We start from the raw sequence: 56636 nt of genomic DNA on the forward strand, positions 1-56636 counted from the left end.
CCCACCCGGCCCCGGTGGCGTGTTTTGGTGGTTTGTTTCCCCCCGTGTTGCCGCCCCCCGTTGTTGTTGGCCCGCCACCCCCCCGCAGGGCCCCCCCCCCCCCCCCCGTAGGGCAACCCTCGTGGTTGCCCTCGGAGGAACGCCCCCTTAGGCTTTCGGCGCCGTGCGTTCATGAATACAATGGACTCACAAGGAGGTGACGCCAATGCGATGCCCGTCTTGCGGCCACGAAAACCCGGAGGTTGCCAGGCTGTGCCTGGACTGCGGCACGTCGCTCTACATCAACTGCCCCTCCTGCGGGCAGGAGAACTTCGCCGACCGCAGCCTGTGCACAAACTGCTGGACCCAACTTCGGGAGGAGGAACCCGTCGGCTTCGGCGAGGGGCGCGTGTTCCCCGCCTTCGAGATGGGCCGTCCCGCCGGGTTCTGGGTCCGCTTCCTGGCATCGTTCATTGACGGCATACCCCTGTTCCTGGTCTCCGCTCTGTTCTCCTGGTTGCTCTTGGGCGAGAACCTGTTTGACTCACTGATGCCTTCAACGGAGACTGCTCCGGACGGAACGGTGACCGCCACCGGCGGCGGGTTCACCGCGGGGCAGGGACTGAACCTCGTCCTTAGCGCCATCTACGCGACGGCGCTCGTGTCGATGTTGGGCGGAACGGTCGGCGTGTTGCTCTTCCGTATGCGCATCCTCCGGCCGGACGGGACGATGCTCGGCCCCGGCCGAGCCTTTGCCCGCTATGTGGTCCTGACCGCCACCTTCGCGCTCTTCCTCATCCCCGCCATCGTCAGCGCCTTCATGGTCGGCCTCCGCAGCGACAGGCGCGGCATCCACGACCTCATCTGTGACACCGTCGTCATCATCCGCGGAGACGCACCGCCGGGCAGGTAGGGGCTATCCGCTCCCTTTCGTCGTTCCTGCGCAGGCAGGAACCCCATCGGACGGAGCGGCGCTAATGCCCCTTCCTCCGCGAGCGGGGGAAGGCTGGAGTCTGCCCTGCGCTCGATACGGGTTGGGGGAGTCACCCCTCCCCCAACCAAGCCCCCACCACGCCCGCCGCCTCTTCCTCGACGCCCTCGCCCTTGACGAGCCACCGGATGCGCGCGTCCGTCGGCTTGAACCACGTGTACTGCTGCCTCGCGAGCCGGTGGTGCGCCGCCTTGATGCGCCGCACGGCCTCATCGAGCGACATCTCGCCGAGCAGGTGTTGCGCCAGCTCCCGGTACCCCATGCTCGACAGCGCCGGCAGGTCCGCCGCGTACCCCGAGTCCAGCAGCGCCCGCACCTCGTCGAGCCAACCGCCCGCGAGCATCGCGTCCACGCGGTCGTCGATGCGCCGGTACAGCTCCTCGCGATTGGACATTGTCAGCCCGAGCAGCAGCATCCGGTACGTTGGCGCCGACTGCCCGCCGTGCGCGCCCGGCCCGAGCGCCGCGACAACCTCCAGTGCCCGAACCACGCGTCGCGGGTTGCGCAGGTCGATACGCGCCGCGGCCTCCGGGTCCGCCTCCAGCAACTCCTCCGCGGCAGCCTCGACGCCCTCCTGCGCGATGATCGCCTCCAGCCGCTCCCGCAGCTCCGCGTTCGGCGCCACGCGCGGCGCTTGCCAGCCGCCCACCAGCGCGTTTACGTACTGCCCCGTCCCGCCAACGACCACCGGCAGCCCGCCGCGCTCGGTTATGTCCTCGATGGCCGCCGTCGCCAGCGGCAGCCATCGCGCGAGGCTGAATGCCTCGTCCGGGGTGATGATGCCGTAGAGGTGGTGTGGGATTGCGGCGCGGTCGGCCTGCGAGGGCGCCGCCGTGCCCACCTCCATGCCCCGGTACACCTGCCGGCTGTCTGCGTTGACGATCTCGCCACCGAAGCGACGGGCGAGGTGCATCGCGAGCGCGCTCTTTCCAACGGCCGTAGGCCCTACGATGGCGAGAAGTGGGATTGATGTAGCGGGTGGCGTGGTCACGAGAGGGTGCCTCGTGGGTTAAGCGGTGGCCTGGTCGTCGGGTGAGTCCTCAGCCGCCTCGGCATCAGCGTCAGCAACCTCCACCGCGTCGACCTCGGCCTCATCAGCCACGAGCTCCCACGTCGAACGGTCAATCTCCTGCAGGAAGGCGTAGTACTTCGCGTTGGCGACGGCTCGCGCCTCCACCGCCCCGAGCTCCACCACCTTCTGCAGCGCGATGTCCAAGTACGACGTGTCTATGTAGCTGCCCGGCGCGTTGGCGGTGAAGAGCTGGTACAGCTCCTCCTCGGAGTAGGCGGTGTCGGGGTTTGCCTCCAGCAGGTCGTAGACGGACACCATCAGCGCCTCAATGCCGGCGTCAATGCCCATCTCGAACTGCAACCTCGTTATCGGCATGTGTCGTCCCCGTCCCCCAACCCCTCATACCAGCGAATAGCCTGCCCCGTACTCGATACGGGGCCGAACGCCGCGTTACCCCTTGACCTCCGCCGTAATCCTCACGATTTCCGCAAACTCCTCCGCCCGCAGGCTCGCCCCGCCGACGAGTCCGCCGTGGATGCACTCCTGCTCGACGAAGCCGCGCACCGACTCCGCGGTCACGCTGCCGCCGTACAGCAGCGGCGTCGCCGAGGCCGCCGAGGCCCCGTACGTGTCGTCGAGCACACGTTGGATGACGCCGCCCATGATGTCGGCCGCCAGGTCCGGCGTCGCGGGCACCCCCGTGCCGATGGCCCACACCGGCTCGTACGCCACGATGAGCGCCCCCGGAGTCTCAACGCCGTCCAGCGCCTTCACGAGCTGCCGCTCGACGACGGCCTCAGCCGCGCCGGCCTCGCGCTGCGCCAGCGTCTCCCCGACGCAGATGATGGGCGTTAGTCCCGCCTTGAGTGCCGCTTCCACCTTCAGGTTCACGCTCTCGTCCGTCTCGCCGTACAGCGCGCGCCGCTCCGAGTGGCCGATGATGACGTGCGTGCACAGCTCCGCGACCATGCCCGGCGAAACCTCGCCCGTGAACGCGCCCTTCTCATGCTGGCTCACGTTCTGCGCCCCAACGGCGATGCTCGACCCGGTCACCACGTCGCGCACCAGCGCAAGGTACGGGAAGGGCGGGCACAGCACCCGGTCAACGCCCTCCATGTGCCCAATGCTCTCGCGCAACTCGGACGCAAGCGCCTTGGCCTCCGCCACGGAGGTATTCATCTTCCAGTTGCCCGCAACAACGGCCCGCGCCATGTTGCTCCTTTCCCCTACGGCCCGAACTTCACCAGCTTGTCCGCGTGCGCCAGCGCCTGCATCATGATGTGCTCCGCCGGGAACCGCCCCAGCGAGCCGCCACCGAACGCGCGCTCGTCGAAGCTGCTCACTCCCTCGCCCAGCGTCCACTTGGAGTGCAACAGGAACGGCACCGGGTGCCACGAGTGCGCCGCCATGATCGCGGGCGTGGCGTGGTCTCCGGCCACCATGAAGACGTTCGGCTCCATGTCCAACAGCTCCGGGATAAACCGGTCAAGCGCCTCCAGCGTCTCCACCTTCGCGTCGAAGTCGCCGTCCTCGCCCGCGGCGTCGGCGGGCTTGTAGTGCAGGTAGAAGAAATCGTGCTCGTCCCAGCGCTCCCGCAGCGTCGCCACCTCGTCGGCAAAAGTCCCGCCCGTCGGAATGACCTTCATGCCGAGCAGGCTCGCGAGCCCCCGGTACATCGGGTACGCGGCGATGGCCGCCGGGTCGAGCAGGTAGCGGTCCACCATCGACGGCAGGTGCGGCAGCAGCGAGAACCCTCGCAGCGTGAGCATGTTCGCCTTGGGCTGCTCCGCCAGCATGCTGCGCGCCTCGCGGATGAAGTGGTTGACGGCGTTGGCCGTCGCCGCAGCCTCCGCGATGATCGCCTCCGCGTCCAGCGGCCTGGCGCCTACGCGCTGCGGGTCAGTCTCCGCCACCTGGTCGCTCAGCCCCTCGCCCGCGAGCTTAAGCACGAAGCGGTAGTCCTTCACCGGGTACACCGACGCCTGCACCCCCGGCACGTCGATGCTGTCGAGCATCTCGACGAGAGGCGCGCTCTCCTCGGACGAGATGCGTCCCGCGCGCCGGTCGACGATCGTGCCGTCCTCGCCGACGGTGCAGAAGTTGCCGCGCGCCGCGACCTCGCCCGGCGCGACGGGCACGCCGATGCCCAGCGCCTCCAGCACGCCCCGGCCAATGAGGTACTTCACCGGGTCGTAGCCGAAGAGCCCCAGGTGGCCCGGCCCGCTGCCCGGCGCGACGCCCGGCAGCACCGGCGTCGTCAGCCCGCACGCGCTCACGCCCGCCAGCTTGTCGAGGTTAGGCGTCGAGGCCGTCTCAAGCTCGGACTTGCGCGTGTCCGGGTGCGGCAGCCCGCCCAGGCCGTCCGCCACCAGCATGACGATCTTGGACGGCGACTTGCTGACTATCTCCGCCAGCGCGGGAAAGTCGATCATGGCGGCTCCTTTACGCTTCCTTGTCGCGGAGGGCCGCGACGCCGGGCAACACCTTGCCCTCGAAGAACTCCAGCGACGCGCCCCCGCCGGTCGATACGTGGGTCATGTCCTCCGCGAGTCCAAGCTCGCCTACGGCCTCTGCGGTGGACCCTCCGCCGACAATGGTAACAGCATTCTCCAGCGAAGCCACAGCCTGACCGACGGCCCGCGTGCCGTGCGAGAACGCCTGCCACTCGAAGACGCCCATCGGCCCGTTCCACAGCACGGTGCCGCACGGCCGTAGCGCCTCCGTGAATTCCCAAACCGCGCTCGGGCCGACGTCCATGATGCGCCAGCCGTCCGGGATCGCTTCGGCCGCCACCACCAGCGTCGCCGCGTCCGCGCTGAAGGCGTCGGCCACCACAAGGTCCGGCGGCAGGACGAGCTTGACGCCCTGCTTCCCGCACCGCTCGATGGTCTCCCGCGCAAAGTCGACGCGCTCCTCCTCCAGCAGCGAGTCGCCGACGCCATGGCCCATCGCCTTGATGAACGTCGCCGCCATGCCCCCTCCGATGACCAGCACGTCGACGCTGTCCAGCAGCGTCTCCAGCACCGCGATCTTGTCCGATACCTTCGCCCCGCCCATAACGGCGGCCAGCGGGCGCCTCGGATTCTCCAGCACGCTGCCGAGCATCGTGATCTCGCGCTCCATGAGAAAGCCGCTCACGGCGGGCAGGTAGTCGGCCACGCCCGCCGTCGACGCGTGCGCCCGGTGCGCCGTGCCGAAGGCGTCGTTCACGTACAAATCAGCCAGTCGAGCAAGCTGCTGCGCGAACTCCGGGTCGTTCTTCTCCTCGCCTGGGTGGAAGCGCAGGTTCTCCAGCAGCAGCACCTCGCCCGGCTCCATCGCCGCGACGGCAGCCTCCACCTCGATGCCCACGCACTCCGTCACGTAGTTGACGGGCGCGTCCAGCACAGCCTCCAGCCCCACCGCGATGGGCTCCAACCGCGAGCCCTCGTCAACCTTCCCGTTCGGGCGTCCCAGGTGCGAGCACAGGATGACGCGTGCGTCGCGCTTGCGGAGGTAGTTGATCGTCGGCAGAGCCGCGCGGATGCGGTTGTCGTCGCTGATGCGCCCGTCCTCCATCGGCACGTTGAAGTCCACGCGCACCAGGACGCGGAGCCCGCGCACGTCGACGTCTTGCACAGTTTGCTTTGGCATGGCTTTCCTCAGGATGCGGGATTCAGGTCTGCTGTCAGGTACTCGGCCAGTGCGATAAGGTCGGCCTGCCGCTCCGGTGCGATGCCCGCACGGCCAAGGCCATCCGCGAACGCGGTCCGCGCCGCCAGCGCGGCGTCGAGGGCGCCTTGCCGTGCCCCCGCCTCGTCGAGCAGCTCGGCGAGCCGCGCCGCGTCCTGCGGCCCGTGCGTCCGCGCCATCAAAAGCGTGCCGATCTCGCGCTTTACAGCAACCGGCGCGCTCTCGATTGCCAGCACGACGGGAAAGCTCTTGCGCACGACGGGGTTCGGAGCCCCCTCGCCGCCGCTCCATAGCTGCCGGATGTCCTCCTGCAGTCGCAGCGCGACGCCGAGGCTGCGTCCCGCCTCACGGCACGCCTCCTGCGCCACCGCATCCGCTCCCGCCGCCAGCGCGCCAAGCTGTGCCGCGCAGCCGAGCACCGCCCCCGTCTGCCGCTCGGCCATCGCGAGATACGCTTGCTTCGTGGCTGTAGGTTGTAGTTGCAGCGACAGGTCCTGCTGCTGCCCCTCGAACAGGTCCAGCGCGGCGTCGTCCATGACCATCGCCGATTCCAGCACCCGCTCCGGTTCCACGCCCTCCGCGTGCAGCAGCGTGAGCCGCGCGACCATGTGCAGCGCGTCGCCGACGTTGATGGCCTGCGCCGGCCCCCAGATCCACCAGCCGCTCGGCCGGTTGCCCTGCTCCGGCGCCCCCGATTGGATGTCCTCGTGGACGCGCGTAAATTCGTGCAGCAGTTCGACGGCAGTAGCGGACGCCAACGCGGCCGACGCATCGCCGGCAAGGGCCTCGCAGACGCCGAGGCACAGCGCGGCGCGCGGCCGCTCCGGCGCGAGCGACTGCACCATCCCCTGCTCGTCCACCCAGCCGAGCTGGTACTCCATCATGCGGTAGATCTGGTCCGCGCGGCTCTCGACCGCGTTCCGAAGCGCGGCTTCCACTGCTGCGGCGTGTCTGGTGATCAGGTCGGGCGTGGTCATGCGCTCGCCTCCGCCGGCCGTTCCCTAGCCACAGGCGCGCCCAAGACTCGCTCGATTTCCTCCTGCGACACTGCGCCCAGCCGCAGGATGCGAGGCTGCTCCGTAGTTACGTCCAGCACGGTTGACGACCTCCCCGCAGGCGAGGGCCCCGAGTCCAGCACGATGTCCACCGCCTCGCCGAGCGCCTCGCGGACGCCTGCTGCCGTGCGCGGCTCCGGTCCGCCGCTCCGGTTGGCGCTCGTGCCCGTGATTGGGCGGCCCAAGCCCTCTGCAAGCGCGCGTGGCACAGGGTGGTCGGGCAGCCGAACGGCCACCTTCCATCCTCGCGCCGTCACCAGCGGCGGCACCGCCTCAGACACGGGCAATACCAGCGTCAGCCCGCCCGGCCAGAATGCCTCGGCCAGCCGCAGCGCCGCGTCCGGCACGTCGGCGGCCACCATCGAGATCTGCTCCGCGTCCGAGATGAGCAGCGGCAGCGGCATGCCCTGCGGCCGCCCCTTCGCTTCGAACACGCGCTCGACGGCGGCCTCGTTCAGCGCGTCCGCGCCGAGCCCGTACAGTGTGTCCGTCGGGTACGCGACCAGCCCGCCGCCCCGCAGCGTCTCCACGGCGGCGGCTATGTCGGTTGTAGTTGAGCGTGACGTCATGAAGCCTGCTTCCGTATCTGATTCCGGCCCTCCGAGTATAGCATTTCCATCCAACTAAAATGCCAGCGCCGCCGCCCTCTTCCCTTACCCTGCCACAATTCCTCGCGCACAAGCCCCGCCCACGCTACGCTAAGACCATGTTCTTTGGGTCAAGCACAGCATGGGACATCACATGATGAGTGAAAATTGCACAAATATGGGCTCGACTTCAGCCGAAGGAGCCCCGTTCTCACCAAAAGGACGCCCGCATGTACCAATCGAGTCATATCTGAAATCGCCATTTTCGTATCTGACTCATCCCGCAAAGGTAAATAGGCAACGACTCGAATCGAATCCAATGGTGGAGTCACGGGCCCGCTCAAGGGTGACTTGGCGTTGAACATCGATGGTGCGCAAGCCGCTCCAAACTCGCCGCAAACGCGCTTCCACACAGCGCCCCTTATCGCGGAAAATGGTGGGGTAGCGCGTAGACGGAGAAAGGCGGGCGGTGCTACGCTTGCCCCACACTCCGCTACGATTTCCGCTAAGGGGGTTGTGTGAGCACGAGGCCCGAGCCCACAAGCCGCAGGGTCGCCACCACCGGCGACGTCGAGGTCTCCACCTACCTGGAAATCGCAGAGGAGAAGCTGGGGCAGACGACGGTCCCCGGCGAGACGGCCAGGGGCGATGACGAAGCCGTCGTGGTGCTCGACTTCGGCTCCCAGTTCAGCCGCCTCATCGCCCGCCGCGTCCGTGAGGCCCACGTCTACTGTGAGATCTTCCCTCACAACGCCCCGCGAGAGGCGCTGGAGCGGCTCAACGTCAAGGGATTCATCCTCTCCGGCGGCCCGGCCAGCGTCTTTGAGGACGGCGCACCGCAGCTACCGGCCTACGTGCTCGACAGCGGGCTGCCCGTGCTCGGCATCTGCTACGGCATGCAGCTTCTGGCGCACTCGCTCGGCGGCTCGGTAGAGGGGAGCGCCCAGCGCGAGTACGGCCACGCCGTCGTCCACCAGAACTCCGCCGGCCACCCGCTCTTCGACGGCCTGCCGTCGTCGATGCCCGTATGGATGAGTCACGGCGACAAGGTGACGGCGATGCCTCCCGGCTTCAACTGCCTCGGCTACACGGAGAACTCGCCCGTAGCCATGATGGGCAATGACGCCGGCGTCATCGGCCTGCAGTTCCACCCGGAGGTGGTACACACGCCCTCCGGCGCCCAGCTCATACGGAACTTCCTGTACGACGTCTGCGGCTTCGGGGGACTCTGGACGCCCGGCAACTTCATTGAGGAGAGCGTGTCCCGCATACGGGAGCAGGTCGGCGACGGCCGCGTCATCTGCGCCCTCTCCGGCGGCGTCGACTCCGCTATCACGGCCGCGCTCATCAACCGCGCAATCGGCGACCAGCTCACGTGCATCTTCGTCGATAACGGCCTGCTGCGCCGCGAGGAGGCCGAGCGGGTCGTCGGCACCTTCAAGCGCGCCATGTCCATCAACCTCATCCACGTGGACGCCACAGACCAGTTCCTCGACGCCCTGGACAGCGTCGTTGACCCGGAGCAGAAGCGCAAGAACATCGGCGAGACGTTCATCCGCGTATTTGAGGACGTGGCCGAGGAGATAGAGGACGTCGGCTTCCTCGCTCAGGGCACCCTCTACCCGGCCGTCATTGAGAGCACGTCCCACGAGACGGGCGCGGCTGCCAAGATCAAGACGCACCACAACGTCGGCGGACTTCCTGCCCACATGCGGCTGTCGCTTGTGGAGCCCCTGCGCTACCTCTTCAAGGACGAGGTCCGTGACGTCGGCCTCGCGCTAGGCATGCCGGAGGAGATCGTGTTGCGGCAGCCCTTCCCGGGCCCGGGCCTGGCCATCCGCATCATCGGCGAGGTGACCCGCGAGAAGCTCGAGGTGCTGCGCTCCTGCGACTGGATCGTCATGGACGAGATCAAGGGCGCGAACCTGTACCGCCAGCTCTGGCAGAGCTTCGCCGTGCTGACCGACACCCGCAGCGTCGGCGTCATGGGCGACCACCGCACCTACGGCTATCTCGCAGCCATCCGCGCCGTCACATCGGATGACGCCATGACCGCCGACTGGGCGCGTCTTCCGTACGAGGTCCTCGCCAAGATTTCCAGCCGCATTGTCAACGAGGTGCCGGAGGTCAACCGCGTGGTGTACGACATCACCTCCAAGCCCCCCGGCACGATCGAGTGGGAGTAGCCGCCGCATGCGCGTGATGGTCATCGGCAACGGCTCGCGTGAGCACGCCATCAATCCCCACCGTCATCCCCGCGAAAGCGGGGATCCAGGGTTCTGCATGGACAATGACGGCTGTCATCAAGTCTCCGTTCGTCTTGAGGGGAATCGAAGAGCCCGCCCCGCACTTGATACGGGGGCGAACCGAGACCTGGGCCAAAGAGGAGTAGCCGCACAATGCGCGTGATGGTCATTGGCAACGGCTCGCGTGAACACGCCATAGCGTGGAAGCTCCAGGCGAGCCCCCGCGTCACCGAGGTCTTCACCGCGCCCGGCAACGCGGGTACCACTCAACTGGGCGTCAACCTGGACGTGCAGCCCACAGACGTCGAGGGCCTGTTGGCCGCAGCGCGCGAACATGCTATTGACCTCACCGTCGTCGGGCCGGAGATGTCGCTGGAGGCGGGCGTTGTTGACCGTTTCGAGGCCGCGGGCATGCGCATCGTGGGCCCCACGCAGGCCGCGGCCCGCATCGAGTCATCCAAGGCCTTCGCCAAGCGGCTGATGGAGCGCCACGGCATCCCCACAAGCCGCGCGGAGGTGTTCTCCAGCTACGGCGAGGCTCGCGAGTACGTCTCCCTGGCGTCAGCCCCCATCGTCGTCAAGGCCGACGGCCTGGCCGCCGGCAAGGGCGTACGGGTGTGCGAGTCGACCGGGGAGGCCCTCGACGCGCTTCGGGAGGCCATGGAGGACCGCATATTCGGCGACGCTGGTCGGCAGGTGCTGGTCGAGGAATGCCTGATTGGGCAGGAAATCAGCGTCTTCACCTTCACCGACGGCGTCCATCTCAGCCCGCTCATGGCCGCGTGTGACTACAAGCGCATCGGAGACGGTGACATCGGCCTGAATACGGGCGGCATGGGCAGCTACAGCCCGCCGCTCGTGTGGAACGCGGAACTTGAGGCGCAGGTGATGTCGGAAGTCATGGCGCCCATCGTCCGTGCCCTGGCCGACGAGGGTTGTCCGTTCCGGGGCATCCTGTACGGCGGGCTCATGCTGACGGCAGACGGCCCCAAGGTTATCGAGTTCAACGCGCGGCTTGGCGACCCCGAGTCGCAGGCCGTCCTCCCTCGCATGGAGACGGACCTCTTGGACGTGCTGGAGGCCATAGTCGAGGGCACGGTGGACCGCGTGCCCATTGAGTGGTCGCCGAAGGCCGGCGTTGGCGTTGTGGTGGCGTCCGGCGGCTACCCGGAGGCCTACACGACCGGCTACCCGGTTTCGGGCTTGGATGACGTTGACGAAGAGGTTGCCGTATTCCATGCGGGCACGTCGACGTCCAACGATGGGAGCGTCGTGACCGCAGGCGGGCGCGTCCTTACGGTCTCGGCCATAGGCGAAACGCTGGAAGATGCCCGGTTGCGGGCGTACGAGAACGCGGCGCGAATCAGTTTCGAGGGCGCGTATTACCGCCGGGACATCGCGGCGCTCGCGCCGGCGGCGAGCGGGAGGTAGACCTTGCAGCAACCGGGGGAGCAGCCGGTACAGCAGATACCGACGGTGAATGATCTCATAGAGGAGCAGAGCGCCCGCAGGGCCTTTCTGGACCAGGTTGGCGTCTACTTCGTCCGCGACATCAATGACGTTGAGGCGGAGCGCTTCGCTAAGTCACTCTTGGTCATTGCGTCACACCTCAAGCGGTTGGGCGGCCAGCAACGTATCACCGTGTACATCAACTCGGGCGGCGGCTCAATGGGCGCCGGCTTCGCCATGATGGAGATGATGTACAAGATCAAACGGGACTTCGTGATCCCCGTCGATACGGTCGTTCTCGGCTACGCGTACTCCATGGGCGCAATCATGGCGCAGGCGGGCGACAGGCGGTCGATGGGCTTCTTTTCCACCATGATGCTGCACAGCGGCCAGTGGACGGTCGTAGGTGAGGACCAGAAAATCTTCGCCGACTACCAGAAGCTCGCCACGACGTACCAGCAGAAGATTGGCGAGCTGTTCCACAGGCGGACCGGTACGCACACGCCGCGTTGGTGGACGAACTTCGTATACTCGGGCCGCGACCGCTTCCTGTCCGCGACCGAGTGCCTGAAGCTGCGCCTCGTGGATGAGGTGTGCGAGTTCGACAAGTGCTACATCCTGCCGCCCGACGAAGGCGACAAGAGGAAGGCTATGTGAAGCCTACCTGGAGAGATCCTCTTCAAGCGAGTTTGTGCGAGTGGTAATCCGAGGGGTATGGAGTGATGGAGAGCCGCACAACTGACAATGACATCATTCACCTGCTCCGAGTCAGGAGCAACTCAGCGCCTTCTAGTATTGATCCACTTTACGCAATGTGCGGTAAAGGTGGGAAATTGGACCGCGCCGAAACGATTGAAGGAGGAATAGTTGAGAGCAAGCTCAGTTGGCCATTCAAGCCACTTTTCCTCACTGGAGACTTGGCGCAAGTCACTTGCGAACGTTGTATCACATTGAAGGATGAGTACCAAGCTGAATTCAGGAAGCATGAGATTGCTCAAGGCTTGCGATGTGCCAGTTGCGACCACAGCAACAGCCTGCATATTGAACAAGAGGGGCCAAAACACTATGGTCAGAAGTCTAGGTTTTCATGCCGAATACCCAATTGCTCTTGCCAAGACTTCGCCGATGCACGTCCCGGGCTGTACAAGGAGAGTTGGATTGACGGTGCCGAGATGATTGTTGGTGGTTTCGTGAAGGCTGTAGTAGTTGTTTGGGTTGCGACAGACATCATTGGGAGGATTGTTGACTAGCAGTACCATAAGTCCCGTATGCCCTACCTATTCATCAACTTTGAGACGCCAGTTGGATTCGATAGGTAGAAATCGCATTTGTATGGCCCATATCTCCAAGTTCGTATCTTCACCGGAACCACGTTACCGAGGCTCTGATTTACACGGATGGAGGTAGATGAAGCAAGCCATGGAACAGAAACCGCTAGTAGGAGTCCTCGTCGGCAGCCGCACCGACGAGCCGCGTATTGAGGACGCGTTCAAGGTGCTGAACGACATGGGCATCCCGTACGAATACAACGCAATGTCTGCGCACCGGTCGCCGGGACGCGTGATGGAGTACGTCACAACGGCGGAGGAACGCGGCATCGAGGTGATCATCGCGGCGGCGGGCGGATCCGCGGCGCTGCCGGGCGTGGTGGCGTCGTGGACGACGCTTCCCGTCATCGGCGTGCCGTTGCCCAGCAGTGACATGCAGGGCATCGACGCGCTGTACACGATTGCGCAGATGCCGCCAGGCGTCCCCGTAGCGTGCGTAGCTATCGGCGCTTGGGGAGCGCGCAACGCTGCGTATCTGGCCGCGAGCATCCTCGGGCTCAAGCACGAGACGATTCGAAACGCCTACGCCAAGTACCGCGAGGGGCTGCGCAACGGATGAGCAACCCCCGCGTGGTGGTGTTGGTGGACTTCGACGGCACGGCCGCCGCGCAGAACGTGGCGGAGTCGCTGCTCGAGCGCTATGGCGGTGAGACAATTTCTGACGGCGAGACGTGGAAGGCGCACCGCGAGGCCTTTCGCAAGGGCGAAATGACCCTGCGTGAGTACCAGGAGCGCGCCTTCAACGGCGTTGATGTCACATTGACGGAGATGAGCGAGGGCCTAAAGGGGTTATGCTGGCCCCGTGAAGGCTTTGAAGAGTTCGTATTCTTTTGCGATACAAACGATATTCAAATGATTATCGTTACCAATGGCCTGCACTTTTATGTTGACTCCGTATTGGATCACGCCGGCCTGGACCGCCTTGAGGTGTGCGCGGTGGGCTGCGCCGGCCCGCCTGGCCGCCTCCGCTACTGGTACCCCTACGAGACGGCGGAGTGCTGGGAGTGGGGCAACTGCAAGTGCCGCGTCCTGGAAGAGTCACGTAGCCGAGGTGACGTCAAGACCGTCATGATCGGCGATGGCTACTCCGACTACTGCGCGGCGCGGCTCGCCGACGTCTCCTTCGCCCGCGCCACGATGCGCACCCACTGTGACGCCAACGGCGTCCCCTGCATCCCGTTCGAGGACTTCCATGACGTGCTCGCCGCCTTCAAGGCGGGCATTCCCGGCGTCTGGCAGCCGCCGTCAACAGAGCGGCCGCCCCCCTAGTCCCTCGCGCCCAACGGACTTAGCCCACCCCCATCCTCACCCCCCAAACCGCCCCCTTCACCCCCTTGAATCCCCTCGCTAGGCGCAATGTGCCATGCTATCCTAGATGTGGCCGACTTCTCCCCCAGAGGTTATGTCGTGATTGAAAGGTACTCGCGGCCCGGCATGAAGCGCGTGTGGTCTGACGACAACGCCTTCGCGCTGTGGCTGCGCGTCGAAATCGCCGCATGCCAGGCATGGTGCGACCTCGGCGTCGTGCCGCCGGAGGACATGGCCCTCATACGCGGAGCAACCTTCAACCGTGCCTCCTACGACAGGTGGTTTGATGAGACCAAGCACGACCTCGTCTCCTTCACCCGCGCCGTATCCGAGAGCCTCGGGCCGGAGTCGCGCTGGGTCCACTACGGCCTCACCTCCAACGACGTCAAGGACACCGCCCTCGCCATGCAGATGACGGAGGCCTGTGACCTCATCGATGACGACATCGAGCGCTTCCAGGGCGCGCTGGAGAAGCAGGCGCTGGCCTACAAGGACACGCCGTGCATCGGCCGGTCCCACGGCGTCCACGCGGAGCCTATGAGCTTCGGCCTGAAGCTGGCGCTCTGGTGGAGCGAGATGGGCCGCAACCGACAGCGGCTGGCGGAGACCCGCTCTCGGGTGAACGTCGGCATGATCTCCGGCCCCGTCGGCACCTACGCCGGCATTCCGCCGGAGATTGAAGCGTCGGTGTGCGAGCAGCTTGGCCTGACGCCCGTGGCCGTCTCCAACCAGATCATCCAGCGCGATCGCCACGCCGAGTTCGTGCAGACGCTCGCCCTCATCGGCGCCACGCTGGAGAAGATAGCAACGGAAGTTCGGGCCCTTCAGCGCACGGAGGTCCGCGAGGTGCAGGAGCCGTTCGGCGAGCCGGGCTACGTCACCAAGGGCTCCTCCTCCATGCCGCACAAGCGCAACCCGGAGCTGTCGGAGCGCGTCTGCGGCCTCGCGCGGCTCGTTCGCGGCTACGCCATGACGGCGCTCGAGAACGTCGCCCTGTGGCACGAGCGCGACATCTCGCACTCCTCGGCCGAACGCATGGCGCTGCCTGACGCGGCCCTCGCCATTGACTACATGCTGGATCTGATGACCGGCATCATCGGCGGGATGCGAGTGGACACGGCGCAGATGATGCGCAATCTGGAACTGACGCGCGGGCTCGTGTTCTCGCCGCGCGTGATGCTCGCCCTCGTCGAGGCCGGCATGGATCGCGCCGAGTCCTACGACCTCGTCCAGGAGCACACCACGCGTTCGTGGGACGGCGAGGAGGACTTCCGTGACCTGCTCCGCGCCGACGAGCGCGTTACGGCGTCGCTGCAGGGCGATGCGCTGGAGTGCCTCTTTGACTACGGCTACTACCTGGGCCACGTGGACCACATCTACAAGACCGCGGGCATCGGCGCCGCACACTCCCCTTCCCCCATCATGGGGGAAGAGCCTGCCCCGTACTCGATACGGGGTCGGGATGGGGGGGCGTTCCCCGTTCGCCCCGGGCCTGTCGAAGGGCAAAACGAACGGACTGTGGAAGCCGGATAATCCTTGGAAACACAGGGGGAAACTGTGGAAGCCATAGCTGAGACCAGCCTTCCTAACCAGATACACCGCGGAAAGGTGCGCGACACCTATGACCTCGGCGGCGGCCTGCTGCTGATGGTCGCCACGGACCGCATTTCGGCCTTCGACGTCGTGTTGCCCACGGCCATTCCGGAGAAGGGCGTCGTTCTCTCCAACATCTCCGCCTTCTGGTTCGCCATGACGGCGGGCAGCATGCCCAATCACTTCATCTGCATGGCCAACGACGCGGCGAGCGTCCCTGGCGTCTCGCTGCCGGACATCCCCGCCGAGGTCGCTCGCCGCGCGATGGTCGTCAAGCGCGCCCAACGCCTCGACGTCGAGTGCATCGCCCGCGGCTACATCACCGGCTCTGCGTGGGGCGAGTACCGCAAGAGCGGCACGGTGCACGGCATGGCGATGCCGGCGGGCCTCGTCGAGGGCGACAAGTTCCCCGAGCCCCTTTTCACCCCGACGACCAAGGCGGAAGAGGGCCACGATATGCCCATGTCGCTGCAGGAGCTCGGCAACCTGGTGGGCGGGGAGACCGCGCGGCTGCTCGGCGAGAAGACTGTCGAGCTCTACGCCGCTGCCGACGCCTTCGCCCGCGATAAGGGCATCATCATTGCGGACACCAAGCTGGAGTTCGGGCTGCTGGATGGTCGGGTCATCGTCATCGATGAGATGCTGACGCCGGACTCCAGCCGCTTCTGGGACGCCGAGGGCTACGCCCCCGGCAAGAGCCAGCCCAACTACGACAAACAGTACGTGCGGGATGCGCTGACCGACATGGGGTGGGACCGGGAACCCCCGGCGCCGGAGCTTCCGGACGACGTCGTCGATAAGACCCGCACCCGCTACTTGGAGGCATACCAGCGCCTCACCGGGCAACCCCTTCCCTAGAGGAGCGACGTGGCAAGAGAGCGATCAAATCGGAGAATATCGGAGACTGAGCGGCGGAAGGCCAGGCAGTCCCGGAACAAGCAGAAGAACAAGATAATGCGCATCCTCGCCGGTGTGGGCATGGGTGTGCTCGCCGTGCTCATCATCGCCGGGCTGGCGCTGCCTTCATTTGGCACAGGGGGGTCGACGGGACCCGACGACTTCCTCGAACGCGGCGGCTTCCTCGCGCGGCCGGCGCCCGGGCCCGGCGTCGAGGTCGAGGACCAGGGCCGCTTGCATCTTGCCGGCCTCAGCGACAGGGTGGACCCCGGCTACTACATCACCTATCCCCCCACGTCGGGCACACACTCGCCTACATGGGAACGGTGCGGCCTCTTCACGGAGCCGGTCCTCGATGAGATTCAGGTGCACAATCTTGAACATGGCTTCGTCAACATCCTCTACAACTCGGACGACCCTGTCTTTGTTGGACAGCTCGAAGCGGCGGCGCGCGGCCTGCCTGACTGGCCCAACTACTATATGTTCGCGCCGTACCCGAACATGGACTCCCCCATCGCGCTGACGGCGTGGAACCGCCTGCTCTTGCTGGACTCCGTGGATGAGGACGCCATGCGGGAGTTTGCGGACGCCTACCAGGCGCGCGGCCCGGAGGTTGCCCGCGGCTGCGACGCGCCCGGGCTCATGGCCCAGGGCGTCCCCGACCCGACGGCGACCCCGCAGGGAGGGACCCCCACCCCGGAGCCCGCTGGGACCCTCACCCCGCAGGATGGGACCCCCGCGGCGAGCGGCGGGTAGCTGCCATGCGCTACCTCGCCAGGGTCTATGTGACGCTCAAGCCCACGGTGAACGACCCCCAGGGCATAACGGTGTTGGGCGCGCTCAAGAACCTGGGGTTCGAGTCGCCCTTGAGCATGCGTGTCGGCAAATACCTGGAGGTCGGGCTGGAAGCGGCGTCGCAGGACGAGGCGCGTGAGCAGGTCGACAGCATGTGCAAGACCCTCCTCGCCAATACCGTCATTGAGCAGTACCGCTTTGACCTGGAGGGGACAGGGGCGTAGGGGCTGCGCTTGTGGTTGACCCCTATGCAGGTGGGATGGGGAACGCCCCAACCCTGCCACCGTCCTCTTGCCCTGACGCCGATGATCCCGATACCCTCTTCCCATGTGCAGTGCAATCAAGGGCATCAAGTGGGGGAGCGCCGAACTCGCTTCCGCTATCGCCAACCGGCGCACCTTTCGGGCCATTGCAGATATGAGTTGTTTTCCAGATAAGGCGCATCTTTTCGTAGTTGAGAAGGTCCTAAACAGCTATGAATTGACTTCCGGGAACAATTCACCGCCCACAAACCCCTCGCCCTGAGCATGGAGGCATGGGCGCACCCTGCCGCGACGGCGAGGGCTCCCACCTTGCCCGTCGTGACACCCCGCAACATGGGACCGTCGCGCCGCCACTCCAAAGTGGGGCCGCCACTTGACAGCCCCAAAACCGCATCTGTACCATCATTGAGGAATTAGCAAACCATCCCTGAGAGTGCTAACTCCGTTCTATGTTCAAAAATATCATCAAAGGAGTGGGTATGGGCCGGACATTTGCACCGCTGAGCGACAGGGTTCTTGTGAAGCCCGTGGAGCGGGAGGAACAGACCAGGAGCGGCATCTTCCTGCCGGACACCGCGCAGGAGAAGCCGCAGGAAGGGCGCGTTGTTGCCGTGGGACCCGGCAGGCGCAACGATGAGGGCAACCGCATTGAGTTGGACGTGCAGGTTGACGACATCGTCCTCTACGCCAAGTACGGCGGCACGGAGATCAAGGAAGAGGGCGAGGAGTACCTGCTCCTGGCGGAGCGGGACATTCTGGCAAAGGTCTCCTAGCCACGTCCGCAACCGGAATAAGCTAAGAAACGAAAAGGAGTCGTAATGGCTAAGCAGTTGCTCTTTTCTGAGGATGCGCGAAAGCGCCTCAAGTCCGGGATTGACATGTTGGCGGACTCCGTCAAGGTCACTCTGGGCCCCGGCGGGCGCAACGTGGTGCTGGACAAGAAGTTCGGCCCCCCGCAGGTGTGCAGTGACGGCGTCACCATCGCCAAGGAGATCGAGCTGGAGGAGCCCTTTGAGAACATGGGCGCCCAGCTGATCAAGGAGGCCGCAAGCAAGACCAACGACGCCGCCGGTGATGGCACCACCACCTCCGTCGTGCTGGCCCAGGCCATCATCCAGGAGGGCTTCAAGAACGTGGCCGCCGGCGCAGACCCGATGGCCATGAAGCGCGGCATCGAGCAGGCAGTCGGCGCTATAAAGGGCGAGATCAAGGACATGTCCAGCCCCGTCGAAGGCCGGGCCCAGATCTCCCAGGTCGCTTCCCTCTCCGCACACGAGAACAAGATCGGCGAGCTTATCGCCGAGGTCATGGAGAAGGTCGGCAAGGACGGCGTCATCACCGTTGAAGAGTCCCGCGGTCTGGAGAACGAAACGGAGTTCGTCGAGGGCATGCAGGTCGACCGTGGCTACATCAGCCCCTACTTTGTAACGAACTCCGAGCGCATGGAGGCGGTCCTGGATGACCCCTACATCCTCATTACCGACAAGAAGATCTCCGCTATGAACGATCTGCTCCCTGTGCTGGAGCGGGTGCTCCAGGTCAGCAAGAACCTCGTCATTGTTGCTGAGGACCTGGAAGGCGAGGCCCTGGCCACCCTCGTGGTCAACAAGCTGCGCGGCACGCTGAGCTGCCTGGCCATCAAGGCCCCCGGCTTCGGCGACCGTCGCAAGGCCATGCTTGAGGACATCGCCATCCTGACCGGCGGCACCGTCATTAGCGAGGACGTCGGCCGCAAGCTGGACAGTGCGACTGTCACTGACCTTGGCCGAGCCCGCCGCGTCACCGCCAACAAGGACGAGACCACCGTCGTCGAGGGTCACGGCTCAGAGGAGAACATCCAGAACCGCATCAGGCAGATCCGTGCGCAGATTGAGGAGACCACCTCTGAGTTTGACCGTGAGAAGCTGCAGGAGCGCATGGCCAAGCTGTCCGGCGGCGTTGCCATCATCAAGGTGGGCGGCGCCACGGAGGTCGAGCTCAAGGAGAAGAAGAACCGCGTTGAGGACGCCCTGTCCGCCACCCGTGCGGCCGTCGAGGAGGGCATCGTGCCCGGCGGCGGCGTTGCGCTGGTGCGCTGCCAGAAGACGCTTGAGGAACTGATGGGCAACTTAGAAGGTGATGAGCGCACCGGCGTCTCCATCGTCCGCAAAGCGCTGGAGGAGCCCGTCAAGCTCATCGTCGAGAACGTCGGCGGCGAGGGCGCAGTTATCTTGGAAGCCGTCAAGGGCCAGCAGTCCGACTGGGGCTTCGACGCCGAGCGCATGGCCTACGGCAACATGCTCGAGTTCGGCATCATCGACCCCGCCAAGGTTACCCGGTCCGCCCTGGAGAACGCGGCGTCCGTCGCGGCGATGGTCCTCACCACGGAGTCCATGGTGACGGACATCCCCCAGAAGGAGCCTGCCATGGCGGCTCCGCCCATGGACTACTAAGTCCCCACTCGTGTCCATCACGGAGGGGCCCCTTGCCGCAAGGGGCCCCTCCTCACATGCACCCCCATACCGGCGAATGCCGGTATCCAGACGCCCGGGGAGCGAGGATGGTCGTTCGCCCTGAGCCTGTCGAGGGGCGGCCTCCAACGGATTCCACCACAAGGAGCGGCAGATGACGGAAGACAAGTCCCTCACTGCAGAGGCCCGCAGGTCGCTCATGGGGCGCGACATCCCCCCCGCCGTCATGGACGTCGAGCGCGGCCACGTCCGTCGCTTCGCCGAGGCCATCGGCGACGACAGCGATCGGTGGGCGGACACCGCGCCGCCGACGTTTCTGCGAGTGATGCTGTCGGAGTTGCCGTCGGCGCCGGAGCTGGAGGCGTTCCCGCAGATGCTGGACGGCGGCAGCGATTGGGAGTACGGCGCGCCGGTGAATGTCGGCGACACCATCACGGCCGCCACGCGCTTTGCCGGCGTGAACCAGCGCAATATCGGCGTCGGCCCCGCTGTCTTCCTGCAGATAGAGACGCGATACACAAACCAGCGCGGCGAGTGGGTGGCGACGCAGAGGAATACCCTCATTCGGTACTAGGGGGCAGGGCATGGCCGACACACCGTTCTGGGACGACGTAAAGGTGGGGCTGGAGCTGCCCGCCCTTGTGAAGCGACCCTCCACCCGGCAGCTCGTCAAGTACGCGGGGGCGTCCGGGGACTTCTATGAAGTGCATTATGACAAGGACTTTGCGGTGGACATTGGGTTGCCCGGGATCATCGTGCACGGGGCGCTCAAGAACGCCTGCCTCGCCCAGGTGGTGACTGATTGGATGGGCCCCGTTGGCGTCCTGCGCAAACTCTCGGTCCGCTACCGCGGCACCGACGTGCCTGACGACGACCTAACCTGCTCCGGCCGCGTGACCAAGATGTACGAACAGGATGGGGCGTACCTCGTCGATTGCGCGCTGGCGTTGGAGAACAGCCAGGGCGAGCAGACCACTACGGGCACAGCGACGGTACAGCTACCCTCGCGCGGTGGCTAAGGGGCCGCTTCCTTCGCCTGCTCCCTTGCCTCGCGCTCCTGCTGTTCCTGCTGCAACTCCGCCCAGCGGTCGCGCTTGAGCTCCATGTAGAAGAACTCCCAACCGCTCCGCTTTACGGGCCGGATGATCTGGAAGCCGCACTTCTCAAAGGAACGCTGGGCCCGGTGGTTCCAGTCCAGTGTGTGGAGATAGACACGCTTGACGGGCATATGTGTGAACATGTAGTAGAGCAGCAGTTGGACGGCCTCGGTGCCGTAGCCGCCGCCCCAGTAGTCGCGGTTCCCCAGCAGGATGCCGAGCTCGGCCGTCCCGCGGAAATAGTCCATGTCGTAGTACATGCAGTTGCCGATGTGGACGCCGTCATGCGTGTCAACACCGAAGCGGCGCGAGAAGGCGCTGGGGTACTCCAGCTCCCGCTTGTACTGGCGAAGGAACTCCTGAAAGTCTATGCGCAGCGGCGCGGCCGCGTCCAGGCGGGCCAGTTCCGGGTCCTGCCGCCAGGAATGGTCCTCCTCAGCGTCAGAGAGGCGCTTTTCCCGGATGCACACCTTCTCCCCGGCCATGAGAAACTCTTCAGGTTCCTGCCTCCTCATCGCCGCGTGCGGGCCTCCGCCCCAATCCCACCCAGCTTTGCCAGCGCCTTCTCCAGTGTGCGCGCCTCGTTGGGATATTGCAGGATGGCGAGGGCCTCCTCGCCGGAGAACCAGCGCACCTCGTCGAACTCGGCGTCATGCTGCTCGGTGCCGCCGCCGATGGCTCGCATGAGGAAGTAGTGGACGACCTTGCGGCAGCGGACGCCGGCGGGGGGGCGCATGAACCAGTAGGTGATTGAGCCGATGGGGGCTTCAATCTCCACCTGGAGACCGGTCTCCTCGGCTACCTCGCGGAGCGCAGTCGACTCCGTGGACTCGCCCTCTTCAGGCGTGCCCTTGGGAAGGCTCCACTTGCGGGGGGTATCCCTGCCGCAGAGCACGGCTTCAACAACGCCATCCCGGACCCGGCAGACCACGCCGCCGGCGGAGGTGTGGTGCTCTACTCTTCCGCGCATCGTCATAGTTCACACCATATGAGGATAAGGGACGTGTGACCAAGCTGCTGCGCCATTATCGCCCATAGGTTCCCCGCACTTCAACCCAAGGGAGCGCGGTAGCTACTCGCCCGGTTTGTGCGTATAGTGGAGCGGCTGACTGGAAGGAGGTTGGCTTGGCTGACCAACGGGCAGTGTTTGCGGTGGACCTGGGCGGCACCCGGATGCGCGGGGCGCTGATCTCGCCGGAGGGCGGCGTCCTCGTGCGCGATGTCGTGCCGACGCAGGCGTCTCGGGGCGAGCCGGCGGCGATGCGGCGGCTTGCCGGGCTGCTGGAGCGGATGACGGCGGATGCGCCCGGCGTTGAGGTTGCCGGCATAGGCATGGCGCTGGCGGGCCCCGTCGATCCGGTGGCCGCCACGGTGCACAATCCGCCCAACCTGCCGACTTGGGACGGGACGTCGCCCACGGCCGATCTTTCGTCCAACGTCGGCGTGCCAGCTTGGGTGCACAACGACGCCTCCCTCGCCGCGCTGGGCGAGTACGTCTACGGCATTGGCCAGGGGATGAGCAATCTGGTCATGGTGACGCTCGGCACGGGTGTCGGCGGGGGGCTGGTGCTTGACGGGAAGGTGTACGGCGGCCTGCGCGGGTTCGCGGGGGAGATCGGCCACCTCGTCGTCGAGCCGGCGGGCCCGCTGTGTCCCTGCGGCGGCTGCGGCTGCCTGGAGGTGATGGCATCGGGAACGGCGCTGGCGCGCATGGCTCAGGAGCGGCTGGAGGCCGGCGAGTCCAGCATCGTGCTGTCGATGGCGCGGGGGGAGATTTCGCGGGTGCGCGCTGAAACGCTGGTGCGGGCGGAAGCGCGGGCTGACCGTCTCGCAAGCGAGGTGCTTCGCGCGGGGGGGCGCTACCTGGGCATAGGCATTGCTACGCTGCGAAGCGTGCTGGACCCGGAGATGATCGTCATCGGCGGCGGCGTGGCGAGCAACTCGCATATTTTCTGGCCGGCGATGGCAGCCTCGGCGAGGTCGCACGGCATGCGCGGCGACAAGGGGGCGTTGCCAGTGACGCCGACAGTGTTGGGCGACGACGCGGGGCTGCTGGGCGCGGCGGCGATGGCTTGGGGCGAACTTGGGGTGGGGCCAAGCTACTTGAAGTGAAGCGGGTCCTCTTCCAATTCCAGGGACTTCAGGGCCTCACTGGCTGTCTGCGACATGGTCTCGTCTTCCGAGCGGGCGCACATCCTGAGGGCCTTCTTGGCGACGCTCCCGCCGATGGCACCAAGCGCGTTGATGGATGACAGGCGCACTTGCATGTCCTCGTCCTTCAGCAGGGGCAGCAAGTGCGGGATCATCTCCTCTGAGCCGAGCTCGCCGCATGCCTGCGCGGCCTCGTAACGCATGGCCGGCTCCTCCCGCTCCAGGGCGCTCTGGATGACTGATACCCACTCGGGGTTGGCGTTGCGGCCCATGGCGTAGATGGCGCTCTGCTGCATGCGCGGGTCGGGGTGCCGGTAGGCCCAATGGATGAGCTGCAGAATCTTGGCGTCGCTGAAGACGCCGGCGGCTTCGAGCGCCCGGCGCCGCAACTCCACGGGTCGGCCCTCGTCCTCAACGAGGGGCAGCAACGCCGACTGGATGCGGATACGGTCGTTGGGGAGCAGCTTGCCGTCCTCGGCCTGCTCCGCGTACTTGCCCATTGCCTGAGCAGCGGCGGTGCGGACCTCTACCGATGGGTCGTATTGGAGGAGCCGAAGGAGGGTTGTCATCAGGGGCCGCTCGTCGCACTCCCAGAGGCCGTAGACGGCCTTGGCGCGAACCTGTTCACCGTCGTCCTTCAGGGCCAGCTTGAAGATCTGGCTGAAGTCGAGATCGACGTTGTCTTCGCTGGTCTCGACGAGGCGGGACACGAGCAGGAGGCGGCGGTCCGGCGCGATGCGCGGCCAGGCGCCGCGGACCAACTCTATCTCCTCAGGGGCGAGGCTGGACAACTCCACCAGTTCGGCGTACCGAATAGATCCGCCGTCCTGCACCAGCTCTTCAAGATAGGTTGTCAGCGTCACGCCTGCCTCCTATCCCCTAGAGGATACGGAAACGCCGTTGCAGCAGAGGGCGGGGGTCTGCAGCGACCCGCCGACCCACTCCGGCTCCGACCCCAACGCGCTCAGCGCCTCCAGAATAGCGTAGACGTTGCCGGCGACCATTGTGTCCTTGACCCTGCCGGTCACCTCGCCGTTCTCCACGGCATAGCCCAGGAGGACATTTGCGGAGAAGTCGCCGCCAAGGATGTTGCCCTGACCGGCGCCCAGGAAGGATTCTACCACCAACGCCTTCCCGTGCCCGGCAATCATCCCGGCGAAGGTGGTGTCACCCGGCTCTATGATGATGACGCTGGCGCCCGGGCCCGGCTGGCTCGCGAGCCCCCGGTGCGCGCTGCCCGTTGTTGTGGCGCCCGCTTGCCCGGCGGTCTGCAGGTCATACAGGAAGTTGGCGATGACACCCTGCTGCACCAGCGGGAAGCGAGTTGCCGGCACGCCTTCATCGTCAAAGGTGCGGCTGCCGGGGACAAAGGGGTTTGTGGGGTCGTCCCAGACGGTGATGCGCGGGTCGAGGATGCGGCTGCCCAGCTTCTCTATGAGCGGCGACGACTTCTGCACGATGTTGCGGCCGTTGAACCCCGCGAGCAGCGGCCCGAGCAGCAGCCCGGCGACAGCCTGCGGGGTGAAGATGACGGGCACCTGCCCTGTCGGCGCGGACGCTACGCGCTCGGCCCACTGGAGCTTGCGCGTCAGTGCGGCGATGACGCCGTCCGTGTCCAGGTCCGGCTTGCATGAGCTTGTGCGCCCGTAGACGAAGAGCATGTCCGTGTCCCGCACAAGGGTGCCCTCAACGCCGAGGCCCACGCTGCTGGAGGTCTCCTCCGCCACGAGGCCCTTGCTGTTGAGCAACCGCGTGGTCGAGACGCCCTGGGAAACGCGGCCCTCCCAGACAACATCCGGAAAATCCGAGTGCATCTTCTCAATGAGCGCGCCGCCAACCTCAACGAGGGACGCGGACTGCAGGGCGGCAGCGCCCTCGTCGTACGTGGGCACATGGGTGTACTCGCTCGCGTCAGGGAAGTCCATGTGGGCGCGCGCGCCGAAGGGCAGCATCTCCACCGCGCGGGCGACCAGCCCATCCTGATCGTCCATGTCCGTGGTTGACGAGAAGCCGATGCGGCCATCCTTGATGATGCGCAAGGCCATGCCGCTCGAATCCCGTGTGTCGACGCTCTTCAGCCGGTTGGCCTCATAGGACACTGGGATGCTGCGGCTGCTGACGGAGAAAACCTCCGCCTGGTCCGCGTGCCGACGCGCGAGGGCCAGTACCTCTTCTTCCCGCATCCTATCGCCCTCCCACGAGGCAGTTGCGCAGCCGGATGTGGGGGCTGCCGTTGGACACGGGCAGCGGAGACTGTCCGCCCTTGCCGCAGCCGCCGCCTTCGTTCATCTCCAAGTCGTTGGCGACGCCGTCCAGGTTCTCCAGCGTGGAGAAGACGTTGCCGGAGAGCATGACGGGCCGGACAGCCTCCTCAATGCGGCCATCGCGGATCATGTACGACTCGCCAGCGGAGAAGGTGAACTGCTCCATGCTGGTCATGCCGCCGTACCAGTTGCTGCAGTACACACCCTCCTTGACGCCCTGTAGCAGGTCTTCAAGGGTGGCCTCTCCCGGCTCGATGATGGTGTTGGTCATGCGGACGATGGGCGGGAACTGATGACCGATGGCGCGGGCATTGCCCGAGGGGGTCTCGCCCATCCTGGCGGCGGTCTCCCGGGAGTGGAGACGCCCGACGAGCACGCCCTCGCGGATGAGGTCCGTGCGGTTGGACTCCACGCCTTCCTCATCGTACTGGAAGCTGCCGCGGAGGGCAGGGATCTTGGCGCCGTCGACGATGTTCAGGTGATCGCCACCGAAGCGACGGCCGAGCACCATGACCTCGCGCAACTTGGGGTTCTCGTAGACGTGGTCGGCCTCGGACAGATGGCCAAAGGCCTCGTGGACGAAGACGCCGGCGAGGATGGGGTCCAGGATAACGGTGTACTCACCGCCTTTGACCTGAGGCGCCTTAAGGAAATCGACGGCCTTCTGCGGCAACTCGGCGACGGTCTCGTGCATGCGGTGCACAAGGCCAAAGTCGCCAAGGCTGCCCATGCTGATGCTGGCCTGCTGCACCTCGCCGCCGGCCCGCGCGACGGCGCTGGCCCAGAAGTTCACGTCGATGCGGGCCTGCTCGGTGTAGGTGCCCTGCGTGTTGCCGTAGTACATGGTCCGGTGACCGTCTGCATACCGCAGCGACGAGGTCTGGATCTCCGGCCCGCCCCACAGCAGGTCAAGGTACTCTTCCAGGATGCGGTGCTTGTCGGCAAGGGAGACCTGCGCGGGGTCGTGGACGACGTGGGGAGGGACGATGGCAACCACCGGTGGGGCGTCAGCCAGCCCGGTCTTCTCATTGCCCACCATGCGCGCCTGCTCAACGGCCTGCACCGCCTTGGCCCGCAGGTCGTCGAGACTGTTGAAGGATGCGAAGCCCCAGCCGCCCTTGACGCAGGCGCGGACGTTCCCGCCCTTACCCGTGCTGTGGCCGATCTCGTCCAGTTCACGGCCGCGGAAGGCGATGTTGGTGGATTCCCGCTCCTCTATGCGAATCTCCACGTAGTCAGCGTTGAGTCCCTTCAACGCGCTCTCTATGAGGTCCCGCATGGCACTCCCCTTCATGTAATGCGCGCCATTATAGCAACGCGCCTCTACGCTGGGTAGGCGCGGACGCGCCTCCGCTAGATACAGTTATGTCATTCCTGCAAGTCGGGCGGCAATGCGAAGGAGCCGCCGTCGGACGGAGGAAAGTCGATGACGGCCTTGACGGCGTCGTGGTTGAGCGGGCCGTAGATGTGCGGGAAGGTCTCGTCAGAGCCGGGCGCCTTGTCGTACTGGATGACGGACATGACGTCGCTGGTGTCGATGCTCAGCAGCACCAGATCGTCCTGCCCGGTGAACCTGGTGTTCGCAACGCCCAACACCTGCTCTTTGATCGAGCAGTGGATGAAGCCCTCGGCCCGCAAGCTCTCGTGGGTGTACTGGCCGCGAGGGATGGACCGCCGCCAGAGCTCACGGGTGGTGATGTGAAAGATAGTCGCCATGGTGTTTGCTCCCAGAGTGGGTGATTGGCGCGCCGGGGCGGTCCTGCCCCTTGCGCCCATAGCCTGCTCAGAGAATGAGACGCTGGCGCAGGGGCAGTATATGCCCCGTTTACGGCCCCGGCAACCGCCGCGGCTACTGATCGACGGCTTCTCGCTCACGGCCGCGCCACGCGGCGAGTCCGAAGAGGCGGACGGCCACCCAGATGACGGGCCACAGCCTAGAACCCGTCACCTTCAGCGCCTCACGGAAGATGGCATCGGCCTGCGACCGCGTGAAGCCATGCCGCCGCCCCACGACGGAGTAGAGGAAGTCATGAATGACGGCGGCGCGGGCCGTGCCTCTCCAGCTCAACACGAGCCAGCGCCCAAACCAAGGAACGCTGGCGAGGTCCGTCTCAAAGCCTGCCGGAACCTCAACGATGTTGTCGCTGTTCGCCGCGCCGACGTGGTACTCGAGTGGTTCCGCCAGGCTCCAAGTTGATCCGTTTTTGTTCAACCGGATGGTCAAGTCTCCGAGTATTCGCGCCATAACCTGCTCCTTTCGCCCAAGCGTTTTGTGTACCATGATGCTGCCACGCCGGTTGCGTTTCGCGCAGCATCCCCATGTCAGGGTCAGAGGAAGCAAATGCCCGTCAAAGAACGCCGCCCACGCCGACCGCGCTCGCCGAGGAAGCGCGCCGCCGAGGTGCAGGCGCTGCTGGAGGCGCAGCAGGGGCGGGCCGAGTGGTCGCCGCGCTATGACCCGGTGACGGAACTGGTCTTCACAATTCTGTCGCAGCACACGTCTGACGTGAACTCGGAGCGGGCAGGGCACCGGCTCAAGGCGGCCTACCCATCGTGGGACGCGATAGCAGACGCTGAACCGGAGGAGATCACGCCGTACGTGCTGTCGGCTGGGCTCGCAAAGCAAAAGGTGCCGCGGATCCAGGAGACGCTGAAGCAGGTGCGCGACATGACGGGGGGCTTCGATCTTTCCTTCCTGGCGGAAATGCCGATGGAAGAGGCGAAGGCGTGGCTGAGGGCGCTGCCGGGCGTTGGGCCGAAGACAACAGCCATCGTCCTTTGCTTCGCGCTTGGGATGCCGGCCATGGCGGTCGACACGCACGTCCACCGTGTCTCGAAGCGGCTGGGGCTCATCGGGCCAAAGGTGTCCGCGGAAAAGGCGCACGACGTGCTGGAGGCACTGGTGGCGCCGGAGGACGTCTATGCCTTCCACGTCGCGCTGATATCGCATGGGCGGCAGGTGTGCAGGGCGCTGCGGCCGCTGTGCGCCGGCTGCGTTCTTCGCGACGGCTGCCCGGCGAGGCGAGAGTAATCGGAAGCAACGCGGTCCGGCAATTCAGACCGCGTCCTGATACGGGAGTCAGGTTTGAGAAGAAGGCTAGTTGGCCGCTGGCAGCGAGTCTTCTACAGATTCCTCTCCATTTCCCTGAAGTACGCAGCACTCCCCCTCATTGTGCTGGCCGTGATCATCATGGTCGTACCTCAGGCGCGAGCCGCCTTCCATACCGCGCTATTTGTCACGCAGACACTGGACTTGCCTGTGCAGCCGCAATCATGGTTAACCCGTGAGCCCGTGCGCTACGAGGCCGTCTATGGTTCGGAAGAGGGGAGCGAGGTAGCGGACGTGTACCGGCTCCCTGACGGGAAACCCCGCGCTGCGGTGTTGCTATCGATCGGAGCCAGTCCGACGGGGCTCAGCGACGCGACCACGGTCAACCTGGGGAAGGCGCTGGCGCGGGCCGGTTTCGTGACGATGCTGCACTGGCCGCCGGACCTGGGGCGCGACGCCGACATGCAGCGGGACGACCCGGAGAAGCTGGTGCGCGCGTTCGAGTTCCTCACGGCGCAGGACTACGTGGACCCGGAGCGCACGGGCATCGGCGGGTTCAGCGTTGGCGGCTCCTTCGCGATGGTGGCCGCGGCGGACCCGCGAATCCGCGATGAGGTGCATTTCATCAATGTCTTCGGCCCGTACTACGATCTTGAATCGCTTATACGTCAGGCGGTGTCCCGGAGCGTTGTCCATGCAGGCGAGCGCAGGCCTTGGGAGCCGCATTCGCTGACGATGCGCATTCTCTCGCACGAGCTGATCGAGACGGTGGATGACGCTGAGGACGCGGCCGTCCTCACAGCCCATTTCCTGGACGGCATGCCCGTCGACGCTGCGGAGTTGAAGGCGCTTTCGCTACAGGGCAGCACGGTTGCCCGCCTCATCGACGGGGTGTCGCCGCGGGAGGCAGAGACGCTTTACTTCACATTGCCACAGGACTTTCGCGACGGGCTGGCTGATATCTCGCCGTCCAACCACATCGAGGGGTTGCGTGCCCGCCTGCTCGTGATGCACGACCGGTACGACCGGCACGTGCCCGTTGCGGAGTCGCGGCGGCTGGTGGAGGCGGTCGGGGACCGGGATGACGTTCGCTACACGGAGTTCCTGTCCTTCAACCACACGATCCCCGGTGAAGGGGGCCTGCTCGACCGCATCGGGCAGGCGTTTCGCCTCTCACGCCATATGTACGATCTCATCCGCATCGCCCGTTGACGCGCGCTGTCGCCGGGCAGCGGCATCAAGAGGCAACCGGCGGACATTTCTATTACTGGGGCTTCATACGGCGTATACTGGAGTTACTACATTTTAGCATTGAGCAATATTCGGGAAAGGAGGAGTGTCTGTGAAACGCCGGACCGGAATCATCATCGCCCTTGCGGTGGCGGTGGCGGCGCTGGGCCTCGCGGGCTGCTCCGGCGGCGATAGCGACGAGACCGCGGCGTCGGCATCCGCCGCGGCAGTGGGCGTCGCGCCGGCGGCAACCGTCGCGCCGGAGGCGCCGAGGATCAGCGCGCTCGAAGATGCGCTGCAGCGCGGCGTCGAGATCACGGCGGCCACGGGGAGCGATGAGGACCAGGCGCCGGAGTTCACCGGGCTTACCAAGTGGCTCAACAGCCCGCCCCTGACCATGACGGGGCTGCAGGGCGAGGTTGTCCTGGTGGACTTCTGGACATACACCTGAATTAACTGTCTGAGAACGCTTCCGTACCTGCGCGACTGGAACGAGAAGTACGCCGCCAACGGGCTCACAATCGTTGGCGTCCACGCACCGGAGTTCGAGTTTGAAAAGGACGAGGGGAACGTCCGAGAAGCAATGGTCCGGGAGCGGATAACGTGGCCGGTGGCCATGGACAACGATTTCAACACCTGGAGGGCCTACAAGAACCGGTACTGGCCCCACAAGTTCCTGATGGACCAGAGCGGAGAGGCGCGCTTCCACCACATTGGCGAGGGCGCGTACCTTGAGACTGAGCTCTGGATCCGCGCGCTGCTGGAAGAGGCCGGCAACGACATCTCCCACATCCCCGTCGGCGGCGTGGTCCCTGAGGAGGGCGACGCGCCTCCCTCCGGCGAGCCACGGACCCACGAGATCTACGCGGGCAGCGCGTGGGGCACCCGGAAATACCTGGGCAACGACGTGTCCGTGAGAGACAGCACTCCAATCCAGTTCAGCGACCCGGGTGACTACGAGGACGGCAGGTTCTACCTGCACGGCCTCTGGGGCATCGACAGCGAGAGCGTGACTCACGGCAGGGCCTCGAACGACTTCGAGGGCTACGTGGCCATCAACTACAATGCTCGGAGCGTCAATGTCGTCGTGCGGCCCACGGGCGGCGACCCATTCCCGGTAATCGTGACGCTGAACGGCGAGCCGGTGCCCGCCGAGCACCGCGGCAAGGACGTCATGGAGGATGGCGAGGGCAACACGGTGCTCAGCATCGACGGCCCGCGCATGTACAACGTGATCCAGAGCCCGATGCAGGGCCGCGCCGAGCTTCGGTTGAGCACAAACTCGCCGGACTTCAGTTTGTTCACATATACCTTTAGCAGGTAAGGCGAGACTGTTAACGTGCACTTGAGGGGCGGCTGACGAGCCGCCCCTCCTTTTAGTTATCACGGCGAGGGCAAGATCTTGCCGTCCGTGCTGGCGTACACCCAATAACCCTTACCCAGCATGAGGGGCGCCCGAAGTGTGACCCTGTCGCGGCCGTCGAATTCACCATGTACATCACTGTCGGTCGCTGAACCGCCCGGAGACTGCTCGATATATTCCCCCGCTTGGCAGGGCTCCGCGCCCTGCTCCACGTCTGCTTTGGTGACCGGCGAGCCGGTGCACGGGTTGGTCTCGCCTGCCGCAACAGTAATGGTGTCACCGGGTGAAATAGGGGTCCATGTCTCGGAATGCGGCACGTAACCAAATGCCTTTGCCCAGCCCGCGTCGTCTCCACTGCGCAGTTTGCTGAAGTAATCGTCCGCTGCAACGGCGCACGATATATCAAACCCGTAATGAAAGCGCCAACTCACCACGGGCACAAGGTTCCACCCTATGACTACGGGTATTTCTGGTGGTGGAAGGGGAGGCTGGGAGCCTGTGCCCACCAGCCGAGTCCGCAATATGGCTAATGGCTGAAAACTGTCAGTACGGATAAAATAAGCCTGCCAAGACCTCATCCCTTTAAGGTCACCCGCAAGAACCCCCGTCTCAGGGTCCCGGCGAGACACCAGCCATGTCTTGTTGGTGTTGTCAAAGGTCATCACCACATCCGCCGGATGCCGCCACATCACGCTGTTAATTGAGGGGTTTGGGGGCATGAAGGGTAGGGATATGAGATTCCAACCTGGAACCATGGAAATCCGAGTGAGTTGAGATCCTCCTCGACTGTTTATTATGGTAAGTTCTCCACATGATACGATTTCATTCTCGTCGTCTGACTGAGGATCGCCCGCTTGGTTCTCCGCCGCGATTGCTAGGGGATACTCGCGTGACTCAGGGAGCGGTGCGCTGAAGCTTACCCAGATAAGTAAGACTGACAGCGGTAGAGCTGCCATGGTCCGCATCGCGCGTTTCATCTTGCTAGCCCTCAATAGGCTTAGACGTACCTTGACGCCATTGCTCAAGCACTCCTCAGACGTGTTGCGAGCGTATCCAGGTCAGGATGAGCCAACCTTGTAGCGCTATGCTGGTGCCATGTGCCACTAAACCAAGATGCTATCTGTACAACGGCGGGCGTTGTAGGGTAGTTCCACTTCCATAGGGGAGTGGACCACGCGCTGCTGAAACAAGCCGAAATCCAGAGGGCGTGGCATGAGAAGCAACGCGCGGTCAAGGCAGATGGATCATTCTGAATGATGCTCTTGGGCCTGGACACGCCGCTCCCCCTCCACTCCCTCACGGCGTGGGCGGGAGCCACTCCGGGCGGCCGGAGCGGATGGCTGCGAACAGGTAGGTGGTCACGTAGGTGCGGTACGGCGACCACCGCAACGAGTACTCCAGCGCTTCCTCCGCGGTCATGCGGACGCCGTTGTTGACCAACTCGCCGAGGGTGCGCTGGATGGCGAGGTCTCCGTGGGGGAAGCCGTCAGTGCGGCCGAGGGTGCGGACGAGGAGCCAGTGCACCGTCCACACGCCCACGCCGCGCAACGGTGTTAGCGCGTCGAGAACTTCGTCATCTGTGCAGTGGAAGAGGCCTTCCAGGTCAATTTCGCCGGAGGCCTCCTTGGCCGCGATGTCCGCGACGTACTCCGCCTTGCGCCAACTGAGCTTCTGCCCTCGCAGCCCCTCGACGCCGGCGGCGGCCAGCGCCTGCGGCGTGGGGAAGGCGCGGTATTCCACGCCGTCGACGGTGATGGTCTCGCCGTATGCTTCCATGACGGCCGTGCGCACAGCGCGAGCCACCTGCCCGCTGATCTGCTGGCCAAGGATGGCGTTCACGAGTCCCTCAAGGACGGATGTGCCCTGGGGCACGCGGAAGCCCCGGTGCATGGCAGTGAGGGGGGCGAGGAACGGGTCCCCCTGTGCCAATTCGTAAAAGGGGACGAGGTCGACGTTTGTCTGGAAGACCCACTCGACTTGGCGGCGGGCCGCCTCGACGGCGTTGTCGTCCAGGGACGGGGCGACTACCTCGACATCGAGGAGCGGGGCGTGGACATCGCCCAGGGAGCGCACCCTGGCGACGCCGAGGCCGTTCGGGAGGTCGACAACGCGGCTGTAGACGTCGTCCTCGTAAAACTCCCACAGGTTGTGGCCGCGAAAGTGGGTCGCGTAGTCGGCGGTCATCGAGAAATCGAAGGGCGGCAGTGGCCGGATTGTGAACGTCGCGCGTTGCAGGGGGGCGGCGGTCATGCGGAGCTCCTCGGAATAGGGCTGCGGACGGCGATGAGCATGAAGACCACGCTCAGGAACGCCGCCGCGCTCATGGCGACCAGCGACAGGCTGTAGCTGCCGGTAGAGTCGAAGATCAGGGGCATGAAGAGGACGCCGCCGGCGCTCATGAACACCGGGAAGGGCCTGCTTACGCCGACGATGGCGCCCAGGTGCCGCCTGCCGAAGAAGGAGGGCCACACCAGGCTTTGCACCACCACGAGCCCGGAAACGCCAACACCCACCATGGCCGCGAACACGTACGCGCTGTCGCCATTGAGCACGATGAGGAGCGGGAAGGTCAGGGCGTTGAACAGGCCGACGCCAACCGCGAGCGCGGCTATGTGGACCTTGTCGGCGACCCAACCCCAGAGGAAGCGGCTGGTCATGCTGAACAGGCCGTAGATGGTGGCGCCCAACGCCGCCGCCGCCGGGTCAAAACCCTTCCACTCATACATTGGCGCCATTATGGCGGGCACGCTCATTGACGACGTGGTGGCGAAGCAGAGGGTTATGACGAGCAACCAGAAGAGCCTGGACCGAACCGCGGTGTGCGCATCGACGGCCGGCTCCTCCCGCATAGGGCGGGACGATTGAGACGGCGCGTCCGGGGAGAGGCCATCCGGATGCATGCCAAGGTCCTCCGGCTGCCGAACGATAAGCAGCGACGGCAGAACGGACATGGTCAGGGACAGGCACGCGAGCAGGACCCATGCCGCCTGCCAGCCGAGCTCACCGACGAGCAAGGCGATGGGGGCGGGCAAGACAAACGCAGCGGTGCTCGACCCCATTGTGGCGGCGGCGACGGCGCGGCCACGGTACTTGCGGAACCAGCGGGGCACCACGGCTTGGGTGAACAGCATGGCGTGCCCGCCGGACATGAAGCCGGTCACCACGCCCACCAACAACCAGAACTGCCACACCTCGGTCACACGGCTGGTGAGGGCCAGGCTGCTCGCGATGACGAGTCCGGTGAGGAAGACCGCGCGCCGCGCGCCGTTCCGGGTGTCAGCGAAGCGGGTGAGGGCGAATGCGCCGAGCGCGCCCATGAGGATGCGGAGGAAGAGACCGGCGAAAACGTCTGTGATGGTCCAGTCGAGGTCCTCACGCATGGGGTTGGCGATGACGCCGAGGGACCAGTTAATGCCGTTGGACACGAACATCATGGAGAACCCGATGGCGACCATGACGTAGCCGTGGAAGAACGGCAGCCGGTGCCGCCACGTGCGGGGGATGGCGGCCTCAGGGGCGGGCGTGGTTTCCAATGCGCTCCTTGGTCCGGTGCAGGGCACTATGAGAATGGCCGGGGCCATGATACACCCTTCCGGCCCGGGCCGGTGTGCGGCCTGCTCCCGCGTGGATGTTGGGGGGCGAAGGCTGTTGGGGGCGGCGGCGCACACCATTGGTTTGGATTGGTCGCGGATTCTTCCGTAGCTGCGGCCGAGGTTGTTTCGCCTTTGTTTTATAGGGAAAGTGTCGCATTTCAGACACAAGTTAAATGAAAAAGTTTTTTTGCCCGTCCGCCTATCCAACCCCTGACAGGGACGCAGGGCGCCAGGGAACAGCCCGTCGTCCTGACGGGGTGGGAATTTGGGATGCACCGGTTGCGTCGAACGCTTGCGTCATTCATGGAGTACAGCGTAGCGAGTGGGGGCGCTTACGCGCGAGGGGGTTGTGTCAGGGTTTTGGCTTTGCGGCAGCCGATGGGCGCGGGGTTTCTGGATACCGGCATGCGCCGGTATGAGGGAGGATTTTGCGGTCTTAGGGTGAACGGGGACGTCTGACGTCAAGAGGCCCGGCGGTGTCTGGCCGCCGGGCCTCTCTTTCCGCTCGGTCTGTGGGAGCTAGACCGTGAGGCGCTTGTAGAGCTCCGGGAGGCGCTGGGGGAGCATGCTGATGTCCGAGAGCACCTCGTAGCCCATGTCGCCCATCATGGTCTTCAGGTAGTCGTGGCCCGCCTTGTCGACGGTGAGACAGAAGGGCATGATGCCCTTCTGCTTGCCTTCCAGGAGCGCCTTGCGGGTGTCGTGGACGGCGTACTCCTTCTCCACGCCCTCGCGGCTGTAGCCTCGGTCCTGGGGGCGCCCGTCTGAGATGAGGAAGAGCACCTTGGTCTTGGCGTCGATGTCGTCGAGCTTCTTGACGCTGTGCCGGATGGCGGGGCCCATGCGCGTGGCGTGCAGGGGCGTGATCTTGTCGATGCGCTTGTGGACCTTGTCGGTCAGGCCCTCGTTCAGGTCCTTGATGGTGTAGTACTCGACGTTCTCGCGGCCATAGCCGGAGAAGCCGTAGATGCCGTACTTGTCGCCGAGGGTTTCCAGCGCCTGGATGAGGAGGATGGCGCTCTCCTTCTCCAGGTCAATGATGCGCTTGTAGGTGCGGCGAGGCGGGCCGTCTCCGGCGCGGCGGTTGCGGAGCCAGAGCATGTAGTCGACAGGGTTGCCGGGGGCGTCCCATTCGTCGGGGCCGCCGCGGGACTCGTCGATGGCCTCGCCGGTGGAGGCGCTCATATCGAGGAGGAAGAGCACGGCAACGTCACGGTCGGTCTTGTTGCGGCGCCAGTAGACGCGGTCGGGCAGGCTGATGCCGAGGCGCTGGTCGACGATGGCCTCGACGAGGGCGTCCAAGTCGAACTCCTCGCCGTCCTGGAGGCGGCGAATCTTGCGGAATGTCTCCGGGCGCACCTGCTCAAACTGGCGGCGGATCTCCTGAATCATGTTGGAGTTGGCCTGGAGGATGGTCTGCCAGAAGCCGACGTCGCCCTCCGACATGGTCTTCTCCCGGACGACGCACCACCTGGGGCGGTAGTCGCCGGCGCGGAAGTCCCACTCGTCGTAGACGCTGGTGTGGGGTTCCTTGGCCTCCAGCGGGCCGCCCTCGTCCTCGATGTGGATGAACGGGCCCTGACCCTGCGCGGCCTCCTTGGGAGGCAGCTTCATGCCGACCTCACGCATGAGGTTCTTGGCCGTCGCGCTGGTGTCGAGGTCGTAGTCGCCGCCCTGCTCGAGCTCGGCGCTCTGGGCGAGCAACTCCTCCAGCATCTCTCGGGTGAGCTGCGGGGCCTCGCCCTCGTTGGCCTGGCGCTGGGCCTCCTTCATTTCCTCAAGAAGCTGTACGAGCTCGGGCTTGAACTCTCCGCGATACTCGACGTCCTGGGGCGACTGGTAGGGCTGCTCGCCCTGACCCTCGCCCTCCTCCTGCTCCTGCTCCTCGGGCTCCGGCTTGTCCAGCCGCGACAGGAGGTCCTCGATGTTGTCCGGGTCCTCGTAGTCGTCCTCGTCCGGGACGTCGACCATGACCCACTGGTTTCCGGGGATGAAGTGGTTGGGGATGCCCGCGATGAAGAGGTAGATGCGCAGCGTGGCCTCCGCGGCGTCCTCCACCGTTGCGCCGACGCGCATGACGCGCAGGGCGAGCTTGGCCATGAGCATCGCGTCCTCGCGCAGGTACGACGCCACGGGAAGCTGGGTGCGCTGGCCGAGGCTCACGCGGATGAGGAACTCGACGAGGCCCTGCTGGGCGGGCATCTCTATGATGTGCGGGCGCTCTTCAAGCGACTCCGCCTGCAGGCGGCGGTAGGCGGGGCGAATGCCGCGGTACTCGCGGAGGACGCGGGCGTCGAGGCGGCTGTCCTCGACGACGGTGAAGATGTCGAGGGCCATCTTGCGCTCCGGGAAGACGTCGAAGAAGCCCTGCATGTCCGTGACCCAGCCGGTCTCGGCGGAGACGGGGCCGGACTCGACGGCTTCTTCAACCGACTCAGGCTCCGCTTCCGGCTCCTCGTGCGACTTGTTGCGGATGTGGTGGCGGGAGCGCTGCACCAGTTCCCGGAGATCGCGGAACAGGGTGGACGGCTTCTCGTATTCGAAGCCGAAGCTGCCGAACTCCTGGTGCACCACCTGGTGCGTCGCGATGACCTTGAGCTTGGCGAAGTTCTCGGACTTGGTGGGCGCACCGTCGATGAGGGCCGGGAGGTAAAGGGTGGTGCCCTCGATGGTCGCGTGGTTGCCGGACACCCAGCCTATGCCCTTGTCGACGAGCTCCTGGGACGGCGCGATCTCCATGTCGTTGCCGGCGAGCGCGCGGGAGTAGAGGCCCACGACGTCACGGACGCGGCTCAGCTCGACGCCGGCGGAGAGCTTGTCCAGCAGCTCCTCGGCGTAGGCGGACTCCATGCGGAAGAAGGCGAGGCCACTCTCCAGGTTCTCGCCCAGCAGGCGCGCGCCCTCACCGAACCAGGTCTCAAGCTGCGGCGTTGACACGCGGCCCAGCACGGAGGGCACGACGGCAAAGAAGGGCGGCACGGCCGGCGGCGCGACAGTGATGAGCCGCTCGCCGAGGCTGATGACGATCGGGTGCGTAGCGTAGTCGAGCTGGCCGAGGCCCTGGGAGCCATCGCGGAGGAAGGAGATGACGCCGCCCTGGCCGCTGCGCGAGAGGCGCTCGGCGAGGCTGAGGAAGCGGCCGCGCTGGGTGCGCTCGACGCGGCCGACGGCGCGGCTCCCCACCGCGAAGCAGTCCTTGACCTCGCGCCAGTTGCCGTTGGCGTCGGCGAGGGTGGTCACCAGGGAGATGAAGTTGTCGCGGCTTTCGCCGAGCTGCGCGAAGACCTGCTGGCTCAGGTCCAGGCACTCTGTTGCGAGGTCGTAGGAGCGCTGGGAGAGGATGTCAATGAAGCGGATGAAGCGCTCCATCTCCGGGAAGGTCATGGTCGGCACCATCTGGGGGCTGACCTCAAAGAACTTGCAGGCCAGCGCGGTGGACTTCCAGGTGCCTTTGGAGAGCGACTTGCCCAGCTCGCTCCAGCCGGCGACCTGCCGGGGCCGCAGGTGCGGGAGGGTGCCGGAGCTGGCGCGGAAGTAGGCCGCAGCGATGGTCGGCGACGACTGGCACAGGTCCGAGCCGTAGTTTGACCACGGGACGAAGTTGGCGAACGAAAGGAAAGGCAGGACATCCATGCTGGCGGCATAGTAGTCAGTCGCCGCCTCCCATGCCCGAACGGACTGCCTGGCGATGGCCGCGCCCTGCTCCGCCCAGGTGACGAGGTCCTCAGCGGACAGCAGCGTGCTGGCCTTGTCGTGCGCCGACTCGTATTGCTGAAGCACTGCGACGGGGAACTGCGACAGCTCCCGGGCTATGCTCTCCAGGCGGGGGTCCTGCTCTGCCATGGGACCTCCTTTTCCATGCCTTCCGCTATGAGTTCCAACATACGGGAAAGCATCTGGGCCGTAACGCCGAAAATGATACGGCCTTCATAGACGTACGTAAACCTTTTCACAAGCCCCTCAGGCCGCAGCAGACTCTCGTGACGGAGGTTGGCAGGGTCGTAGAGGGCGCCAAGGGGAGGCTCGATGATCTCGTCAACCTCATACTCGCTGAGGGTGTAGGGGTAGTCCGCGGGGATCAGCCCGACAACGGGGTGGATGGCGAAGCCGTAGCGGGTGAAGTAGGGCTCTATAGCGCCGAGCACGCGCACGTCCTCCGGCGCAACGCCGATCTCTTCGTGCGCTTCCCGGAGGGCGGTGGACGTCAGGTCGGGGTCGGAGGACTCGAAGCCGCCGCCGGGGAAGCAGATCACGCCAGCATCAGGGATGTTCCGGCTGCGGCGCGTGAGCACGACATGGTAGCCGCCATCGCGCTCAAACAGCGGGAGGAGCACTGCGGCGTGCATAAGGTCATCCGGGAGAGCCGTAGCGGGCTCGGCCTTCCCCAAGAGGGCCTGTAAAACCTCCGGGGTGGGGATGTTCATGCGCTCCAAATCTACTCGAATATCGAGGAGATCACTTCTTCCATGCTCCGTTGCACCTGAATGTCGTCGGACAGGGCCCAGACGATGGATACCTGGCAAGCCTCGCGAGCCGGGACGCCCTGGCTGATGAGCTTGCCGGCGTAAATGAGCAGCCGGGTGCTGGAGCCTTCCTGTAGACCGTGGTCCTTCAGGTTGCGGACCTTCTCGCCCAGCTTGGCGAGGCTCATTGCGGTCTCGGCATCGACGCCGGCCTCGTGCTCCAGTATCTTCGCTTCGATCTCGGAGGGCGGGTAGTCGAACTCGATGGAGACGAATCGCTGCCGGGTGGAGTGCTTCAGGTCCTTGAGGGCGCTCTGGTAGCCGGGGTTGTAGGAGATGACGAGCAGGAAGCCCTCATTGGCCTCCATGAGCAAGCCCTGCTTCTCCACGGGCAGGATGCGCCGGTGGTCGGTCAGGGGGTGGATGAGCACGGTGGTGTCCTTGCGGGTCTCGACGATCTCGTCGAGGTAGCAGATGGCGCCGACCTTGACGGCACGGGTCAGGGGGCCGTCGATCCAGCGGGTGCCCTCGGCGTCGATGAGGTAGCGGCCGACAAGGTCGCTGGCCGTGAGGTCCTCGTGGCAGGCCACGGTGACCAGCGGCACAGGGCGGACCTCCGAGCCGTTCTGCTGGCGAACCGAGGTTGGCTGGCTAAGCCGGTGGGCCATGTGCTCCACGAAGCGGGTCTTGCCGCAGCCGGTGGGGCCCTTCAGCAAGACGGGGATCTTCTGCAGGTAGGCGGCCTCAAAGAGCTCAATCTCGTTGCCCAACGGCATGTAGAACGGCTCATCCTCAACCACGTACTCTTCAATCTGAAGCGTCTGGAACCCTGTCCCTCTTGGCCTAGGCTGCTCCATGGTTACCCACCTTTGCTTGAATTCGCTCTGCCCACAGCGATTCGACCTTGCTCCGGAGGTCGGTCAGACTGCCGTCATTGGCGATGACTACGTCCGCGTGGGCCTTCCGTTCCTCATCCGAGATCTGGGACTCCATCCGCTCAGCTATGGCCTGGATGGAGAGGCCGCTGCGCAGCCGCAACCGCCGGTAAATCTCATCCTGGGGCGCGGTCGCCAGCCAGACCTCGTCGACCAGCTCCGTCCACCCCGCCTCGACCAGCGTGGCCGAGTCTATCACAGTCACTCGCCTTCCCTGACGCTCGGCGGCGCGCAAGCGTTCCCGAATCATGTCAGCGATGGCGGGGCGCATGATGGCGTTGAGGCGGTCGAGCTCCTCAGGGTCCGAGAAGACGATGTCTCCCAGTATCTTCCTGTCAATCTGCGCGTCCGGGAGGAGGATATCTCGACCGAAGGCTTTGATGATCGCCCTCCAGGGCATAGTTCCCGGCGCATAGGCCTCGTGTCCAAGGAGCGCGGTGTCGATGATGACGGCGCCGTGTCCGGCCAGAATTCGGGAAACCTCGCTCTTGCCGGCGCCGATGCCTCCCGTGAGCCCAATGACTACCATGCCTTCTCCATTAGCCCCTGCCAAGGAACCCACCAAGTGTATCAGCGCAAATATAGGGGGTCAACCGCAATTTGGGGCCATATTCACGTTATGGCAATGAGGCGAGGGCCGGTCTACGCCACCCAGAGCAGCCATATGACGGCAGCGCTCACAAGGGGGACGGTCACGTTGTCCTCCACGGGGATGGGCAGGAACTCAACGAGGGCCGCGACGGCTGCGCCGACGAGCACGGGCCAGAGCGTTCCGTAGACGCCCGCCGCCCACAATCCGAGCGCGACGGCTGCCGCCACCGCGAGGAACGCCAGTGCACCCTCAAGGCTCTTGCCGCCTAGACGCCGACCAAGGATCCGGAGGCGCAGGCGACCGTAGCGCGTGCCGACAATGCCGGCCGCGGGGTCGCCCAGCGCGGTGAAGAGCAGGGCGAGCGCCGCAATCTCCCGGCCAAAGAGGAGCAGCACGGCCAGAGACGCCAAGGCGAGGTACGTCGCGGCCGTGGGCGTTCGCCTTTCTCTCGCCTTAAAGAACGGGCCCAGCAACGCGAGGAGCCGCACGTTGACGGCCGGCACAATTAGCCGCACCGCCTCGCCGGCGGCGAGTGTCGCTGCGGCGACGGCCGCAAAGTAGACCGCCGGCTTGTAGCCAATCGCGAGCGCGACGATGGGTATCGCGAGGGCTGCGCAGAGGTGAAAGGCGCGGCGCTTCCACGTGTGCTCGGAAGCTGCGGCTTGCGGTTGGGCGGGACCGGTCATGGGTGGAGTATACATTCCGGGAGGACCGGGCACGGGGGAGCGAAAACTGATTCGCACGTGAGATCTACTTGGGTTGCGCCCTATATTGCCGATAGGTAAACTTAGGCTAACCAATGCCGAATAATGCTTCGTAAAGGCGGCGCAGGAACGGCGGACGGAAACAGAGGGAGGACTCTTACAATGGCAAAGCCGGAAGCGGTTACGGACTCGACGTTTGAGGCAGAGGTGGTCAACAGCGACCTGCCGGTGCTGGTGGACTTCTGGGCGGACTGGTGCCAGCCCTGCAAGATGATCGCACCCATCGTCGACGAGCTCTCAGACGAGTACGACGGCAAGGTCAAGTTCACCAAGGTGGATGTCGACTCCAACCCGAACACCCCCATGAGCCTGGGCATCCGCAGCATTCCCACGCTCATTGTCTTCCGCAACGGGCAGCCCGTGGAACAGATTGTGGGCGCCATGCCCAAGGCGCAACTCAAGCGGCGGCTGGACAGCGCCCTGGAGTAGGCCCCGGAAGCATCGTCAGCGGCTATGGGAGTGGATGGGGCCCGGTGGCCCTTGCGGACTTCAAATCCGTTGCGCCTCGTGTCGGGGCGGGTGGGGTCGACTCCCTCGCACTCCCGCCACACAGAGAAGACCGCTTCCTGACGTTAAGGTGTCCGCGAGCGCGTCACCGTCAGGATGTAAATGTTTCGCACTTCTGCCGGGCTGGTGCAGCCCTGCAGGCCAGTGGACGGGCCTCATGCCTTGCGCATGAGGCTTTTTGCAACAGTTCAGGCAGGATGCCAGCCATGGCGCAGGACGCCGTCACACGGGCTACATACAACGTAAACCCCGACGACCTGGAACGCATGCTTCTCACCAAGGAGCAGTTGCCGCCGGGATCGGAGGGCTTCGAGGTGGTGCGCGAGGGGGAGCTCAGCAACGAGGCCATGGCGGACCTGCCCCTCGCCGGACACACGGCGCAGGGACTGCGGCAACTCGGCCGCGTCACGGGGTTTCAGCGCGAGTGGCTCACGACCGCTCCGGACGACAACCTGCCGGAAGGCGCGGACCTTGCGCTTGCGACCGTCGTGCACTTCATGGAGAGCCCGGAGGCCGTATCCAACTGGATGGAAAAGGTCTTCCTTGAGGAGTTCAGGGAGAAGGTTGGGCAGGAGCTGGGCCCCGGCCACCGGCTCGTCTCCGTGGACCGGCTCTCCCTGAGCACGCAGTTCCACCACGATGCCATCGGCGTCCGCGCTGTGCAGGAGGGACCCAAGGGCCTCGTCTCCTCAGCCGTTCTCGACTTCCGGCTTGGGCGGCTGCTGGGCGTCGTCTACGTGGTCACCTTCGGCGCCCAGAACCGGCAGGGGGGTACGGAGAACCTGGGCAAGACACTTGAACGCCACATGATCTCGGTGGCGCTGGGGGCGGCGTAGGCGCTTCTAGGTCAACTGCCGCCACTCGCCGCCCAACTCCGCAAAGCGCCGCACGAGCGCGTCCATCGTCCCCTCGGACACCGATAGCCCCTCGTCGAGCATGGCGGCGTTGGACTGCAGGTGCCGCAGGTTGGTGGTGCCGACGATGGCGGTGTCCACTTCCGAGTGCGAGAAGGTAAAGCCCATCGCCATGCGGATAGGGTCGTCCTCGCCTTCCAGAGCGCCCTGTGCCGACATGGCCTGATGACGCTCAAAGTACTGCTGCGCGTAGGGGTTCGCCACCTCAGCGCGTCCCCAGACGCCGTTGCCGATGGGCCGCTTGATGATGACGCCCATGCCCTGGGCCTCGGCGGCGGCGAAAAGCCCGTCGCGCGCCTTTTGATCGACCAAGCTGAAGCTGGTCTGCAGCGTCTGGAAGATGCCGCTCTCCACCGCCCACATGGCGGCGTCATTGTCGCCACTGTAGCCGACGAAGCGCGTCTTGCCGGCGTCTCGGGCTTTCAGCAGCGCCTCAATGACGTCGCCCTGCTCGAGGATCTCGACGGTGCAGGAGTGGAGCTGCATGAGGTCCACGTAGTCGGTCTGGAGCAATCGCAGGCTGCGGTCGATGCTGTCGGCGACCGTTTGCGCAGTCCACGGCTCGCCCTGGTAGCCGCCCGCGACGTGGCCGCACTTGGAGGCGAGGGCGTACTCGCTGCGGCGGTGCGCGACGGTCTTGCCCACCAACTCCTCACTGTTGCCGTAGCAGGCGGCCGTGTCCAGGAAGTTGATGCCGATGTCCAGGCCGCCGTTCAACAGCGCCTCGACGGCGGACAGCTCCATTGGCGTGGAGCCGATCTCCGAGAGGCCGATGCCCAGCCGGCTGACCTGAATGCCCGTGGACCCCAGCGGGACAGTCTGCATAGCTCGTTCCTCCGCTTGTTGGTGTGGTGTTGACGTTATGTACAGTCACTTGAGCCGTTTGGCCCGCCAAGAAGCCGCACAGAACGACCAGTCCGATTGGGTCTGCTCCATTGAGCATGGTACTATACAAAACGGCCTGGCGTGAAAACGCGCGGCGTGAATCGCCGTGTCTCAGATAGGACAACCATGGAAATAGATACTCTCCGATCAGAGATGGCCGAGTGGCCCGTTCAATGGCGATGGGAAGGCACGTCCGGCCATCCCCGAAGAATCACGGACAACTTTATGCAGGCACTGGAGGACGAGGGATTCACCGTCGACCTGGCGGACGTGCCGATCACGCAGGGCCCGGTTGGCAACGTCGGCGAGTTCGAGGGCGCCCTCGTCGCGCGGTGGAAGCAGCCAAGCCTCTCGGCGCTCAAGCGGAAGTGGTTTGCCGCGGCGGTGGGGCTTGTACTTGTCCCGATCATAGTCGGCATCTTCATGATCAAGTACGCGCTGGAGGGGCGACGGCACGTCGTAGGCCTCGACTGGCGCGGCGAGGCCTACTCAACGACGGCCCGGGCGGGGCAGGTCAACTTCGGCGCGGAGCGCACGGGCATCGTGACCGACGTCCGCGTGACCATGCGCGGCGCGGTGCTGGACGCCGGCCGCAGAGTGAACGACCTGACGAACCTGCAACCAAAGCTGGACCGCATGCAATTCAAGCTCTCACACTCGCTGACCAATCTTACTATGCCTACGCCGATGGCGCCGGGAGCGGGGCCCGACGGCGGCACAGTGGACGGCGCGTTCACGCCCGCGCCGCCGCAGCTTGAGGACGCAGCGCCGCCGCCCGCACTGGATGAAGGAAGGACGAACGGATGAACCTGCAGGAGCTGGGCGCCAGCGGCGTGCAAATTCCCGACGTCGGTTTGGGCACGTGGGCGTACACGGGCGGCAGCGCGCCTTTGCGGCGAGGCGTCGAGCTGGGCGCGTTCCTCATCGACACGGCGGAGGCGTACCACACGGAGGACGCCGTCGGAGCGGCGATCGAGGACATTCGCGGCGACGTGTTCGTCGCAACCAAGGTCTCGCCGTCGCACTTCCGCCGCAGGGACGTGCACCGCGCCGCCGACGAGAGCCTTAGGCTCCTCAAGTGCGACGTCATCGACCTGTACCAGCTCCACTGGCCGAACTCACAGATCCCTATCGCGGAGACGATGGGCGCAATGGAGGAGCTGGTGGACGCGGGCAAGGTGCGCTACATCGGGGTCAGCAACTTCTCGGTGCGCGAGATGGAGGATGCGCAGGCGGCGCTCTCGAAATCGCGCATCGTGTCGAACCAGGTGGAGTACAGCCTGACCGACCGCTCCATCGAGCGCGAGGTGCTGCCGTACTGCCAGGCGAACGGCATCACGGTCATCGCGTACAGCCCGCTGGCGCGGGGACTCGGCAACTTCGGGAAGGGTTCAGCGGCGCTGGACGACGCGGCGGCGTGGAACGGGCGCACGGCGGCGCAGACGGCGCTGAACTGGTGCTTGAGCCACGACCGGGTCATGGTCATCCCCAAGACTAATTCGGCCGCGCGCGTCGAGGAGAACTGCGGCGCGTCCGGCTGGCGGCTCCCGGACGAGGACATCGCGGCGCTGGAGGCGGCGTTTCCCGCGCAGGGGGAGCGACGGCGGTGGTTTGGGGGCCTTTAGCCGCAAGCAGGCTGCGCCCTCGCCACTTGCCCGCATGTCGCACCGTTCCTCGTGCCGCCGGGCAATACTTCCAACTTGCTTCCGAGGGCTTCCGCGAGTTGACGACTGGGTCTAGAATATGGCGTGCGCGGCATACTCTTGGTATAGTTGCGCCACACACTGCAGAACCCTAAATGGAGAGGTGCTATGACTACGAACCAAGGATGGTGGCCGAATCAACTGAGCCTGAAGGCTCTTCGCCAGAACTCTCCCAAGTCGGACCCGATGGGCAGCAGTTTCAGCTACGCCGAGGCGTTCAAGAACGTCGACGTTGATGAGTTGAAGCGGGATGTCGAGCAGGCAATGACGACCTCGCAGGACTGGTGGCCGGCTGACTACGGCCACTACGGGCCGCTCTTCATCCGCATGACGTGGCACGCCGCGGGCACGTACCGCATCACGGACGGCCGCGGCGGCGGAGGCTCGGGTTACCAGCGTTTCGCGCCGCTGAACAGCTGGCCCGACAACGGCAACCTGGACAAGGCGCGCCGGGTCCTCTGGCCGGTCAAGCAGAAGTACGGCAAGAGCCTCTCTTGGGCCGACCTGATCATCTTCGCCGGCAACTGCGCGTTGGAGTCGATGGGCTTCAAGACGTTTGGGTTCGGCTTCGGACGGCCGGACGTGTGGGAGGCCGACGAGACCGACTGGGGCAACGAGACGACATGGCTGGACGACCAGCGCCACGACGCCGACGGCGAGCTGCAGGGTCCCGTCGGCGCGGACCACATGGGCCTGATCTACGTCAACCCGGAGGGGCCGAACGGCAACCCGGACCCGAACCTCGCGGCGAAGTACATTCGCAACACTTTTGCCCGCATGGCGATGAACGACGAGGAGACCGTCGCGCTGATCGCCGGGGGCCACACCTTCGGCAAGGCGCACGGCGCGGCCCCCGAGTCGCACGTGGGCGCGGAGCCGGAGGGCGCCAGCGTCGAGGCGCAGGGCTTCGGCTGGAGCAACAGCTACGGCAGCGGCAAGGGCGGCGACACGATCACCAGCGGACTCGAGGGCGCCTGGACCGAGAACCCGACCAAGTGGGACAACAACTTCATGGAGAACCTGCACAACTACGAGTGGGAGCTGACGAAGAGCCCCGCCGGGAAGTCGCAGTACCAGCCCGTGAATGCGTCGCAGGTGGCCGTTGTGCCCGACGCGCACGACCCGGCCAAGAAGCACGCACCCTTCATGCTGACGACGGACCTGTCGCTCCGGATGGACCCGGTCTACGCACCGATCTCAAAGCGCTTCCTTGAGAACCCGGCGGACCTGGAGGACGCCTTCGCAAGGGCGTGGTACAAGCTGCTGCACCGCGACATGGGCCCCCGCAGCCGGTACCTGGGGCCGCTGGTCCCGGAAGAGGCGCTGCTGTGGCAGGACCCCGTGCCAGACGTCGACCACGAGCTGATCGGCGAGCAGGACGTCGCCGACCTCAAGGCGAAGGTCCTCGCGTCGGGCCTCTCCGTATCCCAACTGGTTTCAGCCGCGTGGGCGTCAGCGTCGTCGTTCCGCGGCACGGACAAGCGCGGCGGCGCGAACGGGGCGCGGGTGCGGCTTGCGCCGCAGAAGGACTGGGCAGCGAACGACCCGGCGACGCTGGCGAGCACGCTGTCGACGCTGGAAGGCATCCAGGCGGAGTTCAACGCGGCGCAGAGCGGCGGCAAGCAAGTCTCGCTCGCCGACCTGATCGTCCTCGCCGGGTGCGCGGCCGTCGAGAAGGCCGCAAGCGATGCCGGGCAGAGCGTGACCGTCCCATTCGCGCCTGGGCGGACGGACGCGTCGCAGGAAACGACGGACGTGGAGTCGTTCGCCGTGCTGGAGCCCGCCGCGGACGGGTTCCGCAACTACGTCAAGGGCGGCAATGGGGCATCGGCGGCCGAGCAGCTGGTGGAGCGGGGGTATATGCTCACGTTGACCGCGCCCGAAATGACGGCGCTGGTCGGCGGCATGCGCGCCCTGAACGCGAACACCGGCGGTTCCGCAAACGGCGTCTTCACCAGCAGGCCGGGGGCGCTGAGCAATGACTTCTTCGTGAACCTGCTCGACATGAACACGCAGTGGCAGCCGGTTGGCGACGGCGTGTTCGAGGGCCGCGACGTCTCCTCCGGCGACGTTAAGTGGACGGCGACCGAGGTGGACCTCGCCTTCGGCTCGAACTCGGAGCTCCGCGCACTTGCGGAAGTCTATGGGTGCGATGACGGGCAGGCGGCTTTTGTGAACGACTTTGTGGCGGCGTGGAACAAGGTGATGAACCTGGACCGCTACGACCTGGCGTAGCCGGGGGCAACTCCCCCCGTTCGTGCTGAGGGAAATCGAAGCGCGAACGGGGGCTGGAAACACGAACGGCCCCCGCCCCCTTTTGCAGGCAAAGCAGCGTATATTCTGGCCCGTCCACCCCGCCGAACTTGGGACGGTGCTGCACCTTGGCCAGGAGTCGCCGTCCTTGGCACTGTGGGCTCTGTCATACGTAGCGTGTCAAACGTGATAGGATGCGTTCGATGCAATAGGGGCAAGCATGATGAAGGTGACTATCGCTCTGGTGTTGGTCATGTGCATCATAGCCTGCGACAGTGACCGGGCCGCGCAAAGTAAGTTGGACGTGCAAGCGGAGCGGCGTGTGAGGATCGGTGTCGAATACCCGCATATACTCTACACCCACTGCGGCATCGACGACACCCGCTTTAACCGCAGAAATTGGGAAGCGCATCCACCGCCGGGGTTGCGCGGCCCCAATCCGCCTCCGGGCTGGGATAACCACACAGTTAATACCGCCGAGGGCACAATGGTGTTGATTAATCCGAACTTGGCGCGGTTTACCAACACCGCTACCGGCGAGCAGGTCGATTTCACCCCAATGCCGAGAGGCAAAGAACTGTCCCTTTGCTGGTAGCCTTTCCAAAGATTGCCATAACGAACCTGATATTGCGCTTTCTTGACCACCATTTCTACGTGTTCTAGACTGTAGCCGTACCTGTGGTGAGCGTGGCCAAGCGGTAAGGCACCTGACTGTGGCTCAGGAAATCGAGGGTTCGAATCCCTTCGCTCACCCCACGCTTTGGCAATGAATTGCGCCACGACGGTTGAAAAGGCTGTTCGTGGCGTCGAGTTTCGTGACGGTTTGATTGGCGCGGCACTTGGTGGTAGGCTACTGCGCTGTCGCGCCTGATTTCCGATAGATAGCGTTGAATACGTGAGCTATGCCCATCGGTGGTGAGCCGATGCAATATTAAGGCTGGAGGACTCGTCCCATGCACCTGGTTATCGACGGCTACACCGGCAACCACTCCCTGCTGCAGAACCAGGAGCATGTGCGAGAGTTTCTGGACTCGTTCCCGGACCGCATCGGCATGACCAAGATCATCACCCCCCAGGTGCTCACCTACAATGGCCCGGTGCCCGAGGACTGGGGCGTCTCCGGCTTCGTCATCATCGCCGAGAGCCACATCAGCGTGCACACCTTCCCGGACCGCAGTTTTGTGCAGGTGGACGTCTTTTCCTGCAAGGACTTCGACATCGAACTCGCGCTTGAGGACGTGAAGGGGTGCTTTGCCCTGCACGAGGCGAACACGTGGGTGCTGGAGCGGGGGCTGGACCACTACAGCCCGGAGCAGGCGCGCCGCGCCCTCGACGCCGACCGGGCACAGCTGAGCACGCCGGCGTAGGCGATGCCGACGGGTCCGTCCCACGACGACGCCAGCCTCCCCTGGAACTTCCTTGCCCTGCCGCCAGAGCAGTCCGGCTACGGCTCTTCACGCTTCCTGGTTCTGCCTGTGCCGTATGACGGCACTGTGTCGTACCGCACCGGCGCCCGCCAGGGCCCCAGCGCCATCATCGACGCCTCCCGGCAGATGGAGGACTACGACATCGAGCTGGGACGAGAGACCTGCGCGCTCGGAATTCACACGCTCCCGGAGGTGCAGCCGCATCCCGCTGGACCGGAGGCGACGGTAGAGCGTGTGCATGACGCCGTCGGACGCGCATACCGGCCCGGCGCCGTAATGGTGACCCTGGGCGGCGAGCACTCGATTACAGCCGGCGCCGTCCGCGCGCTCAAGGAGCAGCACCCGGACCTCTCCGTGCTCATGCTGGACGCCCACGCCGACTTCCGCGACAGCTATCAAGGCTCGGCGTACAGCCACGCCACTGTGGGCCGCCGCATCACTGAGTCGTGCCCGCTGGCAATCGTCGGGGTGCGCAGCCTCAGCTCCGAGGAGCGGGAGGCCATTCAGGAGGACGGGCAGCCAATGTACACGTGGCCGCAGGACTGCTCCGTTGAGGAGCTGGCTGAGGCGGCGCTGACGCACCTGACCGGCACGGTCTACATCAGCATCGACCTGGACGCGCTGGACCCGTCAATCATGTCAGCGGTTGGCACGCCGGAGCCGGGCGGCATGCTGTGGGCCGAGACCCTCACGCTGCTGCGCACCGTGGCGAGCCGACGGCGTATCGTGGGCTTCGACCTGATGGAGCTGGCGCCGCCGGAAGGCCCCGTGAGTTGCGCGTATACGGCGGCCAAACTCGCCTACAAGCTCATGGGGTATGCTACGCTAAACTAGACCGTACGGAAGTTTCGGGCGGTCTGGGAGTGGCGCATGCACAGCACTTTCTCACTTGGCAGGATCTTTGGCATTCCCGTGGGCGTGAGCTACACCTGGTTTGCCATCTTCATCCTCGTCAGCTTTCTGGTCTTCGACCAATTGTCCTTTCATCTGCCGCGGTGGGGCCCAGTGGCAATCGCGGGCATGGCCGGCGCGACAGGCCTCCTCTTCTTCGGCTCAATCCTCGTCCATGAACTGGCGCACAGCCTCATGGCGACGCGACACAGCCTGCCCGTGCGAGGCATCACGCTGTTCCTGCTGGGTGGCGTTTCACACATCTCCCGCGAGGCGCGGCGGCCCTGGATCGAGTTTATGGTCGCGGTCGTGGGACCGCTGATGAGCCTTGGACTGGCGGCTGCGTTGCTGGCCGTCGCATTCTTCGTCGCGCCCGTGTTCCTGACTGGACGCCTTCGCGAAGCCGTTACTGTGGTCGCGTTCCTGTTGGGATGGACAAACCTCGCGCTGGGGGTGTTCAACCTGCTGCCCGGCTTCCCCCTCGATGGCGGCCGCGTCCTGCGGGCCGGCATTTGGGGGCTGACCGGCAACTACTGGCTCGCGACCAACGTGGCCGTCATATCCGGCCAAGCCTTCGCGGTGGCGCTGGCGGTGGGCAGCGTCTTCATCTTTCTCCAGACGAACTCCTTCCTCAATCTCTGGCCCGTCATGGTAAGCGTGTTCATCTTCATAGCCGCCACCAGCGCGAGGTCCGCGGCCCGCGACCGCAGACGGCTGGCGAGCGTCACCCTCGGCGAAGTCGTCGCGCCGGACCTCGTGCCGGCGGAGGCGACGATAGCGGAGGCCGTCAGCCTGCACCTCATGCGCACCGGGCGCTCCGCGGCACTCGTCGGCGTCGACGGCGTGCCCGCGGGTGTGCTGCACCTGGGGGAGCTTCGCCGTCTCCCTCGCGACGTGTGGGGGATTGCCAGCACGATACAGGTGATGACTCCCCTCTCCTCATTCTCCGCCCTGGAATCGTCACAGCCGGCGTCAGAGGCGATTGAGTTGCTGGAGGAGGAAGACCGTCCGCCGGGAGTGCTGGTGGTCGAAAATGGGCGGCTGGTGGGCGTTGTCACACGGGGCGACCTCTACGGCTACATGCGCCTTCGGCGTGCGCTCAAGCTGTAGGGGCAAGGCGCCCGTGCTACAATAATTTATTCTTTCGGCGGCTTTTGCAAGAGCCGCAACACCACACAGGAGTCGACTCGGTGGAGACCGGCGAGCGGGAAATCTATCTGGACCACGCAGCCACGACTCCCCTGCGGGCGGAGGCGCTGGAGGCGATGTTGCCGTACCTGCAGGAGGCCTACGGCAACCCGTCCAGCATTCACGCCGTGGGGCAGCGCGCCCGGATGGCGCTGGAGGACGCGCGGGACACCATCGCCAAGGCGCTGGAGTGCCGCGCCAACGAGGTCGTCTTCACGAGCGGCGGCACGGAGTCCGACAACGCCGCCATCAAGGGCGGCGCAATGGCGCTGCGTCCCACCGGCAACCACATCGTCACAACGGTCATCGAGCATCACGCGGTGCTTCATACGTGCCACCAGCTTGAAAGCCTTGGATTTGATGTAACTTACGTCCCCGTCGACAGCGAGGGCCTCGTTAACCCAGTCGATGTGCTAGACGCGGTGACGGACCAGACGGCGCTTGTCAGCGTCATGTACGCCAACAACGAGATAGGCACTGTGCAACCGGTGGCCGAGATAGCGCGGCTGGTTAAGGAGCGGGCGAAGGAGCAAGGCCGCACGATCCTCGTGCACACGGACGCGGTGCAGGCCGCCGGATACCTGGATCTGTCAGTGAAGCGGCTTGGCGTCGATTTGCTCAGCCTGTCGGCGCACAAGTTTCACGGGCCAAAGGGGGCCGGGGTGCTGTTTGTCCGACGTGGCACGCCATTTTCGCCGCTGTTGATGGGAGGCGGGCAGGAGCGGGAGCGCCGGTCGGGGACGGAGAATGTGCCGGCCATCGCCGGCATGGCGGAGGCGCTTCGATTGGCCGAGCAGGAGCGGGAGGCCGCGTGCGCGCACAGCGCCGCCCTGCGTGACCGGCTGGCGGCGGGCATCCTCGAACGCGTTCCCGGCTCCATTCTGAACGGCCACGCGACGCGGCGGCTGCCCAACAACGTCAACGTCTGCTTTCCGGGGCTGGAGGCGGAGCCGGTGTTGCTGGGCCTCGACCTGAAGGGGATCTATGCCTCCAGCGGAAGCGCATGTTCCACCGCGTCGCTGGAGCCGTCGCATGTGCTTACTGCCATCGGCCGGCCGGCGGACATCGCGCGGGGCAGCCTCCGGGTGACCGTGGGCAGAGGGACGACCGAGGATGATGTACACTATTTTTTGGAGACGCTGCCTCCGCTGGTGAAGCGCCTCCGCGATATGCCATCGTTCAGCGCGGGACGGGTGTGAAATCCCAGAGGGAACCCAATCGCGCGGGGCAACGTTAATTTCCTTCAAGAGAGTCTACTTGTATGGACGTGTGCACGTGAGGTTCATTCGACACATAGCGTTGCTGACGGCTCTGGCCGCAGCGCTGACTACAGCCTGCGGCGACGACTCTTTGACGAGCATCACTCTGGCTGGACGAGGCCTGACGATGAACGTCTCCGAACTCCAGGTGGTCGACGGCCTCATTTACCAGGATGTTGACTCAGAGTTCTACAGTGTCGGGCCCGCGATGGAAGGGCACGACTTGATGGTGACGCGGGTGACCATCTGGAACACCCGCTCGGGTCTGCTCTCGCTCAACATCGACGAGGATTCCGGACGGCTGGACGGCACCGACGGTGAGCGGAGCTTCCCCGTCGACCCCTACGAGCGCCGCGTGAAACTCGACGCGCCACCGGCGGCGCTGAGCCCTCACCTGCCGTTCCTCTGGGGCCCGTCGGAACTGCCGCAGGACTTCAATATAAGCGGGTGGATGGTCTTTGAATTGCCTGTTGGCACGGAGATAGCGCAGCTGCGGTGGGAACAGGTGGACGCTCTGCGCTTTCCCATAGAGATTTCAGAGTGAGGCGCCGCATTGCAGCCCTAGCTAGCGACGCGATGAATCGGTATACTCAAGAGTTGTGCGCTGAGCCAAGGACACGCTCCGGCGCTACAGATTGAATGCAGGGAAGGTCATGCCGGACACGATGATTGAGGTCAAGGACCTCACGAAATATTACGGGGACAACCTCGCCGTGGACAACATTTCCTTCCACGTCGAGAAGGGCGAGGTTGTCGGCTTCCTTGGGCCCAACGGGTCCGGCAAGACGACGACCATGCGCATTCTCACCGGCTACCTGCCGCCTTCCACCGGGGCGGCGAGCATTGCAGGACACGACACGATGACGGGATCGCTGGAGGCGCGGCGGCACATCGGCTACCTGCCGGAGACGGTGCCGCTCTACACCGACATGACCGTCGAGGACTACCTGTCCTTCCTCGGCACCATCCGCGGGATGCGCGGCGACTACCTGAACAAGCGAATCGACATTGCGATTGAGCGCGTGAAGCTGGGCGACTACCGCAAGTCGCTCATTCACAAACTCTCGAAGGGCTACAGGCAGCGCACGGGTCTGGCCCAGGCCATCCTGCACGAGCCGGAGGTGCTCATCCTGGACGAGCCCACCGTCGGAATCGACCCGATCCAGGTGGTGGAGACCCGTGAGCTCATCAAGGAGCTCGGCAGGGAGCAGACGCTGCTGCTGAGCACGCACATCCTGCCGGAGGTGAGCGCAGTCTGCGAACGGGTGCTCATCATCAATGAGGGCATACTTGTGGCCGAGGACACGCCGGACAACCTTGCAGTCCGTCTGCGGGGAACCGAGCAGGTGCAGGCGGAGATTCGCGGCCCCAGCGCGGACGTCATTCGCGAGCTTCGCGCCCTGGAGGGCGTCACGAGCGCCCGGTACATCGACACCGCCACGGGCCCGCGCTACACGATCGAGTCGCCTTCCGGCAACGACCTGAGGGAGAAGATAGCGGAGATGGTGGTGATGCACGGCTGGGGGCTGCTGCAGCTCAGCATTGTCCCGATGAGCCTGGAGGAGATCTTTCTGGAGCTTACCACCGCCGACGATGAGGAGGGCGCGGCCCGTTGAACCGACCGACACTTTCAATGCCAAACGTTTCTACCGGCGGCATTATGGCGTACATGTTGTCCACATGGCGCAACACGTTCGCCATTTTCTGGAAGGAGACCAAGACCTACTTCACGTCACCGATGGCTTACATCATCGGCGGCGTGTTCCTGGCCATCACCGGCTACCTCTTCGTCTCCAGCATCAGCGTGGCTTTCCCGGAGGCGAGCATCCGCGGCTGGCTGGACCCCAGCACGACCGTCTTTGTGCTGTGGGCGCCCGCCATCACGATGAGGCTATTGGCGGAGGAGCAGAAGCTGGGCACGCTGGAACTGCTGATGACCTCTCCCATCCGCGACTACGAGATCGTGCTGGGCAAGTTCGCGGCGGTGATGGCCATTCTCCTCGCGACGCTGGTCCTGACCCTGTTCTACACGCTGTTGCTCGTGCTCTACGGCGACCCGGACCTGGGGCCGATTCTCACCGGCTACCTCGGCATCATCTTGTTTGGCGGCGCAAGCCTGTCCATCGGGCTGCTGGCGTCGTCGCTTACGAGCAACCAGGTGGTGGCGGCCATCGTGAGCTTCGGAACGCTGTTGCTCATGGTGCTCACGAACCAGGCTGCGGACATCACCTCGGGCGTTGCCGCGCAGGTGCTCGAGGGGGTCTCCCTCAGCGGGCACTTCGACGACTTCTCCCGGGGCATCCTCGACACCAACAACGTGGTCTATTACCTGAGCGTGATGGCCTTCTTCCTCTTCCTTACCATCCGAAACATTGAGTCAAGGCGGTGGAGATAAGATGGCGGAACAGGATCTCCAACGCGTGAGCCTTTGGGAACGGATCAAGGGCATCCTTTCCGCGGCGGCGCTCTTGCTCGCCATCGTCGGCGGGGTGGCGCTGCTGGGCGGCTTTGCTCTCTGGCTCTGGGCAGACGACCTCAGGACAACCGGCACCTACATGATGATTGCCGGCGCCGTCGTCCTTCTGATTGCCGCGGTCTTCTCCTCGGTGAACATCCGGGAAGCGCTCGCAGGGCAGCGGGGCCGGTTTGCTATCAATGCCATCCTCATGGTCGTGGCCTTCACCGGCATCGTGGTTTTCTTCAATTTCATCAGCTACCACAATGTTGCCCGAGCCGACCTGACCGCGTCCAAGCAGTTCTCGCTGGCCCAGCAGACGACACAGGTGCTGGACGACCTGACAGAAAATGTCCATGCGACCGCATTCTTCATCCCTGACAGGCCAACCGATGAAGCCAATCGTCAGCTGGCCGACGACTTGATGTTCGAGTTTCAGCGGCGGTCCAACCGGACGTTCACGTATGAGTTTGTCGACCCAGAGGGCGATCCGGGACGTGCAGAGGTGTACGGCCTTTCCCAGTTCCCCTCCATCGTCTTCCAGGCACAGGATTCCGGCCAGGCCGTTGTGCTGTCAGTCCCGCCGCTGTCCGAACAGGACCTCACCAGCATGCTGCTCATCGTCACAGGCGAGCAACAGAAGCGGGTCTACTTCGTGACGGGCCACGGCGAGAAGGACGCCATCAACCAGGACCCGGAGGACCCCCAGGGCTTCGCCTTCGCGGGTAGGGGTGTACTCGCAGACAGCTACTCGGTGGACACGCTGAACCTGGCTCAGGTGGGTACGATTCCCGAGGATGCGGCGGTGCTGGTATTCCCGGGACCATCGCGAAACATGTCCATCCAGGAGTTTGACTCCTTTGACGCGTGGCTCAGGAACGGCGGACGTGCGATATTCCTCGTAGACCCGCCGGTGCCGAACAGCGTACGCACGCTGCTGGAGCCGTGGGGAATCGCGCTCGGCGGCGACACGATTGTGGACCCGGGCAGCTCCCTGCATCAGGCGCTGCGGACCCCGCTGCTCCAGAGCGGCCAGTTCAACCGGCAGACCAGCATCACCCGCGATCTGGATACGGTGCTCATGCCGCTCTCCACGCCCATCGAAATCAGCGTCGAGCCGGAGAAGGTGCCGCCATGGGTGGAGTACGTTCCGCTGGCGCGGTCGACGCTGCTGAGCTGGAAGACCTCCGACCCGGAGAGCGAGGACTTCAACCCGGAGAGAGGCGACACCATCGGCCCGTTCGACGTTGGAATGGTCGTACACGCGTGCGGCATCGTCGGCGAGGAGATCGACACGGTGATCGCGGTGGCGGGCCGCAGCCGCGAGTGCATCTCCGCGGAGGGCACGCGGAAGCCGACGACCATCGCGATCTTCGGCGACTCGGACTTTGCGGCGAACCGCTATTCGCCGTACTCCACCAACCTCGACTTCTTCCTGAACGCGGTCAATTACGTGGCGGAGGACTACAACCTCATCTCCATCCGGCCAAAGCCCTTCGCCTTCCGTGAGCTGGTTGTGACCAGCCAGGAGTTCGACTTCATCCGCTTCTCCAGCTGGTTCCTGCTGCCCGCCGCCGTTGGCCTTGCCAGCATTGCGGTCTGGTGGCGCCGGCGGTGATGCGGGAGACCAAGACGACATGACGGAGCCCCGCCGAGCATGAACACTACCGCAACGGCTGTATTGGTGGCCATCCTGGTGATTGTTGCCGGGCTGTGGTTCTTTGTCCTGGGCGAAACAGAGGAAGCGCCGGAACCCTCAGATAACTTCTGGTTCTACAAGATTGAGGAAGACGACATCGAGTTCATTGGCATCACGACGGAGGACACCGCAGGCGCCTTCTCCTATCGCGACGGCGAGGGCTGGTTCTTCGACGGCGAGAAGCAACCCCCCGTGGAACTTGCCCGCTGGGGCGGCGTCACGCTGGTGCTCAGCGGCCCGCGGGCGCGCCGCGTGCTGGCGGAGGAGATTGAAGACTACAAGACGTACGGCCTCGACCCGCCGTCGACGGTGCTCGACCTCGGCCTGAC

58 protein-coding genes and 2 tRNA genes (1 of these 60 running past the window's edge) are annotated in these 56636 nt (G+C 65.2%); 37 read left to right on the forward strand and 23 right to left on the reverse strand.

The window, feature by feature from the left end; translation table 11 throughout:
- The first annotated feature begins 205 nt into the window (after nucleotides 1–205).
- On the forward strand, nucleotides 206–892 hold the full coding sequence (locus OXC99_05860; protein ID MCY4624506.1) for an RDD family protein: 687 nt from the start codon (nucleotides 206–208) through the stop codon (nucleotides 890–892).
- Nucleotides 893–1022: 130 nt separating this feature from the next.
- Here OXC99_05860 and miaA read toward each other — a convergent pair whose 3' ends face one another.
- The 7 genes from miaA to OXC99_05895 form a co-directional block, all read right to left on the reverse strand.
- Nucleotides 1023–1961: a tRNA (adenosine(37)-N6)-dimethylallyltransferase MiaA gene (miaA, locus tag OXC99_05865; GenBank protein ID MCY4624507.1), complete on the reverse strand. Its 939-nt coding sequence runs from the start codon at nucleotides 1959–1961 to the stop codon at nucleotides 1023–1025.
- An 18-nt stretch (nucleotides 1962–1979) separates the two neighbouring features.
- Nucleotides 1980–2357, reverse strand: a complete 378-nt coding sequence (locus OXC99_05870; GenBank protein MCY4624508.1) for a hypothetical protein — start codon at nucleotides 2355–2357, stop codon at nucleotides 1980–1982.
- 75 nt (nucleotides 2358–2432) lie between these two features.
- Nucleotides 2433–3194 (reverse strand): triose-phosphate isomerase, encoded by a 762-nt coding sequence (gene tpiA, locus OXC99_05875; GenBank protein MCY4624509.1) that lies wholly within the window; start codon nucleotides 3192–3194, stop codon nucleotides 2433–2435.
- 14 nt (nucleotides 3195–3208) lie between these two features.
- Nucleotides 3209–4414, reverse strand: a complete 1206-nt coding sequence (locus OXC99_05880) for a 2,3-bisphosphoglycerate-independent phosphoglycerate mutase (protein ID MCY4624510.1) — start codon at nucleotides 4412–4414, stop codon at nucleotides 3209–3211.
- A gap of 10 nt (nucleotides 4415–4424) precedes the next feature.
- Nucleotides 4425–5615: a phosphoglycerate kinase gene (locus tag OXC99_05885; protein ID MCY4624511.1), complete on the reverse strand. Its 1191-nt coding sequence runs from the start codon at nucleotides 5613–5615 to the stop codon at nucleotides 4425–4427.
- Between the two features lie 8 nt (nucleotides 5616–5623).
- Nucleotides 5624–6631: a polyprenyl synthetase family protein gene (locus OXC99_05890; protein ID MCY4624512.1), complete on the reverse strand. Its 1008-nt coding sequence runs from the start codon at nucleotides 6629–6631 to the stop codon at nucleotides 5624–5626.
- Nucleotides 6628–7278 (reverse strand): L-threonylcarbamoyladenylate synthase, encoded by a 651-nt coding sequence (locus OXC99_05895; protein ID MCY4624513.1) that lies wholly within the window; start codon nucleotides 7276–7278, stop codon nucleotides 6628–6630. The genes OXC99_05890 and OXC99_05895 overlap by 4 nt, the downstream gene beginning before the upstream one ends.
- Before the next feature lie 611 nt (nucleotides 7279–7889).
- On the opposite strand from OXC99_05895, the gene guaA reads away from it, so the two are divergent.
- The 14 genes from guaA to OXC99_05965 all read left to right on the forward strand — a co-directional run bounded on the left by guaA (nucleotide 7890) and on the right by OXC99_05965 (nucleotide 20644).
- Nucleotides 7890–9482 (forward strand): glutamine-hydrolyzing GMP synthase, encoded by a 1593-nt coding sequence (guaA, locus tag OXC99_05900; GenBank protein ID MCY4624514.1) that lies wholly within the window; start codon nucleotides 7890–7892, stop codon nucleotides 9480–9482.
- 213 nt (nucleotides 9483–9695) lie between these two features.
- On the forward strand, nucleotides 9696–10973 hold the full coding sequence (gene purD, locus OXC99_05905; protein MCY4624515.1) for a phosphoribosylamine--glycine ligase: 1278 nt from the start codon (nucleotides 9696–9698) through the stop codon (nucleotides 10971–10973).
- Nucleotides 10974–10976: 3 nt separating this feature from the next.
- Nucleotides 10977–11648 carry an ATP-dependent Clp protease proteolytic subunit gene (locus OXC99_05910; GenBank protein ID MCY4624516.1) on the forward strand — a complete coding sequence of 224 codons (672 nt, stop codon included), beginning with the start codon at nucleotides 10977–10979 and terminating at the stop codon, nucleotides 11646–11648.
- A 176-nt stretch (nucleotides 11649–11824) separates the two neighbouring features.
- Entirely contained in the window at nucleotides 11825–12241 is a 417-nt protein-coding gene (locus tag OXC99_05915; protein MCY4624517.1) for a hypothetical protein, read from the forward strand.
- Between the two features lie 169 nt (nucleotides 12242–12410).
- Nucleotides 12411–12878 (forward strand): 5-(carboxyamino)imidazole ribonucleotide mutase, encoded by a 468-nt coding sequence (purE, locus tag OXC99_05920; protein ID MCY4624518.1) that lies wholly within the window; start codon nucleotides 12411–12413, stop codon nucleotides 12876–12878.
- Entirely contained in the window at nucleotides 12875–13588 is a 714-nt protein-coding gene (locus OXC99_05925) for an HAD-IB family phosphatase (GenBank protein ID MCY4624519.1), read from the forward strand. The genes purE and OXC99_05925 overlap by 4 nt, the downstream gene beginning before the upstream one ends.
- 138 nt (nucleotides 13589–13726) lie before the next feature.
- Entirely contained in the window at nucleotides 13727–15160 is a 1434-nt protein-coding gene (gene purB, locus OXC99_05930; GenBank protein ID MCY4624520.1) for an adenylosuccinate lyase, read from the forward strand.
- A 24-nt stretch (nucleotides 15161–15184) separates the two neighbouring features.
- On the forward strand, nucleotides 15185–16078 hold the full coding sequence (locus OXC99_05935; GenBank protein ID MCY4624521.1) for a phosphoribosylaminoimidazolesuccinocarboxamide synthase: 894 nt from the start codon (nucleotides 15185–15187) through the stop codon (nucleotides 16076–16078).
- A 9-nt stretch (nucleotides 16079–16087) separates the two neighbouring features.
- Nucleotides 16088–16873, forward strand: a complete 786-nt coding sequence (locus OXC99_05940; protein MCY4624522.1) for a DUF3105 domain-containing protein — start codon at nucleotides 16088–16090, stop codon at nucleotides 16871–16873.
- 5 nt (nucleotides 16874–16878) lie between these two features.
- Entirely contained in the window at nucleotides 16879–17136 is a 258-nt protein-coding gene (gene purS, locus OXC99_05945; GenBank protein ID MCY4624523.1) for a phosphoribosylformylglycinamidine synthase subunit PurS, read from the forward strand.
- Nucleotides 17137–17654: 518 nt separating this feature from the next.
- Complete coding sequence (gene groES / locus OXC99_05950) at nucleotides 17655–17948, forward strand: co-chaperone GroES (GenBank protein ID MCY4624524.1); 294 nt, start codon at nucleotides 17655–17657, stop codon at nucleotides 17946–17948.
- A gap of 45 nt (nucleotides 17949–17993) precedes the next feature.
- The gene (gene groL, locus OXC99_05955) at nucleotides 17994–19607 is read left to right on the forward strand and encodes a chaperonin GroEL (GenBank protein MCY4624525.1); all 1614 of its coding nucleotides are present in this window, start codon (nucleotides 17994–17996) and stop codon (nucleotides 19605–19607) included.
- Between the two features lie 172 nt (nucleotides 19608–19779).
- The gene (locus OXC99_05960) at nucleotides 19780–20199 is read left to right on the forward strand and encodes a MaoC family dehydratase N-terminal domain-containing protein (protein MCY4624526.1); all 420 of its coding nucleotides are present in this window, start codon (nucleotides 19780–19782) and stop codon (nucleotides 20197–20199) included.
- Between the two features lie 10 nt (nucleotides 20200–20209).
- Nucleotides 20210–20644, forward strand: coding sequence for a MaoC/PaaZ C-terminal domain-containing protein (locus tag OXC99_05965; protein ID MCY4624527.1), 435 nt, complete (start codon nucleotides 20210–20212; stop codon nucleotides 20642–20644).
- Here OXC99_05965 and OXC99_05970 read toward each other — a convergent pair.
- The gene (locus OXC99_05970; GenBank protein MCY4624528.1) at nucleotides 20641–21237 is read right to left on the reverse strand and encodes a GNAT family N-acetyltransferase; all 597 of its coding nucleotides are present in this window, start codon (nucleotides 21235–21237) and stop codon (nucleotides 20641–20643) included. The two genes, OXC99_05965 and OXC99_05970, sit on opposite strands and share 4 nt — an antisense overlap.
- A complete protein-coding gene (locus OXC99_05975) occupies nucleotides 21234–21692 on the reverse strand; it encodes an NUDIX hydrolase (protein ID MCY4624529.1) in 459 nt (152 codons plus the stop codon). The genes OXC99_05970 and OXC99_05975 overlap by 4 nt, the downstream gene beginning before the upstream one ends.
- Before the next feature lie 155 nt (nucleotides 21693–21847).
- Between OXC99_05975 and OXC99_05980 the strand changes: the two genes are divergently transcribed.
- Nucleotides 21848–22834, forward strand: coding sequence for an ROK family protein (locus tag OXC99_05980; GenBank protein MCY4624530.1), 987 nt, complete (start codon nucleotides 21848–21850; stop codon nucleotides 22832–22834).
- On the opposite strand, the gene OXC99_05985 is transcribed toward OXC99_05980, so the two are convergent.
- From OXC99_05985 to OXC99_06005, 5 genes are all read right to left on the reverse strand, one after another.
- Nucleotides 22822–23736, reverse strand: a complete 915-nt coding sequence (locus OXC99_05985) for a HEAT repeat domain-containing protein (GenBank protein MCY4624531.1) — start codon at nucleotides 23734–23736, stop codon at nucleotides 22822–22824. The genes OXC99_05980 and OXC99_05985 overlap by 13 nt on opposite strands.
- 9 nt (nucleotides 23737–23745) lie before the next feature.
- Nucleotides 23746–25056, reverse strand: coding sequence for a TldD/PmbA family protein (locus tag OXC99_05990; protein MCY4624532.1), 1311 nt, complete (start codon nucleotides 25054–25056; stop codon nucleotides 23746–23748).
- Nucleotide 25057: 1 nt separating this feature from the next.
- Nucleotides 25058–26431 (reverse strand): TldD/PmbA family protein, encoded by a 1374-nt coding sequence (locus OXC99_05995; GenBank protein ID MCY4624533.1) that lies wholly within the window; start codon nucleotides 26429–26431, stop codon nucleotides 25058–25060.
- 74 nt (nucleotides 26432–26505) lie between these two features.
- Nucleotides 26506–26853 (reverse strand): DUF952 domain-containing protein, encoded by a 348-nt coding sequence (locus OXC99_06000; GenBank protein MCY4624534.1) that lies wholly within the window; start codon nucleotides 26851–26853, stop codon nucleotides 26506–26508.
- Nucleotides 26854–26986: 133 nt separating this feature from the next.
- On the reverse strand, nucleotides 26987–27382 hold the full coding sequence (locus OXC99_06005; protein MCY4624535.1) for a DUF1353 domain-containing protein: 396 nt from the start codon (nucleotides 27380–27382) through the stop codon (nucleotides 26987–26989).
- A 96-nt stretch (nucleotides 27383–27478) separates the two neighbouring features.
- Between OXC99_06005 and OXC99_06010 the strand changes: the two genes are divergently transcribed.
- The 4 genes from OXC99_06010 to OXC99_06025 all read left to right on the forward strand — a co-directional run bounded on the left by OXC99_06010 (nucleotide 27479) and on the right by OXC99_06025 (nucleotide 30740).
- Nucleotides 27479–28168 carry an endonuclease III gene (locus OXC99_06010; GenBank protein ID MCY4624536.1) on the forward strand — a complete coding sequence of 230 codons (690 nt, stop codon included), beginning with the start codon at nucleotides 27479–27481 and terminating at the stop codon, nucleotides 28166–28168.
- Between the two features lie 54 nt (nucleotides 28169–28222).
- On the forward strand, nucleotides 28223–29398 hold the full coding sequence (locus tag OXC99_06015) for a hypothetical protein (GenBank protein ID MCY4624537.1): 1176 nt from the start codon (nucleotides 28223–28225) through the stop codon (nucleotides 29396–29398).
- A gap of 130 nt (nucleotides 29399–29528) precedes the next feature.
- Nucleotides 29529–29867 carry a hypothetical protein gene (locus OXC99_06020; protein MCY4624538.1) on the forward strand — a complete coding sequence of 113 codons (339 nt, stop codon included), beginning with the start codon at nucleotides 29529–29531 and terminating at the stop codon, nucleotides 29865–29867.
- A 165-nt stretch (nucleotides 29868–30032) separates the two neighbouring features.
- A complete protein-coding gene (locus OXC99_06025; GenBank protein MCY4624539.1) occupies nucleotides 30033–30740 on the forward strand; it encodes a hypothetical protein in 708 nt (235 codons plus the stop codon).
- Between the two features lie 59 nt (nucleotides 30741–30799).
- Here the strand turns inward: OXC99_06025 and OXC99_06030 are convergent, their stop codons facing one another.
- The 8 genes from OXC99_06030 to OXC99_06065 form a co-directional block, all read right to left on the reverse strand.
- Complete coding sequence (locus tag OXC99_06030) at nucleotides 30800–31441, reverse strand: hypothetical protein (protein ID MCY4624540.1); 642 nt, start codon at nucleotides 31439–31441, stop codon at nucleotides 30800–30802.
- A 634-nt stretch (nucleotides 31442–32075) separates the two neighbouring features.
- Complete coding sequence (locus tag OXC99_06035; GenBank protein MCY4624541.1) at nucleotides 32076–33029, reverse strand: hypothetical protein; 954 nt, start codon at nucleotides 33027–33029, stop codon at nucleotides 32076–32078.
- Entirely contained in the window at nucleotides 33026–34312 is a 1287-nt protein-coding gene (locus OXC99_06040; GenBank protein ID MCY4624542.1) for an MFS transporter, read from the reverse strand. The genes OXC99_06035 and OXC99_06040 overlap by 4 nt, the downstream gene beginning before the upstream one ends.
- A gap of 579 nt (nucleotides 34313–34891) precedes the next feature.
- Nucleotides 34892–38215 carry a hypothetical protein gene (locus OXC99_06045; protein ID MCY4624543.1) on the reverse strand — a complete coding sequence of 1108 codons (3324 nt, stop codon included), beginning with the start codon at nucleotides 38213–38215 and terminating at the stop codon, nucleotides 34892–34894.
- Complete coding sequence (locus tag OXC99_06050) at nucleotides 38182–38796, reverse strand: CoA pyrophosphatase (GenBank protein MCY4624544.1); 615 nt, start codon at nucleotides 38794–38796, stop codon at nucleotides 38182–38184. The genes OXC99_06045 and OXC99_06050 overlap by 34 nt, the downstream gene beginning before the upstream one ends.
- An 11-nt stretch (nucleotides 38797–38807) precedes the next feature.
- Entirely contained in the window at nucleotides 38808–39635 is an 828-nt protein-coding gene (locus OXC99_06055; protein MCY4624545.1) for a CbbQ/NirQ/NorQ/GpvN family protein, read from the reverse strand.
- A 43-nt stretch (nucleotides 39636–39678) separates the two neighbouring features.
- Nucleotides 39679–40299, reverse strand: coding sequence for a dephospho-CoA kinase (gene coaE, locus OXC99_06060; protein MCY4624546.1), 621 nt, complete (start codon nucleotides 40297–40299; stop codon nucleotides 39679–39681).
- A 113-nt stretch (nucleotides 40300–40412) separates the two neighbouring features.
- Entirely contained in the window at nucleotides 40413–41048 is a 636-nt protein-coding gene (locus OXC99_06065; protein ID MCY4624547.1) for a hypothetical protein, read from the reverse strand.
- A gap of 180 nt (nucleotides 41049–41228) precedes the next feature.
- Between OXC99_06065 and trxA the strand changes: the two genes are divergently transcribed.
- The 3 genes from trxA (at nucleotide 41229) to OXC99_06080 (ending at nucleotide 42469) form a co-directional block, all read left to right on the forward strand.
- A complete protein-coding gene (gene trxA, locus OXC99_06070; GenBank protein MCY4624548.1) occupies nucleotides 41229–41555 on the forward strand; it encodes a thioredoxin in 327 nt (108 codons plus the stop codon).
- 26 nt (nucleotides 41556–41581) lie between these two features.
- Nucleotides 41582–41674 (forward strand) — tRNA-Sec (locus OXC99_06075).
- Nucleotides 41675–41839: 165 nt separating this feature from the next.
- On the forward strand, nucleotides 41840–42469 hold the full coding sequence (locus OXC99_06080) for a hypothetical protein (protein MCY4624549.1): 630 nt from the start codon (nucleotides 41840–41842) through the stop codon (nucleotides 42467–42469).
- Nucleotides 42470–42475: 6 nt separating this feature from the next.
- Here OXC99_06080 and OXC99_06085 read toward each other — a convergent pair whose 3' ends face one another.
- Nucleotides 42476–43372 carry an aldo/keto reductase gene (locus tag OXC99_06085; GenBank protein MCY4624550.1) on the reverse strand — a complete coding sequence of 299 codons (897 nt, stop codon included), beginning with the start codon at nucleotides 43370–43372 and terminating at the stop codon, nucleotides 42476–42478.
- Between the two features lie 186 nt (nucleotides 43373–43558).
- On the opposite strand from OXC99_06085, the gene OXC99_06090 reads away from it, so the two are divergent.
- From OXC99_06090 to OXC99_06155, 14 genes are all read left to right on the forward strand, one after another.
- Nucleotides 43559–44239, forward strand: a complete 681-nt coding sequence (locus tag OXC99_06090; GenBank protein MCY4624551.1) for a hypothetical protein — start codon at nucleotides 43559–43561, stop codon at nucleotides 44237–44239.
- Nucleotides 44236–45057 carry an aldo/keto reductase gene (locus OXC99_06095; GenBank protein MCY4624552.1) on the forward strand — a complete coding sequence of 274 codons (822 nt, stop codon included), beginning with the start codon at nucleotides 44236–44238 and terminating at the stop codon, nucleotides 45055–45057. Before OXC99_06090 ends, OXC99_06095 begins: the two co-directional genes overlap by 4 nt.
- A 186-nt stretch (nucleotides 45058–45243) precedes the next feature.
- Nucleotides 45244–47370 (forward strand): catalase/peroxidase HPI, encoded by a 2127-nt coding sequence (gene katG / locus OXC99_06100; GenBank protein ID MCY4624553.1) that lies wholly within the window; start codon nucleotides 45244–45246, stop codon nucleotides 47368–47370.
- Between the two features lie 238 nt (nucleotides 47371–47608).
- Nucleotides 47609–47983, forward strand: a complete 375-nt coding sequence (locus OXC99_06105; GenBank protein ID MCY4624554.1) for a hypothetical protein — start codon at nucleotides 47609–47611, stop codon at nucleotides 47981–47983.
- Between the two features lie 86 nt (nucleotides 47984–48069).
- Nucleotides 48070–48144, forward strand: a tRNA-His gene (locus tag OXC99_06110).
- Nucleotides 48145–48341: 197 nt separating this feature from the next.
- Nucleotides 48342–48755 (forward strand): S-adenosylmethionine decarboxylase, encoded by a 414-nt coding sequence (locus OXC99_06115; protein MCY4624555.1) that lies wholly within the window; start codon nucleotides 48342–48344, stop codon nucleotides 48753–48755.
- 3 nt (nucleotides 48756–48758) lie between these two features.
- Entirely contained in the window at nucleotides 48759–49649 is an 891-nt protein-coding gene (gene speB, locus OXC99_06120; protein MCY4624556.1) for an agmatinase, read from the forward strand.
- A 36-nt stretch (nucleotides 49650–49685) separates the two neighbouring features.
- Nucleotides 49686–50816, forward strand: coding sequence for a site-2 protease family protein (locus OXC99_06125; GenBank protein ID MCY4624557.1), 1131 nt, complete (start codon nucleotides 49686–49688; stop codon nucleotides 50814–50816).
- Nucleotides 50817–50896: 80 nt separating this feature from the next.
- A complete protein-coding gene (locus OXC99_06130; GenBank protein ID MCY4624558.1) occupies nucleotides 50897–52093 on the forward strand; it encodes a cysteine desulfurase family protein in 1197 nt (398 codons plus the stop codon).
- Between the two features lie 76 nt (nucleotides 52094–52169).
- Nucleotides 52170–52697 (forward strand): hypothetical protein, encoded by a 528-nt coding sequence (locus OXC99_06135; GenBank protein ID MCY4624559.1) that lies wholly within the window; start codon nucleotides 52170–52172, stop codon nucleotides 52695–52697.
- A gap of 109 nt (nucleotides 52698–52806) precedes the next feature.
- Nucleotides 52807–53769 carry an ATP-binding cassette domain-containing protein gene (locus OXC99_06140; protein MCY4624560.1) on the forward strand — a complete coding sequence of 321 codons (963 nt, stop codon included), beginning with the start codon at nucleotides 52807–52809 and terminating at the stop codon, nucleotides 53767–53769.
- Nucleotides 53770–53786: 17 nt separating this feature from the next.
- Entirely contained in the window at nucleotides 53787–54548 is a 762-nt protein-coding gene (locus OXC99_06145; protein ID MCY4624561.1) for an ABC transporter permease subunit, read from the forward strand.
- A gap of 1 nt (nucleotide 54549) precedes the next feature.
- Nucleotides 54550–56226, forward strand: a complete 1677-nt coding sequence (locus tag OXC99_06150) for a GldG family protein (protein MCY4624562.1) — start codon at nucleotides 54550–54552, stop codon at nucleotides 56224–56226.
- A 39-nt stretch (nucleotides 56227–56265) separates the two neighbouring features.
- Nucleotides 56266–56636: the beginning of a DUF4340 domain-containing protein gene (locus OXC99_06155; GenBank protein MCY4624563.1), read on the forward strand. 622 nt of this gene lie beyond the right edge of the window; only the first 371 of its 993 coding nucleotides appear in the window; the start codon lies at nucleotides 56266–56268; its stop codon lies off the right edge, out of view.

Source organism: Chloroflexota bacterium, assembly GCA_026713825.1.
Lineage (GTDB): Bacteria > Chloroflexota > Dehalococcoidia > Lucifugimonadales > UBA1127 > UBA1127.

Bases quoted from the DNA above. Each gene is read 5' to 3' on its own strand.
- OXC99_06000 (MCY4624534.1), bottom strand. From the start codon at position 26,853: ATGGCGACTATCTTTCACATCACCACCCGTGAGCTCTGGCGGCGGTCC.
- OXC99_06150 (MCY4624562.1), top strand. From the start codon at position 54,550: ATGGCGGAACAGGATCTCCAACGCGTGAGCCTTTGGGAACGGATCAAG.
- OXC99_05860 (MCY4624506.1), top strand. From the start codon at position 206: ATGCGATGCCCGTCTTGCGGCCACGAAAACCCGGAGGTTGCCAGGCTG.
- OXC99_06095 (MCY4624552.1), top strand. From the start codon at position 44,236: ATGAACCTGCAGGAGCTGGGCGCCAGCGGCGTGCAAATTCCCGACGTC.
- OXC99_06140 (MCY4624560.1), top strand. From the start codon at position 52,807: ATGCCGGACACGATGATTGAGGTCAAGGACCTCACGAAATATTACGGG.
- OXC99_05970 (MCY4624528.1), bottom strand. From the start codon at position 21,237: ATGAGGAGGCAGGAACCTGAAGAGTTTCTCATGGCCGGGGAGAAGGTG.
- OXC99_05895 (MCY4624513.1), bottom strand. From the start codon at position 7,278: ATGACGTCACGCTCAACTACAACCGACATAGCCGCCGCCGTGGAGACG.
- OXC99_06145 (MCY4624561.1), top strand. From the start codon at position 53,787: ATGCCAAACGTTTCTACCGGCGGCATTATGGCGTACATGTTGTCCACA.
- purE (MCY4624518.1), top strand. From the start codon at position 12,411: ATGGAACAGAAACCGCTAGTAGGAGTCCTCGTCGGCAGCCGCACCGAC.
- OXC99_06045 (MCY4624543.1), bottom strand. From the start codon at position 38,215: ATGGCAGAGCAGGACCCCCGCCTGGAGAGCATAGCCCGGGAGCTGTCG.
- OXC99_06115 (MCY4624555.1), top strand. From the start codon at position 48,342: ATGCACCTGGTTATCGACGGCTACACCGGCAACCACTCCCTGCTGCAG.
- purD (MCY4624515.1), top strand. From the start codon at position 9,696: ATGCGCGTGATGGTCATTGGCAACGGCTCGCGTGAACACGCCATAGCG.
- OXC99_06050 (MCY4624544.1), bottom strand. From the start codon at position 38,796: ATGAACATCCCCACCCCGGAGGTTTTACAGGCCCTCTTGGGGAAGGCC.
- purS (MCY4624523.1), top strand. From the start codon at position 16,879: ATGCGCTACCTCGCCAGGGTCTATGTGACGCTCAAGCCCACGGTGAAC.
- OXC99_06105 (MCY4624554.1), top strand. From the start codon at position 47,609: ATGATGAAGGTGACTATCGCTCTGGTGTTGGTCATGTGCATCATAGCC.
- OXC99_06035 (MCY4624541.1), bottom strand. From the start codon at position 33,029: ATGACCGCCGCCCCCCTGCAACGCGCGACGTTCACAATCCGGCCACTG.
- OXC99_05990 (MCY4624532.1), bottom strand. From the start codon at position 25,056: ATGCGGGAAGAAGAGGTACTGGCCCTCGCGCGTCGGCACGCGGACCAG.
- trxA (MCY4624548.1), top strand. From the start codon at position 41,229: ATGGCAAAGCCGGAAGCGGTTACGGACTCGACGTTTGAGGCAGAGGTG.
- OXC99_05960 (MCY4624526.1), top strand. From the start codon at position 19,780: ATGACGGAAGACAAGTCCCTCACTGCAGAGGCCCGCAGGTCGCTCATG.
- coaE (MCY4624546.1), bottom strand. From the start codon at position 40,299: ATGGTAGTCATTGGGCTCACGGGAGGCATCGGCGCCGGCAAGAGCGAG.
- OXC99_06125 (MCY4624557.1), top strand. From the start codon at position 49,686: ATGCACAGCACTTTCTCACTTGGCAGGATCTTTGGCATTCCCGTGGGC.
- OXC99_05885 (MCY4624511.1), bottom strand. From the start codon at position 5,615: ATGCCAAAGCAAACTGTGCAAGACGTCGACGTGCGCGGGCTCCGCGTC.
- OXC99_06085 (MCY4624550.1), bottom strand. From the start codon at position 43,372: ATGCAGACTGTCCCGCTGGGGTCCACGGGCATTCAGGTCAGCCGGCTG.
- OXC99_06065 (MCY4624547.1), bottom strand. From the start codon at position 41,048: ATGACCGGTCCCGCCCAACCGCAAGCCGCAGCTTCCGAGCACACGTGG.
- OXC99_05995 (MCY4624533.1), bottom strand. From the start codon at position 26,431: ATGAAGGGGAGTGCCATGCGGGACCTCATAGAGAGCGCGTTGAAGGGA.
- OXC99_05880 (MCY4624510.1), bottom strand. From the start codon at position 4,414: ATGATCGACTTTCCCGCGCTGGCGGAGATAGTCAGCAAGTCGCCGTCC.
- OXC99_05870 (MCY4624508.1), bottom strand. From the start codon at position 2,357: ATGCCGATAACGAGGTTGCAGTTCGAGATGGGCATTGACGCCGGCATT.
- OXC99_06080 (MCY4624549.1), top strand. From the start codon at position 41,840: ATGGCGCAGGACGCCGTCACACGGGCTACATACAACGTAAACCCCGAC.
- OXC99_05925 (MCY4624519.1), top strand. From the start codon at position 12,875: ATGAGCAACCCCCGCGTGGTGGTGTTGGTGGACTTCGACGGCACGGCC.
- OXC99_06005 (MCY4624535.1), bottom strand. From the start codon at position 27,382: ATGGCGCGAATACTCGGAGACTTGACCATCCGGTTGAACAAAAACGGA.
- tpiA (MCY4624509.1), bottom strand. From the start codon at position 3,194: ATGGCGCGGGCCGTTGTTGCGGGCAACTGGAAGATGAATACCTCCGTG.
- groL (MCY4624525.1), top strand. From the start codon at position 17,994: ATGGCTAAGCAGTTGCTCTTTTCTGAGGATGCGCGAAAGCGCCTCAAG.
- OXC99_06025 (MCY4624539.1), top strand. From the start codon at position 30,033: ATGGACAACGATTTCAACACCTGGAGGGCCTACAAGAACCGGTACTGG.
- groES (MCY4624524.1), top strand. From the start codon at position 17,655: ATGGGCCGGACATTTGCACCGCTGAGCGACAGGGTTCTTGTGAAGCCC.
- OXC99_06010 (MCY4624536.1), top strand. From the start codon at position 27,479: ATGCCCGTCAAAGAACGCCGCCCACGCCGACCGCGCTCGCCGAGGAAG.
- OXC99_06030 (MCY4624540.1), bottom strand. From the start codon at position 31,441: ATGACCTTTGACAACACCAACAAGACATGGCTGGTGTCTCGCCGGGAC.
- katG (MCY4624553.1), top strand. From the start codon at position 45,244: ATGACTACGAACCAAGGATGGTGGCCGAATCAACTGAGCCTGAAGGCT.
- OXC99_05975 (MCY4624529.1), bottom strand. From the start codon at position 21,692: ATGCGCGGAAGAGTAGAGCACCACACCTCCGCCGGCGGCGTGGTCTGC.
- OXC99_05965 (MCY4624527.1), top strand. From the start codon at position 20,210: ATGGCCGACACACCGTTCTGGGACGACGTAAAGGTGGGGCTGGAGCTG.
- OXC99_05890 (MCY4624512.1), bottom strand. From the start codon at position 6,631: ATGACCACGCCCGACCTGATCACCAGACACGCCGCAGCAGTGGAAGCC.
- speB (MCY4624556.1), top strand. From the start codon at position 48,759: ATGCCGACGGGTCCGTCCCACGACGACGCCAGCCTCCCCTGGAACTTC.
- OXC99_06090 (MCY4624551.1), top strand. From the start codon at position 43,559: ATGGAAATAGATACTCTCCGATCAGAGATGGCCGAGTGGCCCGTTCAA.